This is a genomic window from Actinokineospora terrae (genome assembly GCF_900111175.1).
GTDB classification, from domain to species: domain Bacteria; phylum Actinomycetota; class Actinomycetes; order Mycobacteriales; family Pseudonocardiaceae; genus Actinokineospora; species Actinokineospora terrae.
Window position 1 is genome coordinate 1 of the sequence record NZ_FOGI01000021.1, and the last position, 57,671, is coordinate 57,671.

34 protein-coding genes (1 of these 34 running past the window's edge) are annotated in these 57,671 nt (G+C 70.9%); 9 read left to right on the forward strand and 25 right to left on the reverse strand.

Going from position 1 to position 57,671, the window contains the following annotated elements; translation table 11 throughout:
* Positions 1–289 (forward strand): IS30 family transposase (locus BMY07_RS32225; protein WP_245782784.1); only part of this gene is annotated, 289 nt, incomplete at its 5' end.
* 283 nt (positions 290–572) lie between these two features.
* On the opposite strand, the gene BMY07_RS32235 is transcribed toward BMY07_RS32225, so the two are convergent.
* From BMY07_RS32235 to BMY07_RS32255, 5 genes are all read right to left on the reverse strand, one after another.
* Positions 573–1,205 carry a peroxiredoxin gene (locus BMY07_RS32235; RefSeq protein WP_092786923.1) on the reverse strand — a complete coding sequence of 211 codons (633 nt, stop codon included), beginning with the start codon at positions 1,203–1,205 and terminating at the stop codon, positions 573–575.
* 80 nt (positions 1,206–1,285) lie between these two features.
* The gene (locus BMY07_RS32240; protein ID WP_143073747.1) at positions 1,286–1,807 is read right to left on the reverse strand and encodes a hypothetical protein; all 522 of its coding nucleotides are present in this window, start codon (positions 1,805–1,807) and stop codon (positions 1,286–1,288) included.
* Positions 1,804–4,407, reverse strand: a complete 2,604-nt coding sequence (locus tag BMY07_RS32245; protein ID WP_092786927.1) for an EndoU domain-containing protein — start codon at positions 4,405–4,407, stop codon at positions 1,804–1,806. The genes BMY07_RS32240 and BMY07_RS32245 overlap by 4 nt, the downstream gene beginning before the upstream one ends.
* 145 nt (positions 4,408–4,552) lie before the next feature.
* Positions 4,553–7,930: a signal peptidase I gene (locus BMY07_RS32250; RefSeq protein WP_177215926.1), complete on the reverse strand. Its 3,378-nt coding sequence runs from the start codon at positions 7,928–7,930 to the stop codon at positions 4,553–4,555.
* Between the two features lie 41 nt (positions 7,931–7,971).
* Positions 7,972–8,556 carry a CalY family protein gene (locus tag BMY07_RS32255; RefSeq protein WP_245782786.1) on the reverse strand — a complete coding sequence of 195 codons (585 nt, stop codon included), beginning with the start codon at positions 8,554–8,556 and terminating at the stop codon, positions 7,972–7,974.
* 285 nt (positions 8,557–8,841) lie between these two features.
* Here BMY07_RS32255 and BMY07_RS32260 point away from each other — a divergent pair, with 285 nt between their 5' ends.
* On the forward strand, positions 8,842–10,398 hold the full coding sequence (locus BMY07_RS32260; protein WP_245782785.1) for a methyl-accepting chemotaxis protein: 1,557 nt from the start codon (positions 8,842–8,844) through the stop codon (positions 10,396–10,398).
* A 732-nt stretch (positions 10,399–11,130) separates the two neighbouring features.
* Here BMY07_RS32260 and BMY07_RS32265 read toward each other — a convergent pair.
* On the reverse strand, positions 11,131–11,808 hold the full coding sequence (locus BMY07_RS32265; RefSeq protein ID WP_177215927.1) for a CpaE/TadZ family protein: 678 nt from the start codon (positions 11,806–11,808) through the stop codon (positions 11,131–11,133).
* A 244-nt stretch (positions 11,809–12,052) separates the two neighbouring features.
* Here BMY07_RS32265 and BMY07_RS32270 point away from each other — a divergent pair, with 244 nt between their 5' ends.
* Positions 12,053–12,697, forward strand: coding sequence for a response regulator transcription factor (locus BMY07_RS32270; RefSeq protein ID WP_092786937.1), 645 nt, complete (start codon positions 12,053–12,055; stop codon positions 12,695–12,697).
* A 1-nt stretch (position 12,698) separates the two neighbouring features.
* On the opposite strand, the gene BMY07_RS32275 is transcribed toward BMY07_RS32270, so the two are convergent.
* The 3 genes from BMY07_RS32275 to BMY07_RS32285 all read right to left on the reverse strand — a co-directional run bounded on the left by BMY07_RS32275 (position 12,699) and on the right by BMY07_RS32285 (position 34,808).
* Positions 12,699–15,566 (reverse strand): hybrid sensor histidine kinase/response regulator, encoded by a 2,868-nt coding sequence (locus BMY07_RS32275; RefSeq protein ID WP_092786939.1) that lies wholly within the window; start codon positions 15,564–15,566, stop codon positions 12,699–12,701.
* A gap of 10 nt (positions 15,567–15,576) precedes the next feature.
* The gene (locus BMY07_RS32280) at positions 15,577–15,957 is read right to left on the reverse strand and encodes a response regulator transcription factor (RefSeq protein WP_092786941.1); all 381 of its coding nucleotides are present in this window, start codon (positions 15,955–15,957) and stop codon (positions 15,577–15,579) included.
* Positions 15,958–16,043: 86 nt separating this feature from the next.
* Complete coding sequence (locus tag BMY07_RS32285) at positions 16,044–34,808, reverse strand: DUF11 domain-containing protein (RefSeq protein ID WP_177215928.1); 18,765 nt, start codon at positions 34,806–34,808, stop codon at positions 16,044–16,046.
* A gap of 742 nt (positions 34,809–35,550) precedes the next feature.
* Here BMY07_RS32285 and BMY07_RS32290 point away from each other — a divergent pair.
* A complete protein-coding gene (locus BMY07_RS32290) occupies positions 35,551–36,375 on the forward strand; it encodes an NAD(P)H-binding protein (RefSeq protein ID WP_092786945.1) in 825 nt (274 codons plus the stop codon).
* Here the strand turns inward: BMY07_RS32290 and cobS are convergent.
* Both cobS and cobU read right to left on the reverse strand, forming a co-directional pair.
* Complete coding sequence (gene cobS, locus BMY07_RS32295; RefSeq protein ID WP_092786947.1) at positions 36,372–37,124, reverse strand: adenosylcobinamide-GDP ribazoletransferase; 753 nt, start codon at positions 37,122–37,124, stop codon at positions 36,372–36,374. The genes BMY07_RS32290 and cobS overlap by 4 nt on opposite strands.
* Positions 37,124–37,666, reverse strand: a complete 543-nt coding sequence (gene cobU, locus BMY07_RS32300; RefSeq protein WP_092786949.1) for a bifunctional adenosylcobinamide kinase/adenosylcobinamide-phosphate guanylyltransferase — start codon at positions 37,664–37,666, stop codon at positions 37,124–37,126. Before cobU ends, cobS begins: the two co-directional genes overlap by 1 nt.
* Positions 37,667–37,724: 58 nt before the next feature.
* Between cobU and cobF the strand changes: the two genes are divergently transcribed.
* Positions 37,725–38,504, forward strand: coding sequence for a precorrin-6A synthase (deacetylating) (gene cobF / locus BMY07_RS32305; protein ID WP_092786951.1), 780 nt, complete (start codon positions 37,725–37,727; stop codon positions 38,502–38,504).
* Here cobF and BMY07_RS32310 read toward each other — a convergent pair.
* Positions 38,493–39,446 (reverse strand): LysR family transcriptional regulator, encoded by a 954-nt coding sequence (locus BMY07_RS32310; protein WP_092786953.1) that lies wholly within the window; start codon positions 39,444–39,446, stop codon positions 38,493–38,495. The two genes, cobF and BMY07_RS32310, sit on opposite strands and share 12 nt — an antisense overlap.
* A gap of 164 nt (positions 39,447–39,610) precedes the next feature.
* Here BMY07_RS32310 and BMY07_RS32315 point away from each other — a divergent pair, with 164 nt between their 5' ends.
* Positions 39,611–40,594: a M64 family metallopeptidase gene (locus BMY07_RS32315; protein ID WP_092786955.1), complete on the forward strand. Its 984-nt coding sequence runs from the start codon at positions 39,611–39,613 to the stop codon at positions 40,592–40,594.
* A 34-nt stretch (positions 40,595–40,628) separates the two neighbouring features.
* Here BMY07_RS32315 and BMY07_RS32320 read toward each other — a convergent pair whose 3' ends face one another.
* The 8 genes from BMY07_RS32320 to BMY07_RS32355 form a co-directional block, all read right to left on the reverse strand.
* Positions 40,629–41,567, reverse strand: coding sequence for a helix-turn-helix domain-containing protein (locus BMY07_RS32320; RefSeq protein WP_143073750.1), 939 nt, complete (start codon positions 41,565–41,567; stop codon positions 40,629–40,631).
* A gap of 181 nt (positions 41,568–41,748) precedes the next feature.
* On the reverse strand, positions 41,749–42,948 hold the full coding sequence (locus BMY07_RS32325) for a prenyltransferase/squalene oxidase repeat-containing protein (RefSeq protein WP_092786959.1): 1,200 nt from the start codon (positions 42,946–42,948) through the stop codon (positions 41,749–41,751).
* Positions 42,949–43,390: 442 nt separating this feature from the next.
* Positions 43,391–44,935, reverse strand: a complete 1,545-nt coding sequence (locus BMY07_RS32330) for a SpoIIE family protein phosphatase (protein WP_092786961.1) — start codon at positions 44,933–44,935, stop codon at positions 43,391–43,393.
* A complete protein-coding gene (locus BMY07_RS32335) occupies positions 44,932–46,653 on the reverse strand; it encodes an ATP-binding protein (protein WP_092786963.1) in 1,722 nt (573 codons plus the stop codon). Before BMY07_RS32335 ends, BMY07_RS32330 begins: the two co-directional genes overlap by 4 nt.
* On the reverse strand, positions 46,650–47,690 hold the full coding sequence (locus BMY07_RS32340; RefSeq protein ID WP_092786990.1) for an ATP-binding SpoIIE family protein phosphatase: 1,041 nt from the start codon (positions 47,688–47,690) through the stop codon (positions 46,650–46,652). The genes BMY07_RS32335 and BMY07_RS32340 overlap by 4 nt, the downstream gene beginning before the upstream one ends.
* Positions 47,687–48,091: an anti-sigma regulatory factor gene (locus BMY07_RS32345; RefSeq protein ID WP_092786965.1), complete on the reverse strand. Its 405-nt coding sequence runs from the start codon at positions 48,089–48,091 to the stop codon at positions 47,687–47,689. Before BMY07_RS32345 ends, BMY07_RS32340 begins: the two co-directional genes overlap by 4 nt.
* Positions 48,088–48,456, reverse strand: coding sequence for an STAS domain-containing protein (locus BMY07_RS32350; protein ID WP_092786992.1), 369 nt, complete (start codon positions 48,454–48,456; stop codon positions 48,088–48,090). The genes BMY07_RS32345 and BMY07_RS32350 overlap by 4 nt, the downstream gene beginning before the upstream one ends.
* A gap of 5 nt (positions 48,457–48,461) precedes the next feature.
* Positions 48,462–49,316, reverse strand: coding sequence for an STAS domain-containing protein (locus BMY07_RS32355; RefSeq protein WP_092786967.1), 855 nt, complete (start codon positions 49,314–49,316; stop codon positions 48,462–48,464).
* A 209-nt stretch (positions 49,317–49,525) separates the two neighbouring features.
* Between BMY07_RS32355 and BMY07_RS32360 the strand changes: the two genes are divergently transcribed.
* On the forward strand, positions 49,526–49,837 hold the full coding sequence (locus BMY07_RS32360) for a DUF6221 family protein (protein ID WP_092786969.1): 312 nt from the start codon (positions 49,526–49,528) through the stop codon (positions 49,835–49,837).
* Positions 49,838–49,934: 97 nt separating this feature from the next.
* Complete coding sequence (locus BMY07_RS32365; RefSeq protein ID WP_092786971.1) at positions 49,935–51,521, forward strand: phytoene desaturase family protein; 1,587 nt, start codon at positions 49,935–49,937, stop codon at positions 51,519–51,521.
* On the opposite strand, the gene BMY07_RS32370 is transcribed toward BMY07_RS32365, so the two are convergent.
* Positions 51,481–52,161 (reverse strand): SDR family NAD(P)-dependent oxidoreductase, encoded by a 681-nt coding sequence (locus tag BMY07_RS32370; RefSeq protein ID WP_092786972.1) that lies wholly within the window; start codon positions 52,159–52,161, stop codon positions 51,481–51,483. The genes BMY07_RS32365 and BMY07_RS32370 overlap by 41 nt on opposite strands.
* A gap of 20 nt (positions 52,162–52,181) precedes the next feature.
* The gene (locus tag BMY07_RS32375) at positions 52,182–52,613 is read right to left on the reverse strand and encodes an SRPBCC family protein (protein ID WP_092786974.1); all 432 of its coding nucleotides are present in this window, start codon (positions 52,611–52,613) and stop codon (positions 52,182–52,184) included.
* Positions 52,614–52,808: 195 nt separating this feature from the next.
* Between BMY07_RS32375 and BMY07_RS32380 the strand changes: the two genes are divergently transcribed.
* Positions 52,809–53,774: a mechanosensitive ion channel family protein gene (locus BMY07_RS32380; RefSeq protein ID WP_092786976.1), complete on the forward strand. Its 966-nt coding sequence runs from the start codon at positions 52,809–52,811 to the stop codon at positions 53,772–53,774.
* Positions 53,775–53,834: 60 nt separating this feature from the next.
* Here the strand turns inward: BMY07_RS32380 and BMY07_RS32385 are convergent, their stop codons facing one another.
* The 3 genes from BMY07_RS32385 to BMY07_RS32395 all read right to left on the reverse strand — a co-directional run.
* Positions 53,835–55,130, reverse strand: a complete 1,296-nt coding sequence (locus tag BMY07_RS32385; RefSeq protein WP_092786978.1) for an NAD(P)/FAD-dependent oxidoreductase — start codon at positions 55,128–55,130, stop codon at positions 53,835–53,837.
* Between the two features lie 117 nt (positions 55,131–55,247).
* Positions 55,248–56,849, reverse strand: a complete 1,602-nt coding sequence (locus tag BMY07_RS32390) for a methyl-accepting chemotaxis protein (RefSeq protein ID WP_092786980.1) — start codon at positions 56,847–56,849, stop codon at positions 55,248–55,250.
* 168 nt (positions 56,850–57,017) lie between these two features.
* On the reverse strand, positions 57,018–57,671 hold the 3' end of the coding sequence (locus BMY07_RS32395; RefSeq protein ID WP_092786982.1) for a DUF8189 domain-containing protein. The gene runs 1,398 nt beyond the window's last position; the window shows 654 of its 2,052 coding nt (coding positions 1,399–2,052); its start codon lies off the right edge, out of view; its stop codon occupies positions 57,018–57,020.

Here is a 57,671-nt window from a genome sequence, read left to right on the forward strand (position 1 = left end):
CCAGGGCAGCGAAATGGCGGACCACGCGAAGTTCACCGTCACCACCGGGATACCCGTCTACTTCTGCGACCCACATTCGCCCTGGCAGCGCGGAACCAACGAGAACACCAACGGACTCCTGCGCCAATACTTCCCCAAAGGCACCGACCTGTCGGTCCACTCCCAAGCCCACCTCGACCACGTCGCCCGCCAACTCAACGGACGACCCCGCATGACCCTCAACGAGGCAGCGACCACCGAGAAGATGAACGAACTACTGATCAACCACGGTGGCGCACCCATCACCTGAAACCAAGCCCCGCGCAAAACGAGTTCGCCGCATCGAGCAAAGCTCGAAACTCGCGCCCCACCGCAATGCCGAAGGCGAGCCGTTCACCGTCGACGGCGCAGCCGAGACCGAGAGCCGCCACTCCCAGCCCAAGATCAAACCGCCCAAAGCAGCCCCCGATATACAGCCTACCGAGAGCCACCGACAATCCGAGCACAGCGAGCAACCACCCTGTGGACAACTCCCAAGACAGCACAAAGGCGGTGGCAGGAATCCCCGCCACCGCCTCGCGAAAAGCCAGTGCTCACCCCTGAGGAGCCTGCACGAACCTCAAATACGGCCGAACCTCGTCCACCTCGCCGAACTTCGCGCGGGCGTCGTCCGTCGACACGGTCGGCGGCACGATGACGCGGTCGCCCGCGCGCCAGTCGACGGGGGTGGAGACGGCGGCGCGGTCGGTGAGTTGGAGGGCGTCGAGGGCGCGGAGGATCTCGTCGAAGTTGCGGCCGACGCTCTTGGGGTAGGTGAGGGTGAGGCGGACCTTGTCGGCGGGGTCGATGATGTAGACGACGCGGACCGAGGAGGTGTCGCCCTCGTTGGGGTGGATCATCCCGTAGAGCTGGGCGACGGCCTTGTCGGGGTCGGCGATGATCGGGTAGTCGACGGTGGTGCCGTTGACCTCGTTGATGTCCGGAACCCACTTGGCGTGGTCGGCGACGGAGTCGACCGACAGGGCGATCGGCTTGGTGCCGCGGGCCGCCCACTCGGCGCTGAGCTGGGCGACGCGGCCGAGCTCGGTCGTGCACACCGGGGTGAAGTCGGCGGGGTGGCTGAACAGCACCGCCCACGAGCCCTGCTTCCACGCGCGGAACTCGATCGGCCCGGCCGTGGTGTCGGCCTGGAAGTCCGGTGCGGTATCACCCAGTTGGAGAGCCACCAGCGGGTCCTCTTCTCCTATGTCGGGACAATTCGCCCGCGAGTCTAGGGACGGGGGCGCGCGGTGGGCAGGAAACCGGTTCAGATCACAGTTGCCACCGCGATCCCGGCCGCGCGGGCCGCCGCCTGGTAGGGAGGCAGGTCCTCGCCGTCGAGCACGGCCTCCAGCAGCGCGCCGCCGAGACCCCAGTGCAGGGCGGCCTGCGCGGTCGGCACGCTGCCACCGGACAGTTCGACGACGTAGAGCAGCTTGTCCCCCGCGAGCCGCCTGGCCCGTAGCACCCGGACGACCGGGAACGACGCGGCGCCTGCCAGCACCTTGTCATCCACTGTGGACGCCGTGGGCTCCGGTTGGAACCGGACGTCGGCGGGCGCGGGCGGCGGTAGGTCCGCGATCACCGGGCTGTCCACTCGGACGCCCTCCTCGACCAGCAGCGCGCGCTCGACCTCGTCGATGCCCACCCCGTGGTCGGCCAGGGCGAACAGCAGCGACCGCTCCAGGTCCTCGAACTCCCCCGCGCCCAGGGTCGACCGCAGGCCCGCCAGTTCGTCGTCCGGCAGGCGCCCCGCGAGCCTGCGCAGCACGGTCACCCACGCGGTCACGGCCAGCACCCCAGCACGGGCACCGGCGACCCGGGCGCCAGGGCACCGGCGTTGTCGGTCGTGTAGACGACCGGTTTCCCGGACTGGTCCACCGCCGGTCTCCCGTCTTGTCCTACCGCCGGGTACTCCCAGGTATCGCTATCCCGGTTGTACCGCGGCGGGAATGTCCTGGCGCCGGTGACCTGGGGCGCCGCGGGTGGTGCGTCCGGGTTCTTGAAGATCGCTTGATCGTCGAGGGTTTCCGACTTGTCGACGTGCACCTTGTCCCGGTCGAGGATCTTGTTCCCGCGGATGTCGGGATAGCCGTTGCGGAAGACCCCGTCTTGGTAGACGTAGAGGTCGAGTCCGACTGTTATCCCCTTCACGGTCGCCTTGCCCACGAAGCGCCACGACCACACCTGCGCGTTCATGTGGTTGCGATCGCTGCGCGGGCTGTCGGTCGGATCGCCGTTCTTGTCGAAGGTCTTGCCCTGGTCGACGACCTGTTGGATGGCGGCCTTGATGTCGTCGACCGTCCACGCCTTCGGGAACTCGGTCTTGCCGGGCGCCCCCATGCCCGCGCCGTGGCCGCCCCGGTTCTGCTTGCCGGGGTTGGCCGGGTCGTACGGGTCGCCCTGGAGCATGTGTTCGAGGTTGGGTGTGGTGTAGACGAGGTCCCTGCCGGTCGGCTTCCTCGTCGGCGCGGTCGCGGGGCGCTGGTGCACGAGCGCGCGCAGGTCGTCGGTGCTGAAGACGTACCGGCCCTCGGGCACGTGCTCGCGGGTCAGCTTGTTGGCGACCACCAGCTCCGCGACGACCGGTTCGCCGCTGGCGCCGCGCAGCAGGTCGACCAGCCGCTTGCCGCCCGCGTCGTGCAGGCTGAGTTGGTCTACGAGGACGTTGCGCTGCACCTGCCCGTAGGCGGGGAACGAGTCGCCGAAGTCGAGCACGAGGACCTTGGCCAGGCCGGTGGTGTCGATCCCGGCGAACGCCGTGAGCGCCTTGTCCGCGGCGTCGTACACCCGCCTGTCGCGGTCCTCGGGGTTGGTGACCGAGGCGATCGAGTAGACGCGCTTGGCCTGGGTGTCGACCAGCAGCCCCTTGTCCACCCGCAGCGTGTTCGGCGCCCGGCCGCCCTCTTGCGCCAGCCCGGCGAGCAGCGACAGCGCCTGCCGCGCCGCCAACCGCTCGGCGCCCTTGCCCTTCACCGCGGCCTTGGCGAGCGCGATGGCAGGGCTGGGCGCGTCGGGGGCGACGGCGATCGCGGGGTGCCTGGCCAGGACCGTGAGCAGGCTGAGCAGCCGCGCGTCGCCGGAGTTCTGGACCAGCGCGATGACGTCGTCGAGCAGCGGGTCGTCCTGCTTGGCGAACCCGGCGACGGCGGGCCCGGGGGTGGCGAGCTTGTCGATGACGGAGTTGACGTCCGGCCCGGCGACCTCGGGCCTGGTCGGTACCGGGCGGTTCGGGTCGACGCCGCGGTCGTGCAGCCGCTTCCCGGTGTCGAGGTCCGGTCCGGCGATGCCCGTGAGCTGGGCGAAGGCGGTGACGGTGTACGGGCGGGTGCAGGTCTGGGTGCAGGTGGAGGCCGGGTTGATGACCTGGAAGACCTGCTGGACCGACTGCATCGGGCCAACGGTGATCGGCAGCGCTCCCCCGCCGCCGCTGGTGGAGAACACCGAGACCATGCCGGTCGCGACCTCGTCGCCCGCGTTGCGGATGTCGACCGGGGTCGGGCAGGACGGGGTCATGCAGGTCCCGGTGGGCACCAGGGTCACCGAGATGTCCGGGCCGTGGCCGACCTCGGGCATCGGCGGCGGGGCGGGGGCGGTCACGGCCTGCTGCTTGGCGTCGGTGAGCGCGCGGTCGGTGCGTTGCCTGCACGGGTCGTCCACGCCGCTGGTGCTGACGAGCGCGTACGGGAAGTTGCTCGCCTGCCCCCCGGGTTGGCCGAGCAGCTTCTCGCCGGTCGCCGCCAGTGGTCCGCCGATGCCGAGCAGCCGGGTGCCGCCCTCGCTCGACAGGTAGACCGTCCACGGCGAGCCGCGCGGTGACAGCGCCACCGCCGGGGTGCCGTCGACGTACACGGTCGGCTCGGCGGTCCAGTCGTCGCCGGTGACCAGTTCGCGCAACCGCTTGCCGGACAGCGCGGTGAGCATCCCGATCGGGAAGCCCATCTCCTCGGTGGCCTTGACCCACTTGCCGCCGATCTGGTGGGCGTAGACCGGGACGGTGTTGAGCCACCAGGCGTTGTTGGCGTTGACGACGACCTTGTCGTCCACGGCGACGAAGGTGGCGACACCGCCGGCGCCATCGGTGACGGTCGCGGTGGTCTCCCCGCTCGCGAGCGCGACCAGGTCGATGCCGAGCCCCACGCCGCCATCGGTGTCGAGGGTGCCGCGCAGGCGCAGGTCGTCGAGCCGGGCCAGTTGGGCGAGCGCGGTCGCGCCGAGGTCGGCGGCGGGGACCTCACCCGCTCTGCCCACCACGACGTTCGGCCCGGTGGACACCGCCACCAGGACCACGGCCAGCACGGCCAGCACGACGACGCCCAGCGGCGCGCGACGGCTCTTGGCCCGCCCGTCCACCGGCACGCCCTGCCCCACCGACAGATCGCTCCCCATCACCAGACCCCCGAATCCGGTCCCCGGGCACTGAGAATGCCCGTGTACGGCATTCTGCACTCCCGCACCGACATTTTTCGCCGGGGTCGCCGAAACTGTCCGACTGGCACAGTCTGGACAGCCCGGTCGGCCCAGCGGCCCGGGGTCAGTGGTTGGCGTGGAAGTGCCTGCGGATCTGGGCGTCACTGAGTTGGGTGGCGAACACGGCGTACTCGTCAAGGCTGCCGATGATGTAGTCGCTGGCAGGCCTGTTGGGGTAAGCGGTCAGAATCCCGCCACCCCACCGCCAGTACCCGGTGTAGTTCTGCGCCGTGGTGGTCGTCGCGTCCTGCGCGACCAGCAACCCGTCGACATAGAGCTTCATCCCGCCTGCACCGAGGCTCGCGGCGACGTGGTGCCAGGTCCCGTCGTTATACGACGACACCGAGTTGATCGATTTGATACCGCCTGCCGGGTTGACGCCGAACGTCACCCGTCCGGTGTTGTCGAGGTAGACCACTCTGTCCCTGGCCGTGCTGCTAACACTGACCGTGTCGAAGAACCCCGCGATGAGACCGCCAGCGGTACCGCTGACCTTGAACCACGACTCGACGGTGAAAGTCGTCGGGTTCGCGAACGAGGTCAGGTTGGTCGCGTTCGTCGTTCCGTTGAACGCGGTCGCCGTACTGGCACTCTGCCCTTGTTGCGCGCCTTGCAGCGCACCGGGTTGGGCGGCGTTCATGGGTGAGAGCGCGCCCGCGACCGGCAACGGGTCCGGAGCGGGGGCACCGGCGTTGTAGAGGTTCTGCACCTGCGCGGTCGACAGGCTCGCCTGGATCGCGCGGACCTTGTCGATGACGCCGTTGAAGTAGTCCATCTGACTGCCGCTGCGCAACGCGCGTCCCACTTGTAGCGGGTTGGTCGCGTTCCACGTCACCGAGTGCGTCGCGCCGCCCTGTAGGACACCGTCGACATAGAGGCGCATCAACTCGGATCCCGCGTAGAACACACCGACCAGGTGGTACCAACGGTTCTGGACTATATCAGCGGTGCTGTAGACGGTGTCGTAGGTCGGCGAACTGGTGTCGGTTCGCGGCATGCGGAAGGCCCACTTCACCGACGCGATGTCAGCTCCCAGCATGAACGCGCTACCGACCGTGCCCTGTTGGGACACCACCGCGCGGTCTTGCGACGACGTCGTCAAGTAGGCCCAAGCGGACACGGTGAAACTGGCGTCGGTACGAATCGGCGCCGTTTGGCTTACCGTCCAGCTACTGGAGCCGTTGTAGATGCCCCCTGTGCCTTCGTAGCCGGAGTCGGTCCATTGCACGGCGTTCATCGTGCCGTAGTTGCCGTTGCCGGAGGAGTCGGACGCCGTGGACGCGAGGTTGTCGTTGAACTGCCAGTCCATCGTCGGCCGCGTGTAGAGGTCTTCGACGTCCGCGGTGCTGAGCACTCGGTTGTAGAGAGCCACCTCGTCGATGCGCCCGGGCCAGTACTCGACGTAAGAGCCGTTGCGCTGGCCGCGGCCGATGGATATGGACCCGTTGCCGTTCCAGCCACCTGAGCGGCTCACGGTGGCCTCCAGCGTGCCGTTGACGTAGAGCCTCATCTGGCTCGCGGCCGCGTCCCACACCCCCACGATCCACATCCACGTGTTGGCGATGGCGGGGTTCACGCTAGAGGCCCGCACGGTGGAGGCCCCGTTGGTATCCGAAGCGGGCATGGTGAAGGCGAACTTGCCTGTAGAGGCTATGTAGCTCAGGTAGAACGCACTGTTGGCTTGGCTGTCTTTGGACAGAATTGTCCTGTCAACTCCACCCGAGCTACTGATGTACATCCACGCGGACGCGGTGAAGCTGCTGTCGGTGCGCAGGCTGAAGTACGACGCGGAGACGTAGTCGTCGATCCCGTCGAAGGTGAGCGAACGGCCAAGGCGGCCCACCGTGTTCCAGGTTGGGCCGGTGATGGTGCCGTTGTAGCCGTAAGGACCGGAGTCGGTCAGCACGGAGCCGGACTGCTCGAAGGCGTAAGCCGCGTTGGGGGCGGTTGCGGCGCCGATGATGCCGGAGATCTCGCTAGCGCCTAGGACACGTGAGTAGACGCGCACGTCGTCAATGGAACCTGCCCACGGGTACTGCCAGGTCCCGTTGATCTGCACGCCAGCGGCCGTAAGCGCGCCGGTACCGCGCCACTCGTAAGCGTCGGCCCGGGATCCGGTCGCCTCCAGAGTGCCGTTGACGTAGAGGCGGATGACGTTGTTGGGGTCGTCGTAGACCCCGACGATGTGCGTCCACGTGTTGGCCGCGACCACGGACGTGGAGTTCAGGTAATCCTCGGTCGCGCTGGAGTTGTCCGACCTGGGCATGCCGAAGCGGTAGCGGCTACCCCAGGTGTAGACGTACCACGCGTTGTGGTTGACACCCGGCTGCGTGATCGCGATCGCGTTCGCCGCGGCAGAGCTCGTCCGCACCCACAACGACACGCTGAAGCTGGTGTCGCTCACGGTGGACGGCCCCGTGCCCACGACACGGTCGTTGACGCCGTCGAAGGTGATCGCGGAGCCGGTCAACCCTGTCGACCAGGTAGGGCCGTTCAGAAGGGTGCCCTGGTTAGCGCCACCGGAGCTGTCCGATGCCGCGGTGCCGCTAGCGTCGTCGAAACGCCAGTAGGTGTAAGGGCCATTGGTGGCCGCGTTGTACTGACCGGGACGGCTGTTGCCCGACGAGTCGGTCGCCGTGCTGGTCGCCGCGGACGACGCGCTCTCGTCCTGCCGGTGGTAGAACGTCGGGCTGTCACCGATGACCGACGCCGAGTACGTGGGGAAGGTGGCCGCCGTCCCGAGCGCGTTGCCCGCGTTCCCGCCGGTGGCGGTGAACATGGCGAACCCGCCGGACTCGAGGACCATGGCCACGACGACACCCAGGGTCGCCGCGGCGGAGACGCGCCTATCCGTCCGACGTCGGGTAGAGCTGACGTCGGACGGCATCCGGTGCTTACCTGCACGAGGTGGCTCTGTCGGTGGCGGATCAAGGTCGCCCGGACGACGCAAAGCGAGGACAAGTAGGCCTATGAGACCGAAGACGGCCTCGCCGAGCGCGGTCCAGTTCTGCGTTTGCACCCAATAGCTCGGTAGCCCTACCCACGGCACGCGCAGCCTGCCCTGCCCGAGGACGTCGTCCTCGGCGACGGGGGTGCTGTCGGAGTCGGGGTTGGCGTCGCCCTTGGTGACCAGGGTCTGGTCCTCGTTGACCTTGAGGACCCGGTGCATGAGCGTGCGCCCCTCGTGGGCGGGGTCGTGGAAGGCGATGACCGCGCCGGGGGCGGGGTGGTCGGTGAGCAGCGACCCGACGACGACAACGTCACCGGAGTGGATGGAGGGCGCCATCGATCCCGACAGCACCACGTAGGAGTGCCAGGACACGATGTAGGGCAGCACGCACCACGCGAGCAGCCACACCAACGTGGACAACACCGCTTGCGCCAGGAACGCCGCGACCGCGGGCACTGAGCCCAGCAATCGCTTGGCGTTCCTGGCGTTCACGGTGTCCTCCATCGCTCGCTACCGAGCGCTTCTCTCGCCTATCAGGTGCTCTGCGCTTCCCAGGTGAACCCGATGCCTGCGCTCTTGTTCTGCGCGCTGTTGTTGTCCTGCAACGTGTAGGTGAACTGGTAGGTCTTCTTGGTGCCGTTGGTAGACGGCGTCCAGCTGCCGATACCGTTGCCGAAGTTCGTGTAACCCGAGGAGAACGTGGCCAACGTGCCGTTGTGCAGCGGGCCACCACCATCGGCGACGAACCCGGTGCAGTCGGCGTACGTGCCACCGGTGCCCTGTCGGACCACGAAGTCGAGGTACGGACCGAGCGTGCCGGTGTAAGAGGCCGCGGTCGTGTAGAGCTTGACCGACGAGGCCACGTTGCCGGTGAACGTCACCTCGATGCACTTCGACCCGGTGTCACCCGGCTTGAGGCCGGACACGTTGAAGAGCACGCCGTTCGAGTCGTCGTCGGTGATGGACACCGAACCCGAGTTGAACGAGTTGCCGCTGTTGGTCGTGGACGCGGTGAAGGCCGCGTAGCTGCTGAACCAGATGACCAGGGCGCTGGCGACCAGGCCAGTAGCCACCACCGCCGCGGCCTTGAGCCCGGTCCTGTTCTTCTTGACCTGCATCGTCACTCACCCTCCTGTCTTTCCCCCACTGTCGGCTGATGGACCTGCCCCGATTAGGCGGTTCAGTTGCGAGGTGGTTGCTACTTCGGGTGCACGACGGTGCCGGGCGAGAGTTACAGGGCGTGACCGCCGCCACTTTCGGGTCTTGCTCAGGTCGGCTCAGGGGCGGTCGATCTCGGCGCAGACCAGGTACAGAAGTCCACGGTGGACGACCGGAAGGCGGCAGGGATGATCCTCGGCAGGGCCAAGGTAGGCACAAGGCTGGGCGGATCTTTCGCTGTACTGGTGTTGTTCATCGTGTTCGCGGCGTGCGCCGGGTGGTGGGGTCTGTCCAAGCAGGACGACATCAGCAACCGGTTGGACACCCTGCGCCAAGTCCAGGACGACGTGGACCTCATCAAGTACGACGCCGCTGACGTCACCGGCTGGCAGGCGCTCGTAGTGTCCGACGCCGGTGCCTACGGCATCGCCTTCGCCACCGGGCCCGACGGGTACAACCGGACCGCCGAGCTCAAGGCCAAGGACACCGTCTACGCGAACATCGAGGCCACGCACGTCGCCGCGATGACCGACGCGGAGAAGGCCCAGTTCGCCAAGCTGCGCCCGGCGTGGGACGACTTCTTCGCCTGGGACACCAAGATCATGGACTGGCTGAAGGCCGACACCCAGGCCAGCCGCGTGCAGGCCATGGACAGCATCAACGGCGGCGAGGCCTCGGCTGCCTACGGCGACATCCTCAAGGTGACCGCCGAGCTGACCAAGTCCATCGACGCCAGGATGGAAGCGCTCAAGGCCGAGGCCGACAGCTCGCAGGAGACCGGCAGCTGGGTGCTCGCCGCCACCCTCGGCGTCGCGCTGCTGCTGGCCGTCGTGCTCAGCGTGTGGGCCACCCGCTCGGTCGTGCGGCCGCTGGCCTCGGTCGTGCGGACCCTGCGCAAGGTCGAGGACGGGGACCTGACCAGCCGGGTCGGGCTGCGCACCACCGACGAGATCGGCCAGGTCGGCGCCGCCGTGGACAGCACCATCGAGTCCCTGCGCAGCACCGTCACCGGGCTGTCGCAGCACGCCGGGTCGCTGGCCACCGCCTCGGAGGAGCTCTCGCGGGTCTCCACCGAGATCGCGGCATCGGCCAACGACGCCAGCACCCAGGCCGGCGCCGTCACCGACGCCGCCGCCCAGGTGCTGCAGAACGTCGACACCGTCGCCACCGGCGGCACCGAGATGGGCGAGTCGATCCGCCAGATCGCCAACAACGCCAGCGAGGCCGCCGACGTCGCCAGCAAGGCCGTCACCGTCGCCGAGCAGACCAACCAGACCGTCGCCAAGCTCGGCGTGTCCTCCTCGGAGATCGGCAACGTCGTCAAGGCGATCACCTCGATCGCCGAGCAGACCAACCTGCTGGCGCTCAACGCGACCATCGAGGCCGCGCGGGCCGGGGACGCGGGCAAGGGCTTCGCCGTCGTCGCCGGTGAGGTCAAGGACCTCGCCCAGGAGACCGCCAAGGCCACCGAGGACATCATCGCCCGCGTCGAGGCCATCCAGTCCGACACCGCCAACGCCATCTCCGCCATCGGCGAGATCGTCAGCACCGTCGGCCGCATCAGCGACTTCCAGATCGTCATCGCCGCCGCGGTCGAGGAGCAGACCGCCACCACCAACGAGATGAACCGCAACCTCGCCGAGGCCGCCTCCAGCAGCCGAGCCATCAGCACCAACATCACCGGCGTCGCCACCGCCACCAGCACCACCACCGCAGGCGTCCACCACTGGCAACTGGCGGCAACGGAACTGGCCCAGATGAGCGGCGAGATGCACGCCACCGTAGCCAAGTTCCAACTCTGAACCCGGTGCCCGCCAGTCCCTGGGGGTCTGGCGGGCACCAATCACTCCCCACGACCGCGATGCCGGAGTTCCTCACCGGCATCGCGGTCATTGGTTCGAGCGAGGCCACCAGTCCACAGTGGACTCCATCCCACGCAACGCCTCACCGCCCCCAGCTCTACCCTGCCCTCCCAGACGTTGGCCAACCACCCGGCCCTCACGAACGTTGGCCCCATCGCGCCCCTCTACGACGTTGGCCAACCACCCGCCCCTCTCAGACGTTGGCCCCAACGCGCCCTTCTACGACGTTGGCCAACCACCCGCCCCTCTCAGACGTTGGCCCCAACGCGCCCCTCTACGACGTTGGCCCGAAACCGCTCCTCGGAGTCGCTGGTGCCAAGCCGGCTCGATGGGGCGGACTTGTTTTGTGTGGGGGGACGGCACCCGTAGCGTCGCTCACGCAGCAGGGCCTGCTTTTGGGCCCCTGCTTTGTGGTTCTGCCCGGGTGTCGTAGGGGCCCCGCGCAAAACGAGTTCGCCGCATCGAGCACAGCTCGAAACTCGCGCCCCGGCCAATGCCGAAGGCGAGCGTCCACCGTCGACGGCGCAGCCGAGACCGAGAGCCGCCTACCCCCAGCTCAAGATCAAACCCCCACAGAAGCCCCCGATATACAGCCTAGTGGCGCGCACACCGCACCCCTCAGAGTGAACCTCGCCCCTGTGGACCACTCGCCCCCATGTGGACAACCCAGCCCTAACGAGCAAGCCCCTGAACCGCCTGACTGAATGGATGATCCGGATCGACCGCGGCCAGAGGTTGGCCCGTATTGATCGAGTGCGGCACGTCCGGAGTGGCAGGAAGCCAAGCAGCAATAGGAGTACGGGCAGCCTGTTCCACCTCCAGAGCAGGGATGCCGTTGTCAGGATGCGCCCGGTTGACGACGATCGAGCGGAGGCGGCGGTCGTGGCCGAGGGTGTCGAGCATGTCCTGGTAGCGGCCGAGGGCGCGTAGGGCGGGGCGCTCCGGGGTGGTGACCAGGATCTGGCGGTGGGCGTACTCCAGGGCGGTCACCACGTGCTTGTTGACCGCGGCCGGGGCGTCCACGACGACGTGGGCGTACATGGTGGAGAGGGAGGCGAGCAGTTCGCTGACGACGCGTTCGGGGAGGCGGCCGGGGTCGCCGAGGATGGTGGGGGCGAGGATGGCGTAGAGGCCTCGGCTGAGGCGGGTGGCGACGTGGGCCTCGGGGACGCCGCCCTCGTCGACCTCGGCATCGAACATGGTGGCGATGTCACCCGCGGTGAAGTCCAGGTCGACCAGGCAGACGGGGCCGGAGCCGGAGCGGGCGAGGGCCACGGCCAGGTTGGCCGCGACGGTCGACGCGCCCGCGCCCGCCCGCGCCCCGACGATGGTGACTATCCGTGCGTCCACCGGTGGACCTCCGCTCTCGTTGTCACAGAGCGTGGCCTGTGCGACCCGGTGCGCGGCAGCGGGCAACCGGTCGACCTCCGTCGGTCCGCCGTCCGACATAACGTCTGGACCTGCAATTTCTGTTATGCCCCGGCGGCCGGGGTCAGGTTGGCACACATTTTTCAGGTTCCTGTAACCCTGGCCGGGGGTAAACCGACAGTCACCTATGTCATCGCCCATATGGGTGACGGAAAGGTGGAGCCTGGTGATTCGCACCGTCGTGATCGACAGCGACACCCTGACCCGGTACGGGTTGTCGATGCTCGCGGGCGCGCACCCCGACGTCGAGGTGGTCGGCGAGACCGGGTCCGCCGTCGAGGCCGCCGAGCTGGTGGAGCGCGCGCGCCCGGACGTGGTCGTGATCGACGTCGAGCTGGCCGACGGCAGCGGACTTGCGCTGGTCCGGGCCTTGCGGGACCGCTACGCGCACCTGGGCATCGTGGTCATGACCTCGCTGGACACCGACGACGTGCTCTTCCGCGCCCTCGACCACGGCGCCTCGGCGTTCGTGGTGAAGACCGCCCCGGTGGTCGAGGTCCTCGGCGCCATCCGGCACGCCGCCGTGGCCGCCACCTCGTTCACCGCGACCGGGCTGCTCGACGCGCTGACCCGCCGCCGCGAGCAGGAGACCAGGTTCGCCCTGTCCCCCCGCGAACGCCAGGTGCTGACCCTGCTGCGCGACGGCATGTCGATCCCCGAGATCGCGGGCAGCATCCACATCAGCAAGTCGACCGCCAAGACCTACGTCGCCCGGCTCTACGACAAGCTCGGCGCCTCCAGCCGCGCCCAAGCCCTGGTGACCGCGCTGCGCACCGGCCTCATCGACTACGAGCCCACCCCCGGCTCGTAGGTCAGGCCTTCGCGGTCAGGGTCGACACCAGGCCGGTGATCGCCGGGACCACCAGCTCCAACTCCCGGCGGACCGGACCGATCGCCGACGCCGCGTCCGGCAAGGTGCCCTCCCTGGCCCGGTGCTCGATGTCCAGCAGCAGGTCGGCGAGCACCGCGGCCCCGATGTTCGCCGCCGAGCCCTTGAGCGTGTGCGCCTGCGTGGTCACCTCCTCGACGTCACCGGCGCGCAGCGCCTGTTCCAGCGCGTCGATCGCCGGGGCGGTCTTCTCGGCGAACGAGGTGAGCAGCCGCGCCATGAAGTCGCGTTCCTCGGTGCTGGGCTGCGGGCCGGTCAGCTCGTCGAGCCGCGCGTGCAGGGCGGCGGTGCGGTCGTCGTGGTCGGCCACCGGCCGGGACGGCGCCTGCCCCGCCTTCGGGGTCGGATCGGGCTCGGTGCGGGCGTGCGGGATCTTGGCGGTCAGTTTGCCCAGCACCTCGGCCAGGTCGGTCGGACGGACCGGTTTGGCGAGGTAGTCGTCCATGCCTGCGGCCATGCAGGCGTTGGCGTCCTCCACCAGCACGCTCGCGGTCATCGCCACGATGTGCGGCTGGCGGTCCGGGGGCAGGTCGGAGCGGATGATCTGGGTGGCCTCCAGGCCGTCCATGATCGGCATCCGGACGTCCATCAGCACCACGTCGTAGGGGCGCAGCCGGACCGCCTGCACCGCCTCGCGGCCGTTGGACACCATGTCGGCGCGGTAGCCGAGCTTGGTGAGCATGAGCTGGGCGACCTTCTGGTTCACCAGGTTGTCCTCGGCGACCAGGATGCGCAGCGCGCCGCTGTCGGGCAGCGGCGCGGGCAGCTTGAGGTTCTCGGGGGTGGCCTCGACCGCGCCCAGGATGCGGGTCAGGGTGGTGCGCAGGACGGTCACCCGCACCGGCTTGGTCAGCACCGCCTCGAACATCGCCCGCTGCTCGGTGGACAGCGGCTGGGTGACGCTGCTCAGCAGCATCAGCGGCAACCGCTCGCTCTCGGGCAGCAGCCGCAGGGCGGCGGCCAGTTCGGCACCGTCCATCTCCGGCATCAGCATGTCGAGCAGCGCCACGTCGAACCGCTGCCCCGAGCGGACCAGGTCGAGCGCCTCCGGCCCGGAGGCGACCTCGGTGGAGTGCATGCCCATGTCCGTCAGCTGGGCGCGCAGCACCTCGCGGTTGGTGTCGTTGTCGTCGACCACCAGCGCGTTCTTGCCGGTCAGCGCCGACCAGCCCGGCTCGCGGTCCTGGTCGGTCTGCGGCGAGATCCGCAGCACGGCGGTGACGGTGAACCTGGACCCGATGCCCGGGGTGCTGACCACGGTGATGTCGCCGCCCATGGCGCGCGCCAGCCGGTGGCTGATCGCCAGGCCGAGGCCGGTGCCGCCGAAGCGGCGGGTGGTGGAGGCGTCGACCTGGCTGAACGACTGGAACAACCGGCCGATGTGCTCGGGCGGGATGCCGATGCCGGTGTCGCTGACCGCGGCCCGCAGCAGCACCTGGTCGCCGTCGCCCACCGGCTCGGCGTGCACGTTGATCGCGACCTCGCCGCGCGGGGTGAACTTGACCGCGTTGCCGATCAGGTTGAGGAAGATCTGCCGCAGCCGGGTCACGTCGCCGCGCAGCACCGGCGGGCAGGACGCGTCGACGTAGCCGATCAGTTCCAGTTCCTTGTCCCCCGCGGGCACCGCGACCAGGGCGAGCGCGCTGTCGACCACGTCGGTGATGTGGAACGAGGCGTCCTCCAGTTCCAGCTCGCCCGCCTCGATCTTGGAGTAGTCCAGGATCTCGTTGATCACCGCGAGCAGCGCGTCGCCGCTGTCGCGCACGATCCGGACCAGTTCCAGCTGCTCGACGGTCAGGTCGGTGTCGAGCAGCAGGCCGGTCATGCCGATCACCGCGTTCATCGGGGTGCGGATCTCGTGGCTCATGGTGGCCAGGAACGCGGCCTTCGCCTTGCCCGCGGCGACCGCTTGGTCCCTGGCCGCGACCATCGCCTCGGTGGAGGTGTTGACCGCGATCGCCATCTGCTCGAGTTCCAGCGGACCCCCTATGGCGGCCCGCTGCGCGGTGTCCCCGCGCGACACGTGCCTGGCCGCCTCCGTCACCCGCTTTATCGGCTTGGTGACCTTGCGCGTCACCCAGATCGCGCCGACCGCGGCCAGCGCGCCCACTCCGATGGTGACCAGGGCGATCAGCTCCTGGGTCGCCTCGCCGCTGTCGGTGACGACCTGCTGGTTCACCGCGAGCAGTTCCTCCTCGTGCTCGCGCATGTTGCCGAGGATGTCCTCCACGGCGGCCATGTCCCGCACGCCGCGACCGGTCGACACCAGCTCCACGGCCGCCTCGACGCCCTGGCTGCGGCGCAGCTCTATGGTCTCCGCGAGCTCGTCGAGCTTGTCGGCCACCACCGGTCCCAGCGCCTCGTACAGCTGGGTCATGTAGCCGTCGGCGGCGAGCAGCCCGCCCAGCCTCGCCTCGGTGTCGGCGATGTTGAGCACCGCGGCGGAGTACGGGGCGAGGTACTGCTCGTCGCCGCCGATGAGGAACCCGCGCTGTCCCCGCTCGGCGTCCTGGATCTGCTGCCACAACAGCGAGATCTGGGCGAGCACGGTGTGGCTGCGCTCGATGGGCACCCTGGCGTCGAGCAGGGTGTCGATGCGGACGTAGGAGTTGACGCCGACCGCGAGGAGACCGCCGATGGCCAGCAGGTACCCGGCGGTGAGCAGCCGCCCCACCGTCCACCGCCACAGCGGGGCGCGCCGGGGCGGCTCCGACTCCTGCTCCGGGGTCGGGATCGGCCTTGGCACCGCGAACAGCTCGTCCACCTCGCCCGCGGGGTTGTCCGTCGTCATCGGCTCGACATCACCGACCCGGCGGTTCGCCGCCGGCGGTCAGCAGCGCGCCGATGCGGTCGACGAGGTCGCGCGGGCTGAACGGCTTGAAGATGTAGTCACTCGCCCCGCTCAACCTGCCCGCCTCGACATCGGCCTCCTGGGTGTGCCCGGTCAGCAGCACCACCGGGGTGTCCCTGGTGGCGACCTCGGCGCGCAGCCGGGAGCACACCTGCAGGCCGGTCATGTCCGGCAGGGTCACGTCGAGCAGGAACAGCTGCGCGGCCTCGGCCTCGTCGAGTGCCTCGCGACCGGTGCTCACGGCGGTGACCTCGTACCCGGCCTGCACGAGCTTGAACTCGAGCAGGTCACGCAGGTCCGGGTCGTCCTCTGCGACGACGATCCGCGTCACGGCGTTGCCTCCTTCCGCCCGCCCCGGCGCCGAGGCGGGCCGGTGGGCCGAGCCGAACGCCGTGGTCGGGATAGGGCCGGGGCAGCTCACGACCGCTTACCCCGCCGGAGCGAGTGGTAGACCATGCCGACACCGGCCACGGTGAGCAGCAGGCCGACGGTGAGCCACCGCAGCAGGGCGAACCCGGTGTAGCTGAGGTCCTGGTCCTCGGGATCGGTGGTGTCCGGCTTCTGACCGGAGGTGTCGGTGTCGGTGTCCGGCACCTGGGTGCCGGGGTCGTCGTCGGTGTCGGCCGCGCTGACGTCGGTGGAGGCGGTGGCGGTGTCGTCGGTGTCCTCGGAGTCGATGACGTCGGCCGCGGTCAGGGTGGCGATGTTGACCAGCGAGCCGACCCGGTCGATGCGGGCGGCGACCCGCAGCGTGGGCTGCTCCCCCGGCGTGATCGCGTCCAGGCGCCACACGCCCGACGCCGGGTCGTAGGTGCCGGTGCTGGTCACCGCGGAGATCAGGGTGACCCCGGCGGGCAGCTCGTCGGTGACCGTCACCGCGGGCGCGGTGGACGGGCCCGCGTTGCTGAGCACGACGACCCAGTTGATCTCGTCGCCCACCGCGGCCGTGGTCTTGTCCGCGGTCTTGACCACCGAGAGCGCGGTGCGGCGCTGGACTGGTTCGCTGGACACGGCGTCGTCGTCGGCGGTGTTGGCGTCCGCCGAGGACGAGGTGGCCAGCACCGAGTTGACCAGCGTGTCACCGGCCACCGCCGGGTCGATCGCGGCGGTGAGCCGGACCGTGGCGGTGGCACCCGCGGCGAGGGTGCCGATGCCGCAGCTGACGACGCTGTCGGTGGCGGTGCAGGTCGCCCCGGTGGCCGAGACGTAGGTGGCACCGGTGGGCAGCGCGTCGGTGATGACCACGTCGGCCGCGGCGCTGGTGCCCGCGTTGGTCACCGCGACCACCCAGGTCGCGTTGTCACCGGCGACGATCGGGCCGTCCACGGTCTTGCTGACCTGCAGGTCGACCTGGGCGTCGACGGTGCTGGTCGAGGAGGCGAAGTTGTCGGTCGGGCTCTGCTCCGCGGTCGACGACACCACCGAGGCGGTGTTGACGATCGAGCCGGAGGTGGCGTTCGCCCGCACCTGGCCGGAGATCAGCACCGTCGCGGAGTCGCCCGGCGCGATGTCGCCGAGGTCGCAGACCAGGCGGTTGGTGGTGAGCACGCAGCCCGCGGGCACCACGACGCCCTCGACGTTGGTGGGCAGCTGGTCGGTGAGCACGACCTCCCTGGCCGTGGAGCTGCCGTTGTTGGTGATGGTCAGCAGCCAGCTGATCGGGTCGCCCGGCGCGTACAGCGGGCGGTCCGGGGTCATGGCCAGGCCGAGGTCGGTCACCGCCGCCGCCGTGCCCGCGATGGACACCGTGTTGTCCGACGGGTCGGCCTCGGTGACGTCGGAGACCACGGTCGCGGTGTTGCTGATCGTGTTCGGCACGAACCCGGGGTCGACGTCGACCACGATCGTCACCGTCACGTCGCCGTCGGGCCCGATGGAGCCCGGGGTGCAGGTCACGACCTGGCCGGTGATGTCGCAGGTGCCCGCGGTCGCGGTCGCCGACACCGGGGTGAGGCCGGGGCCGATCGGGTCGGTGATGACCACGTTGGTGGCCGTCGAGTACCCGAAGTTGATGACCTCGATGGTGTAGGTCGCCTGCTGGCCGGGGGTGACCGGGTCGGGGCTCAGCGACTTGTCGATGGACAGGTCGGCGACCTGGCTGACCTGGGTGACGGCCAGGCTGGTGTTGTTCGAGACGTCGGTGTCGGACACCGTGGTGCTCACCGACGCGGCGTTGTCCAGTTGCTGGTCGCTGAACTCCGGGTCGACCTGGGCGGTGATGGTGAGCGCCCGGTCGCCGCCCTGGGCGAGGGTGCCCAGCGCGCAGCGGTAGGTGCGGCCGGTGAGCACGCAGGCCGGGTCGGCGCTGACCGGGGTGACGCCCTTGGGCAGGGTGTCGACCACGACCACGTTGCGCGCGTCGGACGGGCCGTCCGCGTGCACCCCCAGCGTCCAGGTGATGTTCTGGCCCGCGGTGATCTGCGTCGGGCCGCCCTTGGTGATGGACACGTCGGTCTCGGTGGAGACCACCTGGGTGACGATCACCGACTCGTTGCCGGGCACCGGGTCGTTCGTCGTGGACTCGACCAGGCCGACCACGGTGGCGTCGCCCGCGACGTCGGAGCTGAACACGCCGCGCACCTCGATCACGACCTCGGCGCCGGGCGCCAACGGGCCGAGCTCGCAGGCGATGGTGGTGTCACAGGTGACCCCGTTGGGCGCGAGGATCGTGATGTTCTCGAACTCGCCGGGCAGGCCGAGCGCCAGCCGGACGGCCACCGCGGTGGACGGACCGGCGTTGCGCGCCTTGGCGACCACGACCGCCGGGGCGCCCGCGGTCAGCGTGTCGGCGGTGAAGTCCAGCACCATCGACAGGTCTGCGTCGGCGGCGACCGGCTCGGACAGCGCCACCGTGTTGCCCGCGCCGTTCGGGTCGCTCGCGGCGGAGTCGACGGTCACGGTGCTGGTCAGCGGCGCGGTCTGCTCGGGCGCGACGGTCCCGGTCACCAGGACCTCGACCGAGGCGCCGGGGGCCAGCGAGGCGACGGTGCAGGTGACGGCGGTGTCGCAGGTGACGCCCGGCGGGGCGGTGACCACGACGTCGAGCAGGCCCGCCGGGACCGGGATGGTGATGGTCACCCCGGTGGCCACCGACGGTCCGGCGTTGGCCACGGTCGCGGTGATGGTCGCCGCGGCGCCCGCCACGACCCGGTCCGGGCCGATGTCGGCGGTGACGGTCAGGTCGGCGACGGCGGTGACCGAGTTGGACACCGTGATGGTGTTGTCGGTCTGGTCGGCGTCGGCGGTGGCCGAGTCGGCGGTCGCGGTGATCTCGATCGGGCCGGTCGCGTCGGCGGCGAGCACCGACTGGACCACCACGGTCACCGTGGCGCCCGGGGCGAGCGTCCCGACGGTGCACAGCACCGAGGAGTCGCAGGTGACGCCCGCGGGCGCGGTCACCTGGACCTGCTGCAGGCCCGACGGCAGTGGGATGGCGAAGGTGACGCCGGTCGCGGTGGACGGGCCGTCGTTGGTGATGTTCGCGGTGATCGTCACCGGCGAGCCCGCGACCGGCGGGCCGGAGGTGACCACCGCGGTGGCGACCAGGTCGGCGTTGGCGGCCACCGGCGCGGTGGTGGTGAACGAGTTGTCGGTCGGCGTCGAGTCGGTGGCGGGCGAGGTCGCCGAGGCGCTCACCGTCAGGTCACCGGTCGCCGCCGGGTCGACCGTGCCGCGCAGCACGATGGAGACCTGGGCGCCGGGGGCGACGCTCGCGATCACGCAGGTGCCCGCCGCGTCGCAGGTGACGCCCGCCGGGACCACGAAGTCCGCGCCGGTGAGCCCGGCGGGAACCGGGATCACGACGACCACGCCGGTCGCGGCGGACGGCCCGCTGTTGGCTACGGTGACGGTGGCCGACAGCGGCGAGCCCGCGGTCGGGGTGGCCGGGTCGAGCACGACCGTGGTGCGCAGGTCGGCGCTGACCACCAGCGGCGGCGTGATCGTCACGGTGCGGTCGGCCGGGTCCGGGCCGGGGGTCGGCGAGGACACGGTGGCGGTGAAGGTGGGCGGCGTCGTGGTGGTCGGGGTGACCCGGCCGGTGACCACGACGGTCAGCGTGGTGCCCGGTGCCACGTCGCCGATGGTGCAGCTGACGCTGTTGTCGCAGGTCACGCCCGGCGGCGCGGTGACCGTCACGCCATCGACACCGGGCGGGATCGGCAGGGTGAAGCTCACCCCGGTGGCCGTGGACGGGCCGCCGTTGCCGATCACGGTGGTGGCGGTGAAGTTCTCCCCGGCGGTCAACGTGCCCGGGTTGAACGTGGTGTTGATCGACAGGTCGGCGGACGAGGTGACCCCGGCGTTGAGGGTCACGGTGCCGCTGCCGTCGGGGTCGGGGGTGGCCGAGCCCGCGGTGGCGGTGAAGGTCAGCGCGGTCGTGTTCGCGTTCGGCGCGACGACCCCGTTGACCACCAGGTCGATGGTGGCGCCGGGCGCCAGGCTCGCCGCGGTGCAGCTGACGGTGTTGTCGCAGGTCACGCCCGGCGGGGCGGTGACGGTGACGTTCTGGACGCCCGCCGGGATCGGCAGGGTGAAGGTCACGCCGGTCGCGGTGGACGGGCCGGTGTTGCTGACCGTCGCGGTGACCCGCACCGGCGACCCGGCGACCAGGGCGGTCGGGTCGAGCGCCGCGGTCACGCCGACGTTGGCCGAGGCGGTCACCGCGGCGGTGGCCGACGCGCTGTTGTCCGCGGTCGACGGGTCGGGCGACGGCGAGGACGCCGCGGCGGTGAAGGTCAGCGACGAGTCGGCGAAGTCGGCGGCGACGGCGGCCACGACCACGATCTGCGCGGACGCGCCGGGCGCCAGCGGGTCGATGGTGCAGCTCACCGAGCGCGCCACACAGCTCACGCCACCGGGCGCGGTGTACTGGACGTCGGTGACGGTGACCCCGGCCAGGTCCGGCAGGTCGACGGTGACCGGTCCGGAGGTGGACGGGCCGGTGTTGCGGACGGTCACGGTGTGCTTGACCGTGGTGCCCGCGGTGACCGAGGTCGAGTCGAGCGCGCTGGTGACGGCGAGGTTCGCGGCGACCGTCACCGCCGTGGTGGCGGTGGCCGAGTCGTTGCCCGAGGTCGGGTCGGCGCTCGGCGAGTCCAGCGTGCCGGTGAAGGTCAGCGCCGGTCCGGTGTAGGTCGGGGCGATCGTGCCGGTGACCGCGATGGTGATCTGCGCGCCCGGGGCGAGGTCGCCCAGGGTGCAGACCGCAGTGGTGTCGCAGGTGACCCCGGCCGGGCCGGTGACCTGGACGCCGGTCAGCCCGGCCGGGATCGGCAGGGTGAACGTGGCGCCCGCGGCGGTCGACGGACCGGCGTTGCGCAGGGTCGCGGTGATCGCGATCGGGGTGCCCGCGACGGCGGTCGTGGGACCGGTCAGCGACACCAGTGCCAGGTCGGCGGCCACGGTGACCGGCAGGGTGATCGTGCTGGTGTTCCCGCTCGGCGCCGGGTCACCAGCACCGGAGGACGCGGCGCCGGTGAACGGCAGGTCGGAGCCGGTGAAGGTCGGCGACACCGTGCCGCGCACCGTGATCACCGTGTTCGCGCCCGCCGCGAGGGAGCTGATCGTGCAGGACACGGCGGTGTCGCAGGTGACGCCCGCCGGGGCGTCGACGACCACGTTGGTCAGGCCCGCGGGCACCGAGATGGTGACCGCGACACCGGTCGCGGTGGACGGACCCGCGTTGCTGACCGTCGCGGTGATCGCGACCGGCGACCCTGCGGTGAGCGAGCTCGGGTCGGCGGTGACGGCGACCCCGAGGTCCGCGGTGACCGCGACCGGGGACACCACGGTGGTGGAGTTGTCCGCCTGGTTCGAGTCCGGGGTGGAGCTCGCGGCACTGGCGGTCAGGCTCACGCTGCCGCCGGTGAAGCCCGCGTCCACCCGGCCGCGCACGACGACCACGACGTCGCCACCAGCGGCGAGCGGTCCCACCCTGCAGGCGACGGTGGTGTCGCAGGTGACCCCGGCCGGGGCGGTGACCAGGACGTCGACCACGCCTGCCGGGATCGGCAGGGTGAAGGTGACGCCCGCCGCGACGGACGGCCCGGCGTTGCGGATGGTCGTGGTCGCGCTGAACGGCGAGCCCGCGGTCAACCCGGCCGGGTCGACGACGGTCTGCACGGACAGCCCGGCCGAGGCGCCGGTCGCCGCGTCGTAGCCCGCGGTGTTGTTGCCCGGCGAGGCGTCCGGCGTCGGCGAGGACGCGGTGGCGCTGAACGGCAGGGTGCTCCCGGTGAAGGCAGGGTCGACGGTGCCGCGGATGGTGATCACGGTGGAGGCGCCGGGGGCGACCGTCGCCGCGGTGCAGACCACGGCGGTGGTGCAGGTGACGCCAGCGGGGGCGACGACCTCGACGTTGACCACACCGGCGGGCAGCGGCACGGCGAAGGTGACGCTGGTCGCGGTCGACGGGCCCGCGTTGCGCAGGGTCGCGGTCGCGGTGAACGCGGACCCGGCGGTGAGCGTGCCCGGGTCGACCGACAGCTGCGTGGACAGGTCGGCGTTGACGGCGACCGGGCGGGTCGTGCTGCTGCTGTTGCCCGTCGTGTCCGGGTCCGGCGTCGGCGACGACACCGCGGTGTCGAAGGTCAGCGACCCGCCGGTGAAGTCCGGCGCGACCCGACTGGTCACGGTGATCACGAGCTGCTCGCCCGCGTCGACCGAGCCGACGTTGCAGGCGACCGAGGTGTCGCAGGTGACCCCGGCGGGGGCGTTCACCAGGACGTCGATCAGACCTGCCGGGACCGGGAAGGTGTAGGTGGTCCCGACCGCGGCAGAGGGGCCGGTGTTGCGGATGGTGGTGGTGATCGTGACCGGCGAGCCCGCGGTCAGCCCGCCGGACGGGTCGACGGTGGTGGACGCGCTCAGGTCGGCGGAGGCGTTGACCTGGACCGGCACCGTGGTGCTGTTGTCGGCGGTGTCCTGGTCGGCGGTCGGCGAGGCGACCGAGCCGGTGAACACCAGCCCGGTGCCCGCGAAGTCCGGCGCGACCCTGGCCCGGACGAGGACGTCGACCTGGGTGTTCGGCGCGAGGGACCCGATGGTGCAGGCGACCGCCGTGTCGCAGGTGACGCCCGCGGGGGCGACGACCTCGACGTCGACCACCCCGGCCGGGATCGGCAGGGTCAGCGTGACGCCGGTGGCGGCCGAGGGACCGTCGTTGCGGGCGCTGACGGTCGTGGTGAACGCCTCGCCGGAGACCAGGCTGAGCGGGTTCGGGGTGACGGTGACCCGCAGGTCGGCGGTCACGCCGACGGTGCCGGTGACCGTGGTCGAGTTGTCGGCCTGGTTCGGGTCGGCGGTGGTGGCCGCGGTGCTCGGGGTGAACGCCAGCGACGGGCCGGTGAAGGCCGGGTCGACGGTGCCGCGCACCTCGACCCGCACGTCGGCGCCGGGGGCGACCGAGCCGATGGTGCACTTCACCGAGGTGTCGCAGGTGACGCCCGCCGGGGCGATGACCTCGACGCCGATGACGCCCGCCGGGATCGGCAGGGTGAAGGTGGCGCCGGTCGCGGTGGACGGACCGCTGTTGGAGACCGTGGTCACCGAGGTGAACGGCGACCCGGCGACCAGGGCGGTCGGGTCCAGGGTGGAGACGACCGACAGGTTGGCGGAGCTGCCGACCGCGGTGGTGGCGGTCGCGGTGTTGTCCGCGGTCGACGGGTCGTTCGCGGCGGTCGTGGTCGTGGCGGTCAGCGTGAGGTCGGGCGCGCTGAAGTCGGGGGCGATCCGACCGCGCACCGTGATCTCCACGGAGGCGCCCGGGGCGAGGTCCCCGAAGGTGCAGCTGACCCCGGTGGTGCAGCTGACCCCGGCCGGGCTGAGCACCTCGACGTCGACGATCCCAGAGGGCAGCGGCAGCGACAGCGTGGTGCCCGCGGCGGTGGACGGACCCGCGTTGCGCACCGTCACCTTGGCGGCGACCGGGGAACCGGCGACCACGGCACCGGGCTCGTAGGCGAGCGTGACGCCGAGATCGGCCGCGGTGCCCACGGTGCCGGTGACGCTGAACGCGTTGTCGGCGGTGTTCGGGTCGGTTACCGCGGAGGTCGCGGAGCCGGTGAAGGTCAACGGGCTGGTGACGGTGGGGGCCACGGTGCCGCGGACGACCACGGTCACCGTGCCGCCTGCCGGAACGGTCCCCACGGTGCAGGCGACCGCGGTGTCACAGGTGACCCCGGCGGGCGCGCCCACGGTGACACCGGTGACGCCGGCGGGCACCGGAACGGTGAAGCTGACGCCGGTCGCGGCGGACGGGCCGTTGTTGGTCAGCGTGGTGGTGACCGCGATGGCGGTGCCCGCGGTGATCGGGTTCGGGGTGACCTGGGCGGTGAACGCCAGGTCGGCCGCGGTGGCGGTCGTGCCCGTGTCGGTGGACGAGTTGTTGCCCGGCGTCGGGTCGGACGTCTGGGCGGTGGCCGTCGCGGTGGCGGTGATCGGCGCGGTCACGTCCTGCGCGACGGTGCCGCGCAGCACGACCCGCACGGAGGCGTTGGGCGCCAGGGTGCCGAGGGTGCAGAACACGCCGGTGTCGCAGTTCACCCCGGCGGGCGCGGTGACGCTGACGTTGATCACGCCCGCGGGCACCGGGATGGCCAGGGTGGCGCCGACCGCGGTGGACGGGCCGCGGTTGACCACGTCGGCGACGATCTCGATCGGGCTGCCCGCGACCGGGTTGTCCTGGGTGATGTCGAGCAGCGCGTCGAGGTCGGCCGACGCGGCGACCGGCCTGGTCACCGAGGAGGTGCCGTCACCGGGGGTCGGGTCCGGGGTGGTCGAACCGGAGGTGGCGGTCAACGTGATCGAGTTGCCCGCGTAGGCCGGGTCGAGCACGCCGGTGACGGTGATGACGACGTCGGCGCCCGGCTCGATGGAGCCGATGGTGCACGCCACCGAGGTGTCGCAGGTGACGCCGACCGGGGCGTTGACCACGACGTTCGTCAGGCCCGCGGGCACCGGGATCGCCAGGGTGACGCCCGCGGCGGTGGACGGACCCGCGTTGCTGACCCGCGCGGTGGCGGTGACCGGGGTACCCGGGGTCACTGTGGCCGGGTCGACGGCGAGCGCCACGGAGACGCCCGCGTTCGCGCCGACCGGCGTGGTCGTGGTGGCGGTGTTGTTGGCGGGCGTCGGGTCGGCGCTGGAGGTGGCCGCCGAACCGGTCAGGGTGATGTCCGGGCCGGTGAACCCGGGGGCGACCCTGGCCCGCACGGTGATCACGGACTCAGTGCCGGGCGCGAGCGTGCCGACCGTGCAGGCGACGCTCTCGTCACAGGTCACCCCGGCCGGGGCGGTGACCTCGACGGCGACGACTCCGCTGGGCACCGGGAGGGTGAAGGTGGTGCCGGTCGCGGTGGACGGGCCCTCGTTGCGCACGGTCGCGGTGACGGTCACCGGCGATCCGGCGACCAGCGGCCGCGGGTCGACGACGAGCGCGACGCGCACGTCCCCGGCGACGCCGACACCGGTGGTGGCGGTGCTGCTGTTGTCGGCGGGCGACGGGTCGCTCACCGGGGAGGTGACCGTCGAGGTGACGGTGATGTCCGGGGTGGTGACGTCCGCCTTGACCCGGCCGCGCACGGTGACCACCAGGTCCTGGCCCGGCGCCACACTCGCGGCGGTGCACCGGACGGAGGTGTCGCAGGTGACGCCGGGGGGCGCCTCCACCGTGATGTCCTCCAGCCCGGCGGGCACCGGCAGGGTGAACACGACACCGGTGGCCGTGGACGGCCCGCCGTTGCGGATCGTCGAGGTCAGGGTGACCGGCGAGCCCGCGGTGAGCGGGCTGGGCGCGACCGCGGTGACGACCGACAGGTCGGCCGACGACGAGGTCGACGAGGTCGCGGTGGCGGAGTCGTTGGTCGGATTGTTGTCGGGGCTGGACGCGTCAACCGAGGCGGTCAGCGCCAGCGTGCCGCCGGTGAAGTCGGGGGCGAGCACACCGCGCACGATCACGGTGATCTCGGTGCCGGGCAGCATGGTGCCCACCGCGCAGGCCACGGTCGGGTCGCAGGTGACGCCCGGGGGCGCGGTGACCTGCACGTCGCGCAGTTCGGCCGGGATCGGCAGCGTGAAGGTCACGTCGGTCGCGGTGGACGGGCCGTTCGCCCGCACGGTCGCGGTGACCGTCACCGGCGAACCGGCGACCGGGGCAGCCGGGTCGATGGTGGCGGTGACCCCGAGGTCGGCGGAGACCTCGGACTGGGAGACGGTGGTGGTCGTGTTGTCGCCCGGGTTCGGGTCACCGGCGTCGGAGGACACCGACGCCGACACGGTCAGCGTGTTCTCGGTGTAGGTGGGCGACACCCGGCCGCGGAGGACGATCTGGATGTCGCCGACCGGCAGGGTCCCGACAGCGCAGGCCACCGTGACGTCGCAGGTGACGCCGGGGGGCGCCTCCACAGTGACGTCCTCGAGCCCGACCGGCACCGGGAGGGTGAAGGTGGTGCCCGCCGCGACCGACGGACCGGCGTTGGTGATCTTCGCGGTGATGGCCACCGGGCCACCGGCCACGACCGGCGTCGGGTTCACCGAGACGGCGATCCGCAGGTCGGCGGTCGGGCTGACCGGCGTGCTCGCGGTGGCGGTGTTGTCACCGGGGTTCGGGTCCTCGACCGGGCTGGCGACCGTCGCCTCGGCGTCGACCAGCGGCGCGGAGAAGTCGGCTGGCACGGTGGCCCGCAGGGTGAGCTGCGCGCTGCCCTCCTTGCCCGGGGTGAGCGCGGGGATGACGCACCGCAGGGCGGCGCTGTCGCAGGTGACCCCGGGCGGCCCGGTGAGGGTCGCGCCGGTGGTGCCCGCCGGGGCGACCGCGGTGACCACGATGTCGCGCGCGGTCGACGGACCGGCGTTGATCGCGGTGACCGTCCAGCTCGCCTGCTGGCCCGGGGTGACCGTCGGGGTGTCGGAGACGACCTCGACGAAGATGTCGGCGCGCGGCCGCACCGTGCTCGACGCGCTGTCGCTGCGACCGTCCGGCTGGGTGTTGGTCGGTTCCGCGACGGCCGATTCCAGCGTCGCGCTGCTGCTCAGCTGCGCGGCGGTGACGTCAGGGGCGACCATTGCGTAGACCGTGACCGTCGTGGTGTTGCCCGCGCCGACCGTGCCCAGGTCGCAGCGGACCGTCTGGTCGACAACCGTGCAGGTGCCGCCGGAGGCGATCGCGGTGATCTCACCGACACCCGCGGGCAGCGTGTGCACGACGGTGACCGGGGCGTCGGACGGCCCGGAGTTGACCACCTCCAGGTCCCAGGTCGCGGTGTCGCCGGGGACGATCTCGGCGGGCGCGGTCAGGTCGACCGACAGGTCCGCCACCCGGACGACCGCGGCCTCGGCGCTGGCCGAGTTGTTGCTCTGGTCGGGGTCGGCGGTCGAGCCCTGCACGGAGATGGACTTGACGATGTTGCCATCGGCGAACGACGAGGCCACCCGCACCGGGATCCGCACGATCACGGCGGTGGTCGGGTCGATCCGGCCGAGGTCGCAGACCACGCTGCGGCCGATCATCGAGCAGGTGCCCTGGGTGGAGGTGATCGGGCCGCCGATGTCGGTGCCATCGGGCAGCGGCGAGAAGGTCACCACGCCCTGGGTGCTGGACGGGCCCTGGCTGCTGACGGTCGCGGTGTAGAGCAGGGTGGTGCCCGGCGCGACCGGGTTCGGGTCGACCGAGAGGCCGGTCGCCAGGTCGGCCGAGGTGGTGACCGCGACGGTGGACGCCGCCGAGTTGTCCCGGCCGTCCGAGTCGGGGGTCGGCGACGAGACGTTGATCCGCGACTCCAGCGTGGAGCCCGCGTAGTTGGGGTCGACCGTGCCGGTGAACCGGACCACGACCGAGGCGCCCGGCGCGATGTCGCCCAGCGAGCACGCGGTGAGGTTCTGGCAGGACGGCTGGTCGCTGGTCAGGCCGAGCAGACCGGCGGGCAGGACCCCGTCGAGGGCGACCGCGTCGGCGGTGGACGGGCCGTCGTTGGTGATGGTGACGGTGTAGGTCAGCGGCCTGCCCGCGACCACGGTGCCGGGCACCGCGACCCCGATGGACAGGTCGGCCGACTCGGTGGCCGAGGCGGTGACCGACCCGGAGTTGTCCGAGCCGTCCACCTCGGGCGTCGGGCTCGACACCGAGGCGGTGTTGGCGACCGTGTCGCCTGCGCCATCGGCGAGCACACCGCGCACGGTCACCGTGACCGGCGGCGCGCCCGCGGCGATGGTGCCCAGCGCGCAGGCGACGTCCTGCCCGGTCAGCGTGCAGGTGCCTACCGGGGTCTGGACGGTGAGCTGGCCGACGGTGGCGGGCACCGTGTCGGCGAGGGTGACCGACTGGGCGTCGGACGGGCCGCCGTTGCTCACCTCGATGGCGAACACGATCGGCGCCCCCTGCACCGGGATGCCGCTGGTGACCGCCTTGGCGACGTGCAGGTTCGCCTGCGGGGTGACCGGCGAGCTGGTGCTGGTCGAGTTGTTGGTCGAGTCGGGGTCGGGGGTGCCGGACGCGGACGTGCCGGTGGCGGCGATGCTCGGCGCGGTGACGTTCGAGGCGAGCAGCCCGGACAGGGTCACCAGCACCGTGACGCCGGGGGCGATGGCGCCGACCGGGCAGCTGATGTCGCGGCCGGTGACCGTGCAGGTGCCCGCCTGGGTGGTCGCGGTGATCGCGCTGACGCCCTGCGGGAGGGTGGCGGTGAGCGTGACGCCGTCCGCGGTCGACGGGCCGAGGTTGCGCGAGCTGAGCACCCAGGTCAGCCGGGTGCCCGGCACGGCGCCAGCCGGGGCGGAGAGGGTGGTGACGAGGTCCGCGGCGCGGCTGGCCGAGGAGACCGAGTCGGCGACGTTGTTGGACAGGCTCGGGTCTGGGGTCTGCGCGATGGCCTCCGCTCCCACGGTGAGCGGGCCGGAGTAGGCGGCGTCGATGGTGCCGGTGAGCGTGAGGTCGATGGTCTGCCCGGCGGTGACGACGCCGATCGGGCAGGTCGCGGCGGCGCCGGAGACGGTGCACACCCCGGACGGCCAGCGGACGGACGCGTTGGTGAGGTACGCGGGGATCGCGACCGTGACCGAGGTGCCGACCGCGTCGGACGGACCGGCGTCGCTGACCCGCACGGTCCAGGTGGCGGGCTGGCCCGCGACGACAGTGGCGGGCTGCACGACCACGACGGCGACGTCGGCCTGCGGGTTCGGCGTGCTGACCGCGGTGGCGGTGTTGTCGCGGGTGTCGGGGTCGGCGGTGCCGCCGCTGATCGTGCCGGTGTTGCGCAGCGAGGCCTCGCTGAACCCGGCGGCGAGCGTGCCGGAGACGGTGACCGAGGCCGACCCGCCGACCGGGATGTCGCCGATCGGGCAGCTGAAGCGCTGGCCGGTGAGCGCGCACCCGGCCTGCGGGCGCGGGGTGACCCCGGCGGGCAGCTCGTCGTTGACCACGACGCCGCGCGAGGTGGACGGGCCGCTGTTGGTGACGGTGAACGTCCAGTTCACCTGCGAGCCCGGCACGACCGGCTCGGGCTGCGCGACCACGGACAGGGCCAGGTCGGCGCTGCTGGTGGTGTCCGAGACCGCGGACGAGGTGTTGTCGCTGGGGTCCGGGTCGCTGGAGGTGCTGGAGACGGTGACGGTGTTGGTGACACCGGTGCCGGTGTAGTCGGGGGCGAGCGTGCCGGTGACGGTGACCGTGGCGGTCGCGCCCGAGGCGAGCACACCGATGGCGCAGACCGCGGCACCGCTGCCGTTGATCGAGCAGGTGCCGAGGGTGGAGGCCACCGCGCTGTAGGTGACGCCTGCCGGGGCCGGGTCGGTGGTGGTGACGCCGTAGGCCGAGGACGGGCCGTCGTTGCGGACGACCGCCTGCCAGGTGAGCTTGCCGCCCGCGACAGGGGCACCGGAGGTGAGCACCTGGACGACGGAGACGTCCGCGACAGCGCCAACGGTGGCGGTAGCGGTAGCGGCGTTGTCGGACGGGTGCGAGTCGGCCACGGCGGCCGACGCGGTGACGGTGTTGGACACGGTGGACCCGGCGGGGGCGCCGCTGGACAGGTTCACCGTGATGTCGGCGGACACCGAGGCGCCGACCGCGAGCGACGGCCAGGTGCAGCGCACCGCGCCGGTGTCGAACACGCAGCTCCCGCCGCCCGCGGCGGTGGCGCTGACGAACGTGGTGCCCGCGGGCAGCGGGTCGGTGAGCACGACCTGCGGGGCGACCGACGGGCCGAGGTTGGTGGTGCCGACCCGGTAGGTGGCGGGGGTGCCCGCGACCAGCGGCCCGGAGGTCAGCGAGATGGCCGAGCGCAGGTCGGCGTTGGCGCTGACCGACTGGGTGGCCGAGCTGGAGTTGTTGGCGGTGATGGAGTCCGAGGTGGCCGCGCTGACCGTGGCGGTGTTGACCACGGTCGGCGACGAGTAGTCGGCGGCGAGGCGGACGGTGAGCGCGACGGTCCTGATCGCGCCCTGGGCCAGGTCGCCGATCGCGCAGCGGACCTCGGTGCCGACCAGGGCGCAGCTCGGGTCGGCCGAGATGAAGCTCAGCCCGGTGGGCAGCGGGTCGGAGATGACCACCGACCTGGCGACCGAGGGGCCGTTGTTGGCGACGGTGATGGTGTAGCTGGTGTCGCGGCCCGCCTCGGCGTTGCCCGAGGTCGCGTTGGTGGTGATGGCCAGGTCGGCGTCGGCGCTGACCGTGGCCGCCAACGAGATCGCCCGGTTGGCAGGCGTCGGGTCGGGGGTCGGCGAGCCGACCGCGGCGGTGTCGGTCAGCACGGTGCCCGCCGGGGTGTCCGCGGGGACGAGGGCGTTGAGCACCACGACCCGGGAGCTGCCGGGCGGGATCGTGCCGAACGAGCAGTTGACGCCTGTGTTGTCGGGGGTCGGTGTGCAGGTGCCGCCCTGGACGGACACGCCGCCGGGCAGCAGGACCATCCCGGTGGGCAGGGTGTCGGACAGCACGACCGCGGTGGCGATGGACGGCCCGGTGTTGGACACGGTCAGCGTGTAGGTCTGCGCGGTGCCCGCGCGGACCGGGTTCTGCGACATGGTGCCGGTGAGCACCAGGTCGGCGCTCTGCACGACGGGCGTGGAGAGGATGTCGAGCTGGTCCTCGCCACCGGGGCTCGGGCTGAGCGTGACGACCTGGGCCCTGGTCTCCACCGCACCGGACGCGGTCGGCGACACGTCCACGGTCACCGACAGCGCGTCGCTGGTGCCCGCCGGGAGCCGGTCGAGCACGCAGGTGACGACCGTGCCCGCGACCGTGCAGGACCCGAGGGTGCTGACCGCGGAGACGACCGTGAGCTCGGCGGGCACCGTGTAGGTGACGGTCACGCCCGTCGCGTCGGACGGTCCGTTGTTGGCGGCGACGATGGCGTAGGTGGCGCGGGCACCGGCGACGAGCGGCGAGGGGGTGACCGACTGGTCGATGGTAAGCCGCGAGTAGGCGGTGACTGCGGCGGCCGCGGTGACGGAGTTGTTCAGCAGCACCGGGTCCGGGCTGGAGGTGCTGATGGTCGCCGAGAAGCTGCGCGGGCCCGGCGGGCTCGACGCGGCGATCCGGCCGGAGACGGTGCCGTCAAGCACCCGACCGGCGGTCATGGTGCCGACCGCGCAGTTCACCCGCCCGCCGGTGACCGGGCAGTTGACCCCGTCCAGGGTGACGACGAGGTCGAGGACACCGGCCGGGAGGTCGGCGACGACGGCGACGTCGCGGGCGTCCGAGGGGCCCGAGTTGGCCACGCTGAAGGTGCGGGTGAACGCCTCACCGGCGACGAGGGTGCCGGGGGCCTGCACATTGGCGATGCGCACGTCGGCCTCGGCGCGGACCGACACCGGCGTGCTGGCGGTGTTGTTGGACTGCGTCGGGTCCGGCGTGGTCGAGGCGACGGTGGCGGTGGCACTGGCCGGGCCGAGCGCCTGTCCCGAGGGGACGGACACGTCGACGGTGACCGAGGCGGCCGCGCCCGCGGCGAGGTTGCCGAAGTTGCAGACCACCCGGCCCGCCTGGATCTGGCAGGTGCCGGTGGTCGGGGTGATGGTGCCGATGGTGAAGCCCGCCGGGAGGGCCTGGTTGGAGGTGACGCCCTGGGCCACCGACGGGCCCCCGTTGGTGACGGTCATGGTGTAGCGGGTACCGGTGCCCGCGAAGACCGACGGCGCGGCGACGACCTGGGTGACGGAGAGGTCGGCCTGCGCGGTCACCGAGGAGACGTGCGTCGCGGTGTTGTCCGCGGGGTTCGGGTCGGTGCTGGTCGAGGTGACCGTCGCGGTGTTGGTGAACCCGCCGACCGGCACGACGCCCGGGGTGTCGGCGGTGATGGTGATCGTGGCGGTCCCGTCGACGGCCAGCCTGCCGACCTGGCAGGTGATCGTCCGCACGACGATGGTGCAGGCGCCCTGGGTGGCCTGCTCGCCGGTGGCGGTCAGCCCGACCGGCAGCGTGTCGGTGATCACCACGTTGTCGGCGACCGAGGGGCCGTGGTTGGACACGACCAGGTTGTAGGTCAGCGGACCGCCCGCGACGACCGGCTGCGGGACCGCGGTCTTGGTGATGCTGAGGTCGCTGACCCGGCCGACGACGGTGGCCACGCTGGCCGAGTCGTTGGCGGTGAACTCCTGCGGGGTGCTGGTGGTCGCGGTGGCGGCGTTGGTCAGCTCACCGGCCGGGCGGTCGGGGGCGATGGCCACGCGCAGGCTGATCGTCACCGCGCCGCCCGCGGGCACCACACCGATCTGGCACGAGACGGTGGTCCCGGTGGTGCAGGTGCCGGACTGCGGGCTGGCGCTGACGACGGAGACCCCGGTCTGGATCGGGTCGTTGACCACCACGTTGCGCGCGTCGGAGGGGCCGTCGTTGGTGACGGTGATCGTGTAGTTGGTCCTGGTGCCCGCGACCGGGTTCGGGGTGGAGGCGGTCTTGGTCACCCGCAGGTCGGCCAGCGGCGCGGTGGGCTGCGTCGCGGTCGAGGAGTTGTTGCCGTTGGCCGGGTCCGGTGTGCTGGCCGAGGCCGACGAGGTGATCGACAGCGTCGGGGCGGCGAAGCCGGGGTCGACGGCGAGCACGACGTCGGCGGTGAAGCTGGCGCCGGGGGCGAGGGTGCCGACGACGCAGGTGAGGGTGCCCGCGCTGACGGTGCAGCCGTCGGTGGCCCACACCACGGTGGTGCCATCCGGCAGCGGGATGTTGATCACGACATCGCGGGCGGTCGACGGACCGGCGTTGGTGACCGTGGTGGTCAGCACGGTCTGCTCGGTGCCGGGCACGACCGGGCCGTTGAGCGAGCTGGTGACCTGAAGGTCGGCGGACTGGGTGACGGTCACCGGGACGGACGCGGTGTTGTTGACCGAGACGTCGTCGGCTGTGGTCCCGGCGACCCGCACCGAGTTGATCACCACTCCCCCGGCGGTGTCGGCGTTGACCCTGGCCACGACCGGGATCGCGACGGTGGCGCCGTTGGCGACCGTGCCGAGCGAACAGGTGATGGTCTGACCGGACGGCGAGCACGTCACGCCCGCGGGCGGGGCGGTGGAGACGTAGGTGGTGCCGGTGGGCAGCGTGTCGGTGAGGGTGACGCCGGTGCCGGGGTTGGGACCGTTGTTGATCGCGGAGATCGTGTAGGTGACCGTCTGGCCCGCGTTCTGCGTGGGCGAGGCGACCGTCTTGGCCGCGGCGAGGTCGGCGAGCGCGGTGACCGTCGTGTTGACCGCGTTGCCCGCGAAGGAGTAGTTGCGGTTGAGCGTGCGGGCCTTGTAATCGAGGATCGGGGTGTTGACGATCGTGGAGCCCGCGGCGGCGCGGGTGACGGTGGCGCGGAACCGGGTGGCAACCGCTCCCCCGGGCGAGATGGATCCACCCGTGGTCGCGTTGGCCCCGATGCCCACCCGGTAGCGGACAGTTCTGTCCCCTGCTGTGTAGTCGGCGGTGTCGTCACCCGTCGCGTCCGTCTTGGTGCCGGTAGCGCCACCGGGGTCGGCCTCGACTACGAGGCTGCCGGGCACGAACGTCAGGCCCGCGGGCAGCGGGTCGCGCACCACGGCGGTGTCGGCGAAGTCGCCGCCGGTGTTGGTGAAGGTGAGCCGGTACTCCAGGGTGTCGCCCGGCTGGGCCGGGTTGTTGCCGTTGAGGTTGGTCACGGTCTTGCTCACCGCGTTGAACGACGGGGTGAACAGGTCGATCTGGCTGGTGACCACGCCGGGGTAGTACGAGTCGCCGCTGGAGGTCAGGTTGATGGTGGCCGACGTGCTGCCGTTGCTGAGCACGTTGGTGGTGGCGATGCGACCGATGTCGACGCCGAAGTTGTTCAGGTTCGCGGGGTTGCGGCCGATCTGGTCGACACCGGCGTCGCTGATGCGCGAGTCGAAGAAGTTCGCCGCGGGTCGGGTGGCGTCGCTGAGGGTGGTGCCCGCCAGGCGCAGCGCGTCGCCGGTGGTGCCGTAGTCGCCCTCCCAAGCCACTACGCCGACGGAGGCGTTGACGTTGCCCGTGGTCGGGGTGAGGAAGCCGGTGACCGGGATGTCGACGCTGTTGTTGCCGGTGGCGGAGGTGATGTCCGCGAAGCCCTCGAACACCCGCAGGTTGCGCAGCGGCAGCGACGGGTTGCGGTAGGAAACGATCAGCGACCAGCCCGCGTAGCGGTCCTGACCGGTGGCGGCGCCGATGTCCGCGCCCATGTAGAGGCCGTTGCCCCCGGCCTTGACGATGTCGGTGACATCAACCGAAGCCTGGAAGGGGCCGCCGTCGCTGATGACGAGCGCGCTGGGCTGGATCAGGTTGGTCGCGGTGAGGGTGGTGTACGAGGTCGTGCCGGGAGCGCGGAACTTGATGGTGTTGACGGCCTTGGTCGGCGCGACGCCGTTGGTCCCCGCGATGGTGCGCCCACCCCAGATCAGGCGCGCGTTGAGCACGGTGGACCCGGCGGGCATCGCCAGCGTCGCGGTCGAGGAGTTCGAAGTGGACAGATCGAGGTCCACATCGACGAACCCCATGTTGTAGACGTTGTTGTTGTTCGACGTGCCGGTGGCGGTACCGGCACGTGCGGAGGCGCAACCCGAGGACAGCGTTGGGCAGTCCATGCTGCTGGCGCCGACGAGCGTGATGGCACCGTTGTCCTCAGTGGAGTACACCGCGTCGAACGGGGCCCGCACGATCGCTTGCGCGGGCGTGGGCGCGACGACAGGCAAGAGGGTCGCCAGCAAAGCCGCGGTCAAGCTGAGCACACCCGCTCGGGTGCGCCGCTGAACCGTGGGTCGATACACCGCGCCCATGGCAAATCCTTTGGCGTCGCAGAGGGAAACTGAGATCACCTTAAGCGGAGAAACAGAAGTTGGCATGCGCCCTACCCAATCGGGTGGGGATAACCGAAATCCATCACCGAGCGCAGAGAAGTGCCGTCGAGGTGTCGCCCTACCGGGCAAGAACATGCTGGTCAACGGCACGCGCACGTGACATCGGGCCGAGGGAAGGACAGTCCGTGACCGGCGTGACCGATCTTGCTCGCGGCGTGGTCGACCGCCCCTCGGCGATTCACTCGATTTGGCGGGAGCGACCCGAACGATCGCCACAAGGATGAGGCAATTTCTCCGCCCAGCATCACTGGGAGCCAGCTTTTCCCGGTTTACCAACCCGAAAACCACCCATACGGGTTGGGCCTCACCCGAGTAACACGGGAGCATTTCCCACCGCGTGGCCGGAGAGTCCACTTCGGATAGTTGGATGCGAGGTCGGGCACTAGTGCGTTTGGACTACCTGCTCGTCCCAAAGGGACGGAGAGCTGTTTACGCTACCGAGACTCAACGGGCCTAGATGTGCCCACCGCCCCGTGCAGCGACAAGACTGTTGGCCCTAACAGCGGATTTGCTACGGCAAATTGCTATGTGCGGGCGGGCGCCACGCGTGGCTAGCGTCGGCCGGGATCGGATCTTGGCGATCCGGTGCCGAGGGAGGAGAACCATGCGAGTGCTGGTCACTGGGGCGACGGGCAGCGTCGGGCGGCACGTGGTGGCGGGGCTGCTAGCGGCCGGGGTGCACGTGCGGGTGGTGACCCGCCGTCCGGAGGCCGCGGAGTTCGCGAGCGGCGTGGAGGTGGTCAAGGGGGATCTGGACGCCCCCGAGGCGCTGGAGAGCGCGTTCGAAGGGGTCGACGGCCTGTACCTGTTCGTGGCGGGCAAGACGGCGAGCGTGCTCGACCAGGCCAAGAGGGCTGGTGTGACCCGGGTGGTGCTCTTGTCATCGATGTCGGTGGGGTTCGACGACGACCAGATCGGCGAGTCGCATCGGGTAGCGGAAGAGGCGGTCGAGGACTCCGGCCTGGAGTGGACTCATCTACGGCCGGGGATGTTCGCGTCGAACCTGCTGGAGTGGGCTTCCTCGATCCGCGCGGAGGGTGTCGTCCGGGAGCCGTACGGGTCCGCCGCGCAGACCGCGATCCACGAGGTCGACATCGCCGAGGTGGCAGTGGCGGCGCTGCTCACGGACCGGCACGTGGGTGCGGTGCTGGCACTGACCGGGCCGGAGGCGCAGACCAAGGTCGCGCAGACCGCGACGATCGGCGCGGCAATCTGCAAGGAGATCCGGTTCGAGGAGCTGGCGCCGGAGCAGTGGAAGGCCGACGTCGAGGACGAGGTGCCCGGATGGGTCGCGGACTGGCTGTTGGGGATCTGGGCAGGGGCTACCGAGGTCCCGGAGACGCCGACGTCGACTGTGGAGGATGTGCTGGGCAAGCCCGCGCGGACGTTGGCCGAGTGGGCGACCGACCACGCTGACGACTTCCGCTAGGCGATAGCGCAAACGACGAGGACGGCCGTTGTGGCTGCCTCGGCGTTCGCGCCGAAGACGTCTCCGGTGACCCCACCGAAGCGGCGGTGGAGGTGGTGGGTCAGCCCTACCACCACCGCCGCCGCTACGACGACTCCCGCGGGGCCGAGCAGCGGGACTCCGGGAACCACGAACACACCGGCCACGCAGAGCACGAACGTCCACACAATGGGTACCGCCACCGGCTGCGTTCCGGCTACCAGCGCGCCGAAGCCTTCTGGGCGCGCGGCAGGAACCCCTTGGCGGCAGCACCACGAGAAGGCCGCTCTGCCGACGGTAAGAGCGAGTACGACGGCGGGTAGTCGTTCGGACGCGCTCAGCGCCACCAGCGAAGCCGCCTGCACGCCGATGACGATGACCAGGGCAACGGCGGCGAACGCGCCAATCCCGCCGTCCTTCATCACCGCGAGTGCGCGCTCGGGTGGCCCGTAGCAACCAAGGCCATCGGCTGTGTCCGCGAGGCCGTCGAGATGCATGCCGCGGGTCAGGATCGCGATGGCACCTACGGCGAGAAGACCGGAGACGAGACCCGGTACGCCGATCTCCCGCAGACAGAACAAGAGCCCCGCGGTCACGAGGCCCAGTGCGAGGCCGACCACCGGCGCGGTGGCGATGGCCCACCTACGGGCATCCAGGTCTGTGCGCTGCGCGGGGACCGGTAGAACGGTGAGCCAGTGGAAGGACAACCGCAGGCCGTCTAGGGCGTTCATCAGCGCAACCTCAGCGGGATACCGGCTACGAGTAGAAGCACCTCGTCGCATTGTGCGGCTAGATCAGCGTTGAGCGCGCCCAACTCGTCCCGGAACAGGCGTCCCGCGCTGGTCGACGGCACGACGCCCAGGCCGACCTCGGCGGACACCAGCACCAGTCGCGTCCGGCACCCGGCGACGGCGGCGACCAGGTCGTCCCTGGCCGCCTTGGGGCGGTTCGCGCGGTCCCAGCCGGTGTCGTCGAGCGCCCCGGTGAGCCAGGTGGCGATGTCGTCGACCAGGACGGGCGGGTCGTCGGGGCGCGCGGCGCGCAGGAAGGCGGCGAGGGCGGCCGCCTCGGGGACCTCGGTGGTGCGCCAGTGCGCGGGCCTGCGGGCGACGTGCTCGGCGATGCGGGCCGACCACTCGGCGTCGCCGGGGTCGCGGCGCGCGGTGGCGAGGTAGTCGACCGGGGTGTCCCCGCCGAGCAGGCCCTCGGCGTGCGCGGACTTGCCGGAGCGGGTCCCGCCGAGCACCAGCGCCCGGCTCGGCTGGCTGTCCATGCCGCCATCCTGTCAGCCGTGGTCGGGACGGGTGCCGGGGCCCGGTTAGGGTCTTGGCATGGACGCGACGCGAGTGGAGATCATCGGGATCGGCGCGGGTGACCCCGACCACGTGACGGTCGCCGCGGTGGCCGCGATGAACCGGGCCGACGTGTTCTTCTTCCTCGACAAGCCCGACGCCGCCGGTGAGCTCTCGGACCTGCGGCAGGTGATCCTGGAGGCGCACGTCCCCGGCGGCCGCTACCGGCTCGCCCGGGTGCAGGACCCGCAGCGCGTGCGGACCGAGTCGGGGTACGGCGAGGCGGTCGCGGACTGGCGCAAGCGGCGGGCGGACGTGTGCGAGCAGCTGATGACCGATCACCTGGCGCCGGGTGAGGTCGGGGCGTTCCTCGTCTGGGGTGACCCTGCGCTCTACGACAGCATCATCTCGGTGGTCGACGACATCCGGGCACGCGGACGGTTGGAGTTCGAGGTGCGCGTGCACCCGGGGATCAGCAGCGTGTCCGCGCTCGCTGCTCGCTGCCGGACCACTCTCAACCAGGTCGGCGGCGCGGTGCAGGTGACTACCGGCAGGCGGTTGGAGCAGTCGTGGCCGGATGGCGTTGACGACGTCGTGGTGATGCTCGACGCAAGAGACGCCTACCTGGCTTACGCGGACGACCCGAGCATCCACATTCACTGGGGCGCTTATGTGGGAACGGCCGACGAGATCATCGTGTCGGGTCCGCTCTCCGAGGTGGCCGAGCAGATCAAGGACACGCGGGACAAGGCCAGGCAGGACAAGGGCTGGATCATGGACACCTACCTGCTGCGGCGCGACAGGTCCTCAGTGGACTAATTGGGCGTGGTGCAGTATCTCGCCGAACTGGTTGGCGTACTGCTTCGCGTAGGCCCAGTACGCGTCTTGGGCGAGCTCGATCACGGACGCCGCGTGTTCGGCGATCGGCCCTTCGCGCCGGTAGGCCAAGACGTGGCGCATCTCGACAGGGCTACCTGTCAGCGGTCGAACCGCGATGCCGTCACCGCCGCGGTAGACGGCTTGACAGGCTGTCACCGCGCGGTTGCCCGCGACGAGGTCACGGATGGATTCGGCGCTGGGAGAGGTGTACCGAACCCGTGGTGTGAACCCGGCGTGTTCGCAGGCCGCGTGGAAGCAGTCGGGCCACCCCGCGCCGTCCGATGGCGTCATCACCCACGTGCGGTCGGCGAGATCCGGTAGCGCTACCTCGCTGTGCCCAACCAACGGGTCGCACTCCGCGAGTGCCACGAAGATGGGTTCACGGGCGATGGTGACGCACTCGATGTCGGAGGTGGAGGAGAGTTCGTACCCCCGGTAGTCCACGGTGGCGATCGCGTCGAGCCTGCCCGCGGCGATGAGGTCCCACAGGAGTCGCGGCGAGTACTCCATGGTCAGGCGGACTTCCATGCCTGCGAGGGTCTCCCCCATCCGCTCTGCTAGCCCTACCGACACCGAGCCGACAGCGCCGCCAAGAGCGATCACGGGCGCGGTGGCGTCGAAGTAGCGCGCGGCCCCCATGTGCAGATCGGCGACGCTGTGCGTGATCGCCCGTGCGCGCGCGAGAACGAACTCGCCGACAGCGGTAGGCACAACGCCGCGCGGGCCGCGATCGAACAGGGACGCGCCGATCTCGGACTCGACGCGCCGGAGCCGAGCGGTGAGGGCGGGCTGCGACAACCGGAGCACTGTCGCGGCCTTGGTGAGGCTGCCGGTCTCGGCGATGACGCAGAGCGTCCGCAGGTGGCGCAGCTCCAGTTCCATCCGCCGAGCCTAGGTCGGCCGGTCGGCGCCGTTCAACAGATCACCGGCACTCATAAATCCGGGTTATGCAATCTGTGATTACCCGGCTGCTCGGTGTGCGCGCGATGGTTGGCGGGCTCTGCGCACCGTCCCCCCTGCGTGGTTCCCTGCCTGAACGGAGCATCATGCGCAAGAAGTCCCTGTTAGCCGCTGTGGCAGCGGCGGGAGTCGCCGCCGCTGTCGTGGTCGCGGTCCAGCCCGCCGCCACCGCGGCACCACCGGTCGCTCCCGCGGTGGCCGGCGTCGTCAAGGAGGTCTTCTCCCCCGACGGCAAGATCAGCCGGGCGCGCGTCCCCGCGCCTGTAGCCACTGCCGCCCCGCTCGCCGCGGTCAGCGCCGACGTGGTCACCATCCAGCAAGCGGGCCCGTCGAGCTCGAAGTTCGACCTCGTGTTCGTCGGCGACGGCTACACCTCCGCCCAGCTGACGACCTACCACCAGCACGTGCTCAACCGGTGGAACGAGCTGACCCAGGTCGAGCCGTTCAAGTCGATGAAGAGCTCGTTCAACGTGTGGCAGGTCAACGTGGTGTCCGCGCAGTCCGGTGTGGACAACGACCCGAGCAAGGGGGTGAGCCGCAGCACCGCGCTGGACATGTACTTCTGGTGCGGTGACATGGAGCGCCTGCTGTGCGTCAACGAGACCAAGGCCAAGCAGTACGCGGCGCTGGCCCCCGGCGCCGACCAGGTGCTCGCGGTGGCCAACAGCACGAAGTACGGCGGCGCGGGCGGCGGGGTCGCGACCTCGTCCGGCGGCAACGCCCAGTCCGGGCAGATCGTGGCGCACGAGTTGGGCCACTCCATCGGCGGGCTCGCCGACGAGTACGACTACCCGAACGACCTCTACACGGGCTCCGAGCCCCGCGAGGCCAACGTGTCCATCTACCCGAGCGCGACGATGACCCGCTACAAGGTCAAGTGGTACTCCTACATCGGCAAGGCCTCCCCCGACGGTGGCGTCATCGGCACCTACCAGGGCGGCTACTACTACAAGCGCGGTGTCTACCGGCCCACGGACAACTCGCTGATGCGGAGTCTGGGCAGGCAGTTCAACCTGATCGGGCTCGACATCATGAAGGCGGCCATCGCGCGCAAGGCGCCGGTCCGCTAGCTGTCACCGGTCGCGGGCCCCGGTCCGCGACCGGTCAGTCCCATTCCCAACGGATGCCGTGAACACCGGGCGGCGCGTCCGGCACAGCGATGTGAGTGGTCATGCTCGGGCCTAGAGGGAGCTCGGTGTCGTTGGAGCTAAGACCCGATGGGCTCTTGTAGTAGCGGTAGCACCGGACCGGTGGCTGATCGCGGTCGAACGAGACCTGGATCAGGAGTTGACGAGCCGGGGTCCGCAAACCGTACTGCGCGTAGTCGGTCGGTGGCGGAGGGCCGTCGTAGCCGATCTCGTAGGCGTAGACGTAGGTGTCACCCGCGCGGAGCGGGTAGTCGAAACGGAGTTCGACAGCGAGAAGCTCGCTCTCCGGGTCTGTGCGGACCCGCGCGGGGCTACAGCACTCGGTGGTGCGGAGTGTGGGGTGGTGGCCGTCGCCGTCCTGCGGGTGGAAGAAGCAGACCCAGCGGTCGACGCCGTTGACCCTGGCGGTGGCGACGACCTCGGTGCGGACCCGCTGCTCGGTGCGGTCGGCGCCGATGTGGACGTGCTGGTGCAGCGACATCAGGGCCAGCCGGGTGTTGCCCGCGAGGTCGATGCCGTCGCAGGACTCGATCGCGGCGGTGGTGAGGTCGAGCGCGCTGGCCAGGCCCGCGGCGGTGTCCTCGGCGACCCGGTGGCGGGTCGGGCTGATCAGGCGCTCCAGGGCGGTGCGCGGCAGGCCGAGGCTGTCCTCCAGGGCGCGCACGGCGCGCAGCGAGCGGTCGCCGTCCGGGCGGCGGCCGCCCCGGCGCCAGTAGCTCAGGGTCGCCTGGCTGACCGTGGCACCGCGCAGCGCGACGCGCCGCTGGACCGCCTCGAGGCTCAGGCCGCGGCGGCGGATCGCCAGGTCGAGCGCGCGGTCGAACGGTCCGGCGCGCAGGGCGGCGGCCAGCTCGGCCGACAGGTCCTCCCCGTCGTCGGTGGTCGGCGCGGCCATGGTCACAGTGCGTTCTCCAGAGGTGCGTCGGCAGGGGGTGAATCGGCAGGGTGTCCCCACAGCATGAGCGCACGACGGTGGAAGGCTCAAGTATCGAGCCAAGGAAGCAATACACCGAATTGGTCTCGGGCGACTAAGAGGACGGTGAGAGCACCGGCGATCGGTGCTCTCACCGCGCGTTCTAGCGGGTAGATGCCCGGCGGCGGGCCAGTGCGACGAGAGCCGTACCGCTCAGGAGCAGGAGAACGCCCAACCACGCAACAGACGGACGGTAGATCCCGGTAGCGGCAAGAGCAGGTGCCTTACCGCCCTGCGGCGCGGGCGAGACGCCATTGTTGTTGTCGCCGGGGTTGACGATCGGGTTGATCGCGGCCGTGGTGCTGGAGGTCGTAGGCGTCGTGCAGTCCACGATGGGCAGTGTGTTGTTCGCGCCCACCGCGCTCACCTTGGCATAGCTGATACCGACGATGCCCGGGATGGCGAGACTGGTAGCACTAACGGCGCCAGCGGCCTGTCCCTGCGAGGAGAAGATGGCACCGCGCACAGCCTCAACGGCCGTGCACCCTTGCTGGAGAGCGGTCAAGAACGCGACGGCCTTGTCGGCCTCGGCGGCCTTACCGCCCACGCGCAGCGCCTGCGCGGCCAGACCGGTGGACCCCGCGTTGTCCGAGGCGTCAGGGAGGTTCGTCTTGAACCCGCCCGCGGCGGACTGCTTGCCGACCAGCCAGGTCACCCCGGCGGTGGCGGCGTCGGTGCGCCCGACCGCGACCAGCGCCTGGATCGCGACCGCCGTGGCGTCCACATCCGACACGCACGGGGTGTCGAGCGCGGCGGGGAAACCACCGTCCTGGCACGCGCTCGCGACCAGGAAGTCGACCGCCTTCGCCGGTGCCCCACCGGCCCGCTCCAGCGCGAGCACGGCCAGCGCCTGGCTCAGGCCGTCGGACTGGTCGGGCTGGGCGGAGGCGTCGACGAACCGGCCGGACGGGGCCTGCAGCGCGCCGAGCGCGGTGACCAGGTCGACCTCGCCGAACGACTTCGGGTCCAGTCCGCGCGACTCGGCGACGAGCGCCAGCTTGGCCAGCGGCCCGGCGTAGGACTCGGCCGCGCCGTCGCCCACGTACTCGAGCACGGTGTCCGGCTCGGCGAGGAACGCGGCCGCCTTGGTCGCGGCGTCCGAGGCGACCCCGGCGGCGTCGAGGGCGAGGACCACGTCCGCGGTGCCGTCGAAGTCGGGGGTCGCCGGGGCGCTCTCGACGTGGTCACCGTCGACCAGTTGCCGGGCGAGCCAGCCCGCGGCCGTGTCGTCGGCCGTGGCACCCGTCTGGGCCGCCGCACCGAGCGGGGTGAACACGAGCGCGACAGCCGTGACGCCTGTCATGACAGCTGATCTGGGGCCAAGGCCCATGTCCTACGCCTCTCGCGCGGGAGGCCACAGCCGACCCGGCGCACCCGGGGAACCCGCGGACCTCGACGTGTGCGGAGCACGCCGCGCGCACGGGGATCCAGGTTCCACCGCACCGCGGGCAGCCGACCTCGCGGGCGGGCACCGGGCTCAGACCGGGCTTTCCCGTGTGGGCGCGGGTGCTCAACGCTTCGGATCATGCCCAACGGCAACTACGGACCGCAAGATCCGTTAGCGGTCACCGACGTCACCACCCGTACGGCCCAACGCGGCCGATTTCCCCTTAACACCAACGGGAAGCGCTAAGAGCAAAGTCAGCCGCTCGTGTGGGCGTCAGCGGCCGTTAGTTGAATCGTGATCGACCCGGTACTCACCGCTTGCACCGGATAGCGCAACCGAACGCTGCCATCAGGAGCAGTCAGTCCCTGCGTAGGACCAAGAGGGCGATGTCGTCGTCCTTGTTCTGACCGTAGGTGCCCAACAGCCTCTCGCAGATCGACTCGGGGTCCTCGTCGGCCCGCATCGACGCACGCAGGTGCTCCATGTCCGCGTCCAGAGCGGACGTACGGCGCTCGATGAGCCCATCGGTCATCAGGACTACGGTCGTGCCAGAGGGGATGTCCACCGTGGTCGCTGCCGGGCGCGGTGTCTTGACCCCGAGCAACGCACCGGGCAAGCGCAGGTAGCGCGCACTCGACGAGTCCACGATCAGCGGCGGGATATGACCGGCGTTCGCGATGGTTGCCTTGCCCGCCAACGGATCGAGCAACAGGACGCAGAGCGTCGTGAGGCCCTCGGGGTGGAACCGGCGGAGCATGGCGTTGAGGAGTTCGACGATCAGGTCGGGCGGGTGGCCCTCGATGGCGTAGGCGCGCAGGGCGTGGCGGACCTCGCCCATGACGCTGGCCGCCTCGATGGAATGCCCGGTCACGTCCCCGATCGCGACGAGCAGCCGGTCTCCCAGTTCCGCGACCTCGTAGAAGTCACCACCGACCTGGGCGACGGTGGAGGCAGGAACATAGCGCGCGGCCATGGTTACGCCAGCCGAGCGCGGTAGGCCGCTCGGCAACAGGCTCCGCTGCAACGCGAGCGCGATGTCATGTTCGTCGGTGAACGCACGCAGTCCTTCGGCGGCAACGGCTGTCGTTAGTCCTATCTGGACCAACAAGTCGCGTTCCTCTTGCGCCACTACGGCCTGCGTGGGCAACGCGACGCAGGTGACCGGATGGTCAGACCTGGTGCGCGCCAACACGGCGCAGTTAGCGCCATCCGGCAACGTTCGCAGGGCGGAGGTCGTGCGCTCAGGCAGGACCTCGTCGGCGAGACCGTCGAGCAGCCGCGTGTTCGACACGGTCACCGCGCTGCCCGAACCCTCGCTGCTCCCCCACAGTTCGGCCCCGTCGCGCAGCCTGAGCAGGACGGTCGCGGCGCTGTCGAGCACAGCGGCGGCGCCCTTCACGGCGGCGGTCACCAACGCCGGGAACGTGCGGGCCGCGTTGATCTCCAGGCTCGCGGCGGTCAGCAGGCTCAACCTGGCGGCCAGCCGTTCGGCCGCGACCCTGGCCCGGTAGTACCGCAGCGCGGCCTTCACCGTCGCCTGCAACTCGCCCGGGTCGACCGGCTCGCTCAGGTAGGCGTCCGCGCCCCTGGTGAGCCCGGCGGCGCGGTCGCTGGCCTCGATGTGGCTCGCGGACACGTGCACCACCGGCAGCGAGGCGGTCGCGGGGTCGCTCTTGATCGCCTCGCAGACCTCGAACCCGCTCATGTCCGGCAGGTTCACGTCCAGGATGACGAGGTCCACCTCGTTCGCGCGCAACGCGACGAGGGCACCTGCCCCCGTGTCAGCCTCGACGATCTCGTGGCCGCCCCGGCGCAGCCAGCCGCCGGTGACGTACCGGCTGGCCTCGGTGTCGTCGACGATCAGGATGCGCGCGGGCCGGTCGTCGTCGAACCCGGCGGTCACGGCCGGGGCTCCGCGACGGCGGCCAACGCGCGGCGGATGCCGTCGCGGATCGACTCGGTGGTCAGCTGCGAGGTGCGCAGCACCACCAGGCCGATGTCCCGGTCGCGGTGCTCGGCCGACTGCACGGCGAGCACCGGGGTGCCCGCCAGCCTCGGGTCCCGGCGCAGCCCGTCCAGGCAGTCCTCGGCGTGCGGGGCGGCCAGGTCGAGCACCAGCAGCCCGGGCGGCTCGGCGGCGGCCATCAGCACCGCCCCGGCGCCGTCCGCGGTCTGCCGGACGGCGTCGACGAGCGGGTCCATCGCGGTGCTCAGCCGCACACGCAGGGTGTCGTCCGCGGTGACCAGCAGCACCGAGCGGGGTCTGGCCGGGGCCTCGGCCGCGAAGACGGGGAGTCGCACGGTGACAATCGTGCCCTGACCAGGCGTGCTCCGCAGATCGAGTGACCCGCCCAGCACCTCGGCGACGCCGCGGGCGTAGGGCAGGCCGAGCCCGGTGCCCGCAGCGCGCGCCTGCAGCGGGCCGGGCACCTGGTGGAACTCCTCGAAGACCTTGTCCACGTGGTCGGCCGGGATGCCGATCCCGGTATCGGCGACGGTGAACACCCAGTGGTCGCCGTCGGTGGTCGCGGTGACCCGCACCTCACCGCGTTCGGTGAACTTGAGCCCGTTGGACACCAGGTTGCGCAGGATGTGCAGCAGGAGCGTGTCGTCGGTGCGCGGGGCTGGCGCGTCGGGCAGGTCGTCGAGCACCAGCCGGACCGCGCCGTCGCGGGTGTCGGGCGCGAAGCTGTCGCGCAGGTGCGCGAACAGCAGCCGCATGTCCACGTCGGACACCCGGGGTTCCAACCGGCCCGACTCGGCCTTCGCCACGTCCAGAAGGTCGTTGACCAGGGTGAGCAGGCCGCTGCCCGAGGTGCCGATCAGCTCCAACTGCCTGCGCTGGTCCTCGGTGAGCGGGTCGGCGCCGGGTCCGAGCAGCAGCCGGGTGAGGCCGACGATCGAGTTGACCGGCGTTCGGACCTCGTGGCTGACGTTGGACCAGAACCGGTTCTTGGCCTCACTGGACCTCTTGAGCTCGTTGGTCTTCTCGTCCAACTCGGCATAGAGGGCCACAACGCCGCGGTTGGTGTCGTCGAGCTCTTCGGTCAGTTCCGCATAGAGGGCGACAACACCGCGGTTGGTCTCTTCCAGCTCCGCGTTGAGTTGCAGCAGTTCTTCTTGCTTGCGTTCCAGGCTGTCGAGCGTCTGCAGCAGGTCCTCGTTCTGGGCGCGCAGCTCGTCGGACGCGTTGCCCGGCTGGAGGCCCGCCAGGTCCGCACGCAGCCGCTCCCCCGCGATCGTGTCCGGGAACGCCGTCGCCGCTGGCAGCGCCTTGCGCACCGTGACGTGGACCTTGCCCCGCCGGTGCTCGACGGTGACCTCGTCGAGCAGGCGTTCCGCGGTGGACCATCCCGGCTCGGACACCGGCGCGCTCGACAGGCTCGTGCCGAGCTGCACCACCAGTGAGGCCAGTGGGTCCTGACGTAGCTCGAAGGCAACCGTCAGAGAGGCCTGACCGACGAGCAGCAGCCTGCCGAGGTCGCTGAGCGCGGTCGCGATCCGGATCTGGTCTTGTGTGTCGAGGCCGATCGCGCGCGCCACCTCGCGGCCGCGCTGCCGGAGCAGGAACACGCCCTGCTCGCCGGCGAGGGACAGCGTCAACAGCTCGACGCCGCTCATCGGCCTCCCGCCTTGGCCACCACCACTGACGCGTCGTCACGGCGGCCGCCTGCTTCGCGGAGCAGGTCCAGCGCGATGACCAGTGGGTCCGCGGTCCAGCGTTCGAGCGGGTCCACGGTCCAGCGTTCGTTGATCCCGTCCGAGTGCAGGACCACCACGGCGTCGTCGGGCAGTTCGTAGTCGAACCGCCGGATCGTCCGCGCCTGGTAGCCCGCGATGCCCGGCAGGGACACCATGCCGCGTTTGCGCTCGGTCACCACTGTGCCCGCGATGTTGCCCACTCCCGCGTAGCGCACCACGCCTGCCGATGGGTCCAAGTCCGCGACGGCGACCGCGCCGCCTCTAGTGCCGCTCATCCCACCGTGCAGCAGGCGGACGGCATCTTCTGACGTGGTCCAGTCGATGTCCAGGAAGGTTCGCACCGCTGCTTGTGACGCCAAGGCCGCGAGTGGTCCGTGACCAGAGCCATCGCAGAGCATCAACAGCAGCCGGTTGTCCTGCCTGCGGATGGCGTACCCGTCTCCGCAGATCTCCTCGCCACCCATAGGTCGCGTGACGCCCACGGCGGTGTCGAAGCCAACAGGTGTGGGGCGGCGGCTCTGCTCCGGTCCGAACCTAGCGGTGAGGATCGTGCCTCTCCCCACCGAGGAACGGATCGCGTAAGCGTCCGACAGGCGCGAGATAGCGCCGAGTCCGATGCCCAGCGTGCCGGTGGTGGAATGGCCGTCCTGGAAGGCCAGCCCGGGGTCGGCCATCCCCGGTCCGCGGTCGATCGAGGCGATCTCCACCTCGGCCCGGTCCGCGGTGCGCAGCACGCGCAGCAGCAGCACACCCTGCTCGGCGTGCTTGGCGAGGTTGGTCGCCAGCTCGGTCACCGCGAGCGCGACCTCGGCGACCCTGGTCGGCGCGAACGCCAACCGCTCGGCGAGGCCGGTCACCTCGCGTCGGGCAGCCCCGACGGCGCTGAGTTCGTCGACGGGCAGCCAGCCGACGTCCTCGGCGGTGGGCAGGTGGTCGGTGGGCGGTGTCCCACTCACCGCGACCACTTGACCACGGTCACCGTCGTGCCGCGGCCCACCTCGGTGTCGAGGTCGAACTCGTCGACGAGCCTGCGCGCGCCGCTGAGCCCGAGGCCCATGCCGCGGCCGCTGGTCCAGCCGTCGGTCAGCGCGAGGGCGGTGTCGGGGATGCCGGGACCGGAGTCCTGGAAGCTGGCCCGCACCCCCTGCCGCCTGCCCTCGCCGAGCAGTTCGACCACGGCCGCCCCGCCGCCGCCGTAGGTCAGGGTGTTGCGCGCGAGCTCGCTGGTCGCCGTCACCAGCTTCGTCTGGTCCACGAGGGACAGCTTCGCCCGCTGCGCGAAGGACCGCACGATCTGGCGCACCCGGACGACGTCCTCGTCGGCCGCGATGGGGATGTCCTCCCGCGCCGCGGTCACCGCGGTGCTCGCTCGCCCAGTTCGGCGAGGATGGCCAGGCCCTTCTCCAGGTCGAGCGCGGTGCGCACCTCACCCAGGGTGAGGCCGAGCTCCACCAGCGTGATGGCCACCGCGGGCCGCATGCCGACCACGACGGTGTGCGCGTCGAACAGCCGGGAGGTGGCGGCGATGGTGGCGAACATCCGGCCGATGAACGAGTCGACGATGTCGACGGCGGAGATGTCCAGGACCACCCCGTGCGCGCCGGTCGCGGTGATCTTCTCGGCCAGGTCCTCCTGCAGCGCGAGCACGTCGCGGTCCTGCAGGTCGACCTGGATGGAGGCGAGCAGCACATCGCCGATCTTGAGGATCGGGATGCGTTCCACCGCGCTCACCGGCGCCGCTCGGCCGCGGTGAACTCGACCCCGGAGCGGCGCAGCGCGTGCCGCAGCGCGTCGGCGAGGGAGGACTTCGTGGTGATGTCGCCGAACTCGATGCCGAGCGCGACGATGGTCTGCGCGATGTGCGGGCGGATGCCGGAGATGGTGCACTCGGCGCCCATCAGCCTGGCCGCCATCACGGTCTTGAGCAGGTGCTGGGCGACCTGGGTGTCGACGGCGAGCACCCCGGTGATGTCGATGATGGCGTGCGCGGCGCCGGTGGTGACCAGCGCCTCCAGCAGCTTCTCCATCACGACCTGGGTGCGGGCGGAGTCCAGGGTGCCCACCAGCGGCACCGCGAGCACGCCGTCCCACAGCTTGACCACCGGTGTGGTCAGCTCGAGCAGCTGCTCGGCCTGCTCGTCGATGACCTCCTCGCGGGCCTTGGCGTAGCTCTCGAAGGTCTGCAGCCCGAACGCGTCGAGCAGCCGGGAGAACGCCACGACCTCGCGCAGCCCGCCCTCGACCGCGTCGTTGTCGATCAACTCGAACACGGCCTGCTTGAGCGCGTAGACGGTGACTGCGGTCTCCGAGGGCGAGAACCCGGTCCTGGCGCGGCGCCGGGACATGTCCGTCAGCAGCGCCCGCAGCTCGGCGTACGGCTCGGCGGCGACGTCGCGGCTGCCGCTGTCCACCCCGGCGAGCAGGGCGTTGTAGAGCTCGGCCAGCTCGCGCTCGAGCTCCGCGGTGGTCAACCGGCCCCTGAGCGTGGCAGCGGCGACCTCGACCCACCGCGCGGTCAGTGCCGCGGTGTTGGTCCGCAGCAGGTCCGCGAGGTTGTCCGAGCGCCCGGTGTCGATCGTCATCCTGCCTCCTAGTCGAGCCGACCGGCGGAGCTTAGCGCCGAGGGCGGAAGGGTGTTCGCGTTCGGGGCCGCGTAGTGACAGCGCTATCCGCCTGGATGTCCGAACCGCGCGGGAACCGGTGAGCGGGCTGCTGGCTCAACCTCGGCTCCGGAACATGAGAAGCCTAACCCCGTCGTGTGACGGGTTCCGCTACCGGGTAGTCCGCCAGCATGGACCTCGACGCCCTGCGCGCGTTTCTCGCCGACCGGCTCGCCGAAGACGAGCGGCGGGCCGCCTCCGGTGGCATCCCCCTCCTGGAGGAGGCGGAACGCCTCGGACGGCTGCACGTCCTGCGCACCGACGACGGCACGGGGTTGCTGCTGGCGCCGGTCGCGGCCGCCGGGCAGCCGGTGCCGTTCGAAGAGAAGGCGCCGTTGCTGCGCGCGGAGATCGCCGTGGCCGACGAGGACACGTTGCGCCTGCTCGCGACCGCTTATGACGCCCACCACGGTTGGCAGGAGGAGTGGCGCGCGCAGCAGTAGGTTTCGCCTGGCGACGTGGCGGTGAAACCTCCACCATGGACGCTGGAGTGGATCACTGTGCGAGCGCGGCCTACCCCGGCCCGGTGCGGAGGCGTTGATGGTGCCGGACGCGGTAGTCATCGGCAGCGGGCCCAATGGGCTGGTCGCGGCGAATGTCCTGGCTGACGCCGGGTGGTCGGTACTGGTCCTGGAGGCGGCCGCGACGCCAGGTGGGGCTGTGCGAACCGCGGAGTTGACCGTGCCGGGGTTCCGTCACGACCTCTACAGCGCGTTCCACCCTCTTGCCGCAGCGTCACCGGCTATAGCCGATCTCGGTCTTGAGCGGTTCGGGCTGCGATGGTGTCACGCGCCCGGCGTTCTGGCGCATGTGTTTCCGGACGACCGTGCGGTGTTGCTCTCGCGCGATGTCGAGCGGACCGCGGAGTCTGTCGGTTCGTTCGCGGCGGGGGACGCCGCGGCGTGGCGGGCCGAGTACGCCCGATATCTCGATGTACGAGACGACGTCTTGCGCGCTTTGCTGCGCCCGTTCCCCCCAGTCCGGGCTGGGCTAGGCCTGTTGACGACTCTAGGAGTGGGCAACGCCCTACGGGCCGCACGCGCCGCGACGATGCCGGCGCGGCGGTATGGCGAGGAGCGGTTTGCCGGGGAGGGCGCGCGGATCCTCTTGGAGGGCAACGCGATGCACACCGACCTAGGCCCGAACCAGGCCGGTAGCGCGGTGTTCGGCTGGCTGCTCGCGATGTTGGGTCAAGATGTGGGGTTCCCGGCGCCAGAGGGCGGGGCGGGCTCTCTTACTGACGCGCTGGTGCGGCGGCTGGAGTCCCTCGGCGGTCGGATCGAGTGTTCGCGATCGGTGAGCCGAGTGCTGGTAGCGCAAGGGAAGGCCGTGGGGGTTGTCGCGGGCGGAGACCACATACGGGCCGCTAAAGCCGTGCTGGCGGATGTCCCCGCGCCTGTGCTGTATCGCGACCTGCTCGACGAGGCCGTTGTCCCTACGTCGTTGCTGTCGGACATAGCGCGCTTCGACTGGGACGACGCCACGATCAAGCTCGACTGGGCGCTGTCCGGCCCGATCCCCTGGCGGTCCGCCGAGGCCGCCGCGGCCGGGACCGTCCACCTGGGAGTCGACGCGGATGGCCTGGTGCGGGTCGACGCGGATCTCGGCAGCGGCCGGATCCCGACCACCCCGTTCCTGCTGCTCGGCCAGATGACCACGACCGACCCGAGCCGCTCCCCCGCGGGCACGGAGTCGGCCTGGCTCTACAGCCACATCCCCCGCGGCGGGCACTGGCCGGTCGAGCGGCTGGCCGAGTGGGCGGACGGGGTCGAGGAGATCATCGCGCGGCACGCCCCCGGCTTCCGCGACCTGGTCCTGGGGCGGGTGGTCTCCGGACCGGCCGACCTCCAGCGCGGCAACCCCAGCCTGGTGGGCGGCGCCATCAACTCCGGGACCGCCGGGATCCACCAGCAGCTCGTCTTCCGGCCGTCGCCCGGCCTGGCGAGGGCCGACACGGTCGTCCAGCGCCTGTTCCTGGCCAGTGCCTCAGCCCACCCCGGGGGCGGCGTCCACGGTGCCCCCGGGGCCAACGCGGCGAGGGCGGCCCTGGCGAGCAACTCCTGGTACGGCCCCGCCTACCGGCCCGTCATGCGTGGTCTCCACCGAACCCTCCACCCGCCCGGGTGACGAGCACCGAGCGGGCGTTGGCGACGATCCGCAGGGCCGCCGGGACGAGACGCTCGGGCTTGAGCTGAGCGGCGACCTTGCTGAACGGGGTCTCCGGCGCGACCTCGGCACGTCCTGCCATGAGGTCTTGGTAGGCGCGGGCAGGGTGTGACTCCGGGCCTAGAGCAGTCACCGTCAGGCCGGTGCCGCGGAGTTCTTCGCGTAAGGCCGCCGCGTAGGTGCTGACGAATGCCCTCGCTGCCTTGTGGACCGGCTGGTTGGCGGTACCGGACGAGGTGAACAACAGACGGCCGTAAGCGCGGTCGATCATCGCCGGGAGTAAGCGATCGGTCAGGTGGACCGTCGCGCGGACCGTGGAGTCGGTTACTGCCAACTGATGCTCCTGGGTCGTGGCGTTGATGGCTACAGCCGCAGGTACACCTATGCGCGCAACGAGAGCGTCGACGCTGTCCGGGATGCCGAGGTCTAGCTGGAAGGCATCGGCCGGGGCGTCCAGATCGGCGGCAAAGGCATGAACCGCGGGGTCGTCAGCGACAAGGACGACGTGGAAGTCGCGCGCCGCGAACTGGCCAGCGACTTCCCGGCCGATGTCGGAGGTAGCGCCGGTGACGAGGGCTAGAGGGGGCTGGGCACTTCTCATGTGGTGACCTCGATAAGGAGTCAGGGCTTCGCGGCCAGGTCGGAGAGTCTGCTCAACGTCTCTCGGTTGCGCGGGACAAGAACCGCGTTGACGAGCACGCGGGGAGTCAAGGCAAGTGGCCCGCGACGAGGGTGTTCGGTCATGGTGACGGTGGTGCTGTCGCCTTGTTCCAGGAGCTCCAGTCGGACGTGGGCGGTGCCCGCGGGCCAGACCCTGGCCTCAAGGTCGATGCTGCGGCCGGGGTCCACCGCCACGACCTCGGTGACGTCCTGGATGACCAGCGGCCAGAGTCCGACGCTGTGGTGGATCCTGGTCCCCGGCTCCGGCCAGCCGGGGTCGACGCTCCTGATGTGGGACGCGCCGACGACCCAGGTGGCGTAGGTCCAGCCGTCGGCGATCACGTCCCAGACGCGGGCAGCCGTGGTGGGGACTTCGACGCGCACTTGGGCCATGCCCGGGATCTACCCGCGGATCGCCGGGTACAACCGCGGGCCGGGGATTGCGGCGGCCCGCCCGGGTCACCCTGTGCTGCCGTCGTCACCCGATAGTGGCTGGTCAGCGAGCGCTGGTGGGCGGGCCGGGTCATCATCGGGGCTTCGCGGTGTCCACGACCGCGCAGTACGTGCCCCGAGTGCAAGGAGGAGCGGATGGCCGTGTCACAGCTGGCCGCCGTCGACATCGGAGCGGGGTTCTCCGACGCCTGGCGGATGGTCATCACGTTCGTGCCGAGACTGGTCGGGTTCGCGCTCGTCCTCGGCATCGGGTACCTGGTGGCGAGGTTCGCCGCCAAGGTCGTCGGCAAGGTGCTGGCCAGGATCGGGTTCGAGCGGGTCGTCGAGCGCGGCGGGATCCGGCGGATGCTGGCGCGGTCGCGGTTCGAGGCCACGGACATCATCGCCAAGCTGGTGTTCTCCGCGATCATGCTGGTCACGCTGCAGGTCGCGTTCGGCGTGTGGGGTGCCAACCCGGTCTCGGCGCTGCTGAGCGACATCGTGGCCTGGCTGCCCAAGGCGGCCGTCGCGCTGCTCATCGTGGTCGTGGCCGCGGCCATCGCCCGCGGCGTGCGCGACTTCATCACCGCCGTGCTGGGCGGCCTGTCCTATGGCAAGGCGCTGGCCACCGCGGCGTCGGTGTTCATCGTGGCGCTGGGCATCATCGCGGCCCTCAACCAGGTCGGAATCGCCACCACGGTGACGATGCCGGTGCTCATCACCGTGCTGGCCACCGCGGGTGGCATCGCGATCGTCGGTGTCGGCGGTGGCCTGGTCAAGCCCATGCAGCGGCGCTGGGAGGGGTGGCTGGACCGCGCGGAGCACGAGATCCCGAAGATGCGCGAGCACATGGAGGCCCACCCGATGGTTCGCGAACCGGCGCGCGCGGGGGCTCCCGCGTGGAGTGCCGAGGGCATGAACCAGCAGGCCATGCACCAGCCGGGTATGAACCAGCAGCAGATGGGCCAATCGGGCATGCACCAGACCGGCTCGTACCCGGCGATGCCGCCCCAGGGAAGTCCTTACGGTGGTCAGATGGGTGGCCCGGGCCCGATGCCCGCGCCGCCGCAGCACCCTTACGGCCAGATCCCGCCTTACGGACAAGCACCACCGTCCCGCTGACAAGCCAAGAGGGCGCCACCCACGCGGGTGGCGCCCTCTTTGTTGCTGCGCCCCATAGGACTAGCTCGCCACTGGCTCCAGGATGACGCGTTGGGTGCGTCGGCCAGTGCCCACGGTCCACGCCCAGCCCGCGAGTACCGCTGCCCGGTTGCGCCAACCGACGAGGAAAGCCAGGTGCACGACAGCCCAGGCCACCTTGCCGATCAGGCCTCGAAGGTGCAGGCCGCGAACGTCGGCGACAGCGTCACCGGCGGAGATGGTGGCCATGGTCCCGAGGTCCAGGTAGCGGAAGGGCGTGATCTTCTCCCCGGTGAGCCTGGCGCGGATGGCCTTGGCAACGTACTTGCCCTGTTGGAGAGCTGTTTCCGCGACGCCGGGCAGGTCGTTGTGGTTGGCGGTGTCACCGATGACGAAGACCTCGGGATGGCCGGGCACCGTGCAATCCTCTTGGACTACCAGGCGCCCCTTCTTGTCCGTCTCCACGCCGGCCGACGCGGCGAGCTTCCCGGTAAGAGGGGCGGCACGGACACCTGCGGCCCACACGACGGTGGCGGCGTCGAGCCGTTCAGTCGGGCCGCCGTCCGATGGGGCGTAGACGATTCCTTGGTCATCGACGTCCTGGACCTTCATGCCCAGTCTTACGTCTACGCCTAGCTCGCGCAGTTTGCGTTCGGTGTGGTCGCGCAGGGACTCGGTATAAGGGGGCAGGACGGAGTCGAGAGCGTCGAGTAGGACAACGCGGACATCGTCCAGGTTCAGCTCGGGGTACTGGCCGCGCAGCGTGCGTCGCCTCATGGCCGCGATCTGACCGGCCAACTCGACCCCGGTAGGGCCAGCGCCGACGATCGCGAACGTCATCTCGCGGCGCCGCGTGGCCTCGTCTGTGGCTATGGCCGCGCGCTCGAACGCGCGCAAGATGCGTCCCCGCAGGTTCACGGCGTCATCGAGGGTCTTCATCGGTGGTGCCCACTGGCGCCAACCGTCGTTGCCGAAGTAGCTGTCCGTGCTGCCTACCGCGACGACGAGCGAGTCGTAGCCGAGCTTGCGGATAGAGCCATCGGCTTGGATGACGTCAACGATGCGGTTGCCCGCGTCTACGTCGGTAGCCTCACCGAGGATGACTCTGTAGTTCTCGCCGAGCACTTCGCGCAGCGCGGGCGCTATGTCGCCAGGTGGCAGGATCGCGGTCGCCACCTGGTAGAGCAAGGGTTGGAACAAGTGGTGGTTGACCCGGTCGACGACAACGACTTCCGTGTCCGCGCGGCGCAAACCCCGGGCGGCGTTCAGGCCCCCGAAACCCGCGCCGACGACAACAACACGGTGCCGCGCACCCGGCCGGTCGATGATCGCAGTCATATCCCAGGCGTACCTCGGAGCGGGATCGGGAAACCTCGCTCACACGGGGTGAACGCCTGATCGCGCGAATGGCCGGTGTCCCCGCGCGGGGACACCGGCCATCGGCTGTAGTACCGGTCAGACGCGGAAGCGGGTGACCACGTTGTTGAGCTCGCCCGCCATGGTGGCCAGGGAGTCGGCGGTCTCGCGGGACGCGCTCACCGTGTCGCTGGTCGAGGACGCGGCCTCGGCGACGTCGGTCACGGTCTGGGCGATCGCGTCGGCACCGGCGGCCGCCTCGGAGACGCTGCGGCTCATCTCGCTGGTGGTGGCGGTCTGCTCCTCCACCGCGGAGGCGATGGTGGTCTGGTAGTCGCTGATCCGGTGGATGATCTGCGAGATCCGCTCGATCGCGCCGACCGCCGACGAGGTCTCGCCCTGGATGGTCTGCACCCGGGTGGCGATGTTCTCGGTGGCCCGCGCCGTCTCCTGGGCCAGGTCCTTGACCTCGCTGGCGACCACGGCGAAGCCCTTGCCCGCGTCACCGGCCCGAGCGGCCTCGATGGTGGCGTTGAGGGCGAGCAGGTTGGTCTGCTCGGCGATGCTGGTGATGACCTTGACGATGTTGCCGATCTCGGTCGAGGACTCGCCCAGCTTGCCGACGATCTCGGTGGTCTCCTGCGCGGAGGCCACCGCGTCCGAGGCGACCCTGGCCGCGTCGGAGGCGTTCGAGGCGATCTCGCGGATCGACGCGCCCATCTCCTCCGAGGCCGTGGCCAGCGTCTGGACGTGCAGCGAGACGTCCTGCGCGGCCTGGCGGACGGCACCGGCGCGGTCGGCGGTCTGCGCGGCACCCCTGGCGAGGATGTCACCGGCGGTGGCCATGTCCCGGGAGGACCCGGTCAGCGCCGCGGCGTTGGACCCGATGGTCCGCACGGTGTCGAGCATGCTGTCGGTCGCCCGGTTCAGCGCCGACGCCATCTGCCCGACCTCGTCGCGGCTGGACACGTCGGCCCGGCGGGTCAGGTCCCCGTCGCCCACGGCCTCCAGCACGGCGGTGACCCGCTGCAGCGGCGCGGTGACCGCGCGGGCCACCAGCCACGCCAGCAGCAGACCCAGCAGCAGGCCGATGCCCGCGCCGCTCAGGATCCACGCGTTGGTCCGGTCACCGGTGGCGGCGACGTCCGCGGCGGCCTCGGCGGCGGCGTTGGCCTGCGCGGTGGTCAGGGCGTCGAGCTGCTTGTCGAGCTCGGCGGTCAGCTGGTCGGACTTGTTGTAGCCGTCCCAGAAGGCGTTCAGGTTGTTGCTGTCGGCGGCAGGCAGGATCTCCTGGTCGCGGACGGTCAGGTAGCTCTTCCAGGTGTTGCGCAGCGCGGTGAGAGTGGCCGAGTCAGCGGTCTCGGTGGCGTAAGAGGTGAAGGTCGACTCGATCTCCGCGTCCAGCGCGACCATGGACTGCTTGTTCTTCGGCCGCCACTCGGCGTCGGACATGTAGTAGTTCAACATGAAGTTGCGGTCGGTCAGGATGTCGGCCCGCACCTTCGCCAAGGTCTGGGTGGCGTGCACCCCGCGGTCGTACACCGCCCGCGCCCCGTCGGTCAGCTGTCCAGTCCCCGTCAGGCTCAACCCCACCACGGCCGCGAAGGCCACGAGGACCACCGCCACCGCGCTGAAGATCTTCACCGCCACCGGGAGGTCCTTGAACCCGCCCAGCACACCGCCCCGCCGCCCTGCAGCCATCAGCCGACCCTTCGTCTCGTCACCGCTCCAGCCACACATCGGCCGGGTGGCCCGGGACCTGAGGGTCGGGTTCGAACGGGTGCGCGATTCCGGGCACGGTTCGAGGGGGGTGGCGCTCGCCACCCCCGGACATGCCGGGGGCGGCGAGCCGTCGTTCACCCGTCCGGGTCAGGGGCCCGCGATCTCCCGGACCCGGGACAGCGGCTGGCCGCCCGAGCACGTCGTCTGGTTGCGGACCGTGAGGGAGCCGGAGTCGGTCAGCGCGAAGGAGAACACGCAGCCCTGCCGGTCCACCCCGGCCGCGGGCTGTCCCACGTGCACGGCGCCGAGGTCGGTCCACGCTCCCGGGTAGCCGCCGTCCGGGTCGGACTGGCGGGTGGTGCTCAGGCCGCCGGTCCCGTTGGTGCTGAACACGAGGATGCGGGAGTCGGCGATCGGCGTCGAGTCCGACCAACTGCCCGGGGCGTCCGCGGCGGCGACCTCGCCGACGCCGCCCTGGCCACCGATCTGCTCGCCGACCGCGCTCCAGGTGTTGTCCGCGTGTTGCCAGGTGTGACCGACCAGACCCGCGAAGTCGTCGGTCGCGGTGGTGGCCAGCCGGTAGAACACGTCGAGGCGACCGTCCTTGTTGTGCACGGCCACCGGCGGGCCGGCCGGTTCGTAGCCCGCCAGGTACGGCTCCTGGGTGAACGCCCCCGTCGTGTGGGTGCCCGCGTCGTACGGGGCGTGCCAGTGCCGGATGTGGCCAACGCCGTCCTCGATGGCGTAGGCGAACACGTTCACCCCGCCCTCGCGGTCGACCTGAACCGCGACCGGGTCTTG

Coding starts and splice junctions, on each gene's coding strand:
- BMY07_RS32370 (WP_092786972.1), bottom strand. CDS start 52,161: ATGAGAAGTGCCCAGCCCCCTCTAGCCCTCGTCACCGGCGCTACCTCC.
- cobF (WP_092786951.1), top strand. CDS start 37,725: ATGGACGCGACGCGAGTGGAGATCATCGGGATCGGCGCGGGTGACCCC.
- BMY07_RS32335 (WP_092786963.1), bottom strand. CDS start 46,653: ATGAGCGGCGTCGAGCTGTTGACGCTGTCCCTCGCCGGCGAGCAGGGC.
- BMY07_RS32310 (WP_092786953.1), bottom strand. CDS start 39,446: ATGGAACTGGAGCTGCGCCACCTGCGGACGCTCTGCGTCATCGCCGAG.
- cobU (WP_092786949.1), bottom strand. CDS start 37,666: ATGGACAGCCAGCCGAGCCGGGCGCTGGTGCTCGGCGGGACCCGCTCC.
- BMY07_RS32325 (WP_092786959.1), bottom strand. CDS start 42,948: ATGACAGGCGTCACGGCTGTCGCGCTCGTGTTCACCCCGCTCGGTGCG.
- BMY07_RS32365 (WP_092786971.1), top strand. CDS start 49,935: ATGGTGCCGGACGCGGTAGTCATCGGCAGCGGGCCCAATGGGCTGGTC.
- cobS (WP_092786947.1), bottom strand. CDS start 37,124: ATGAACGCCCTAGACGGCCTGCGGTTGTCCTTCCACTGGCTCACCGTT.
- BMY07_RS32320 (WP_143073750.1), bottom strand. CDS start 41,567: ATGGCCGCGCCGACCACCGACGACGGGGAGGACCTGTCGGCCGAGCTG.
- BMY07_RS32360 (WP_092786969.1), top strand. CDS start 49,526: ATGGACCTCGACGCCCTGCGCGCGTTTCTCGCCGACCGGCTCGCCGAA.
- BMY07_RS32380 (WP_092786976.1), top strand. CDS start 52,809: ATGGCCGTGTCACAGCTGGCCGCCGTCGACATCGGAGCGGGGTTCTCC.
- BMY07_RS32245 (WP_092786927.1), bottom strand. CDS start 4,407: ATGGGGAGCGATCTGTCGGTGGGGCAGGGCGTGCCGGTGGACGGGCGG.
- BMY07_RS32275 (WP_092786939.1), bottom strand. CDS start 15,566: ATGACGACGGACAACCCCGCGGGCGAGGTGGACGAGCTGTTCGCGGTG.
- BMY07_RS32375 (WP_092786974.1), bottom strand. CDS start 52,613: ATGGCCCAAGTGCGCGTCGAAGTCCCCACCACGGCTGCCCGCGTCTGG.
- BMY07_RS32290 (WP_092786945.1), top strand. CDS start 35,551: ATGCGAGTGCTGGTCACTGGGGCGACGGGCAGCGTCGGGCGGCACGTG.
- BMY07_RS32390 (WP_092786980.1), bottom strand. CDS start 56,849: ATGGCTGCAGGGCGGCGGGGCGGTGTGCTGGGCGGGTTCAAGGACCTC.
- BMY07_RS32355 (WP_092786967.1), bottom strand. CDS start 49,316: ATGACGATCGACACCGGGCGCTCGGACAACCTCGCGGACCTGCTGCGG.
- BMY07_RS32255 (WP_245782786.1), bottom strand. CDS start 8,556: ATGCAGGTCAAGAAGAACAGGACCGGGCTCAAGGCCGCGGCGGTGGTG.
- BMY07_RS32385 (WP_092786978.1), bottom strand. CDS start 55,130: ATGACTGCGATCATCGACCGGCCGGGTGCGCGGCACCGTGTTGTTGTC.
- BMY07_RS32315 (WP_092786955.1), top strand. CDS start 39,611: ATGCGCAAGAAGTCCCTGTTAGCCGCTGTGGCAGCGGCGGGAGTCGCC.